The 55916-nt window shown below is 70.9% G+C and carries 54 protein-coding genes and 1 pseudogene (1 of these 55 only partly in view); 32 read left to right on the top strand and 23 right to left on the bottom strand.

What is annotated here, in order from left to right:
• Positions 1 to 201: 201 nt before the first annotated feature.
• The 19 genes from rho to OHT74_RS12600 all read left to right on the top strand — a co-directional run bounded on the left by rho (position 202) and on the right by OHT74_RS12600 (position 19098).
• The gene (gene rho / locus OHT74_RS12690; RefSeq protein ID WP_328620279.1) at positions 202 to 2334 is read left to right on the top strand and encodes a transcription termination factor Rho; all 2133 of its coding nucleotides are present in this window, start codon (positions 202 to 204) and stop codon (positions 2332 to 2334) included.
• A 352-nt stretch (positions 2335 to 2686) separates the two neighbouring features.
• Positions 2687 to 3793, top strand: coding sequence for an LCP family protein (locus OHT74_RS12685; protein WP_266663700.1), 1107 nt, complete (start codon positions 2687 to 2689; stop codon positions 3791 to 3793).
• A gap of 183 nt (positions 3794 to 3976) precedes the next feature.
• Positions 3977 to 4195, top strand: a complete 219-nt coding sequence (gene rpmE, locus OHT74_RS12680) for a 50S ribosomal protein L31 (protein WP_030153765.1) — start codon at positions 3977 to 3979, stop codon at positions 4193 to 4195.
• A 111-nt stretch (positions 4196 to 4306) separates the two neighbouring features.
• Complete coding sequence (gene prfA / locus OHT74_RS12675) at positions 4307 to 5386, top strand: peptide chain release factor 1 (RefSeq protein ID WP_266663699.1); 1080 nt, start codon at positions 4307 to 4309, stop codon at positions 5384 to 5386.
• Between the two features lie 62 nt (positions 5387 to 5448).
• The gene (prmC, locus tag OHT74_RS12670; RefSeq protein ID WP_054224694.1) at positions 5449 to 6294 is read left to right on the top strand and encodes a peptide chain release factor N(5)-glutamine methyltransferase; all 846 of its coding nucleotides are present in this window, start codon (positions 5449 to 5451) and stop codon (positions 6292 to 6294) included.
• Positions 6295 to 6343: 49 nt separating this feature from the next.
• Complete coding sequence (locus OHT74_RS12665; RefSeq protein WP_008738155.1) at positions 6344 to 6991, top strand: L-threonylcarbamoyladenylate synthase; 648 nt, start codon at positions 6344 to 6346, stop codon at positions 6989 to 6991.
• A complete protein-coding gene (locus OHT74_RS12660; RefSeq protein WP_443047368.1) occupies positions 6988 to 7677 on the top strand; it encodes an arsenate reductase/protein-tyrosine-phosphatase family protein in 690 nt (229 codons plus the stop codon). Before OHT74_RS12665 ends, OHT74_RS12660 begins: the two co-directional genes overlap by 4 nt.
• Before the next feature lie 76 nt (positions 7678 to 7753).
• Positions 7754 to 8983 (top strand): serine hydroxymethyltransferase, encoded by a 1230-nt coding sequence (glyA, locus tag OHT74_RS12655; protein WP_266663698.1) that lies wholly within the window; start codon positions 7754 to 7756, stop codon positions 8981 to 8983.
• Positions 8984 to 9099: 116 nt separating this feature from the next.
• Positions 9100 to 10422, top strand: coding sequence for an MraY family glycosyltransferase (locus OHT74_RS12650; RefSeq protein WP_266663697.1), 1323 nt, complete (start codon positions 9100 to 9102; stop codon positions 10420 to 10422).
• Between the two features lie 276 nt (positions 10423 to 10698).
• Positions 10699 to 11145, top strand: coding sequence for a hypothetical protein (locus OHT74_RS12645; RefSeq protein ID WP_266663695.1), 447 nt, complete (start codon positions 10699 to 10701; stop codon positions 11143 to 11145).
• A gap of 225 nt (positions 11146 to 11370) precedes the next feature.
• Positions 11371 to 12192: a F0F1 ATP synthase subunit A gene (gene atpB / locus OHT74_RS12640; protein ID WP_266663693.1), complete on the top strand. Its 822-nt coding sequence runs from the start codon at positions 11371 to 11373 to the stop codon at positions 12190 to 12192.
• 73 nt (positions 12193 to 12265) lie between these two features.
• Entirely contained in the window at positions 12266 to 12517 is a 252-nt protein-coding gene (locus tag OHT74_RS12635; RefSeq protein ID WP_266663691.1) for a F0F1 ATP synthase subunit C, read from the top strand.
• Between the two features lie 39 nt (positions 12518 to 12556).
• Positions 12557 to 13102 carry a F0F1 ATP synthase subunit B gene (locus OHT74_RS12630; RefSeq protein WP_266663689.1) on the top strand — a complete coding sequence of 182 codons (546 nt, stop codon included), beginning with the start codon at positions 12557 to 12559 and terminating at the stop codon, positions 13100 to 13102.
• Complete coding sequence (locus tag OHT74_RS12625; RefSeq protein ID WP_266663687.1) at positions 13099 to 13914, top strand: F0F1 ATP synthase subunit delta; 816 nt, start codon at positions 13099 to 13101, stop codon at positions 13912 to 13914. The genes OHT74_RS12630 and OHT74_RS12625 overlap by 4 nt, the downstream gene beginning before the upstream one ends.
• Before the next feature lie 129 nt (positions 13915 to 14043).
• Positions 14044 to 15639 (top strand): F0F1 ATP synthase subunit alpha, encoded by a 1596-nt coding sequence (gene atpA / locus OHT74_RS12620; protein ID WP_266663685.1) that lies wholly within the window; start codon positions 14044 to 14046, stop codon positions 15637 to 15639.
• Between the two features lie 20 nt (positions 15640 to 15659).
• The gene (locus tag OHT74_RS12615; RefSeq protein WP_328620278.1) at positions 15660 to 16577 is read left to right on the top strand and encodes a F0F1 ATP synthase subunit gamma; all 918 of its coding nucleotides are present in this window, start codon (positions 15660 to 15662) and stop codon (positions 16575 to 16577) included.
• Complete coding sequence (gene atpD, locus OHT74_RS12610; protein WP_328620277.1) at positions 16577 to 18019, top strand: F0F1 ATP synthase subunit beta; 1443 nt, start codon at positions 16577 to 16579, stop codon at positions 18017 to 18019. The genes OHT74_RS12615 and atpD overlap by 1 nt, the downstream gene beginning before the upstream one ends.
• A 128-nt stretch (positions 18020 to 18147) precedes the next feature.
• A complete protein-coding gene (locus OHT74_RS12605) occupies positions 18148 to 18522 on the top strand; it encodes a F0F1 ATP synthase subunit epsilon (RefSeq protein ID WP_266663679.1) in 375 nt (124 codons plus the stop codon).
• Positions 18523 to 18651: 129 nt separating this feature from the next.
• Entirely contained in the window at positions 18652 to 19098 is a 447-nt protein-coding gene (locus tag OHT74_RS12600; protein ID WP_030295266.1) for a DUF2550 domain-containing protein, read from the top strand.
• A 103-nt stretch (positions 19099 to 19201) separates the two neighbouring features.
• On the opposite strand, the gene OHT74_RS12595 is transcribed toward OHT74_RS12600, so the two are convergent.
• The 3 genes from OHT74_RS12595 to OHT74_RS12585 all read right to left on the bottom strand — a co-directional run bounded on the left by OHT74_RS12595 (position 19202) and on the right by OHT74_RS12585 (position 23095).
• Positions 19202 to 21046 carry a glycosyl hydrolase family 18 protein gene (locus tag OHT74_RS12595; RefSeq protein ID WP_399243762.1) on the bottom strand — a complete coding sequence of 615 codons (1845 nt, stop codon included), beginning with the start codon at positions 21044 to 21046 and terminating at the stop codon, positions 19202 to 19204.
• Between the two features lie 169 nt (positions 21047 to 21215).
• Positions 21216 to 21869 (bottom strand): response regulator, encoded by a 654-nt coding sequence (locus tag OHT74_RS12590; RefSeq protein ID WP_266663676.1) that lies wholly within the window; start codon positions 21867 to 21869, stop codon positions 21216 to 21218.
• Positions 21866 to 23095 (bottom strand): sensor histidine kinase, encoded by a 1230-nt coding sequence (locus OHT74_RS12585; RefSeq protein WP_443047367.1) that lies wholly within the window; start codon positions 23093 to 23095, stop codon positions 21866 to 21868. The genes OHT74_RS12590 and OHT74_RS12585 overlap by 4 nt, the downstream gene beginning before the upstream one ends.
• A 179-nt stretch (positions 23096 to 23274) precedes the next feature.
• On the opposite strand from OHT74_RS12585, the gene OHT74_RS12580 reads away from it, so the two are divergent.
• The gene (locus OHT74_RS12580; protein WP_328620276.1) at positions 23275 to 23844 is read left to right on the top strand and encodes a hypothetical protein; all 570 of its coding nucleotides are present in this window, start codon (positions 23275 to 23277) and stop codon (positions 23842 to 23844) included.
• Between the two features lie 12 nt (positions 23845 to 23856).
• Here the strand turns inward: OHT74_RS12580 and OHT74_RS12575 are convergent.
• Positions 23857 to 23919, bottom strand: a pseudogene (locus OHT74_RS12575) (cob(I)yrinic acid a,c-diamide adenosyltransferase); the annotation flags it as partial.
• Between the two features lie 52 nt (positions 23920 to 23971).
• Positions 23972 to 24544, bottom strand: coding sequence for a cob(I)yrinic acid a,c-diamide adenosyltransferase (locus tag OHT74_RS12570; protein WP_266663670.1), 573 nt, complete (start codon positions 24542 to 24544; stop codon positions 23972 to 23974).
• 116 nt (positions 24545 to 24660) lie between these two features.
• Here OHT74_RS12570 and OHT74_RS12565 point away from each other — a divergent pair, with 116 nt between their 5' ends.
• From OHT74_RS12565 to OHT74_RS12550, 4 genes are all read left to right on the top strand, one after another.
• Positions 24661 to 24804, top strand: a complete 144-nt coding sequence (locus OHT74_RS12565; RefSeq protein ID WP_328620275.1) for a hypothetical protein — start codon at positions 24661 to 24663, stop codon at positions 24802 to 24804.
• A gap of 158 nt (positions 24805 to 24962) precedes the next feature.
• Positions 24963 to 25811 carry a 3-hydroxyacyl-CoA dehydrogenase family protein gene (locus OHT74_RS12560; RefSeq protein ID WP_030295254.1) on the top strand — a complete coding sequence of 283 codons (849 nt, stop codon included), beginning with the start codon at positions 24963 to 24965 and terminating at the stop codon, positions 25809 to 25811.
• Between the two features lie 186 nt (positions 25812 to 25997).
• Positions 25998 to 26321 carry an STAS domain-containing protein gene (locus tag OHT74_RS12555; protein ID WP_030153791.1) on the top strand — a complete coding sequence of 108 codons (324 nt, stop codon included), beginning with the start codon at positions 25998 to 26000 and terminating at the stop codon, positions 26319 to 26321.
• 192 nt (positions 26322 to 26513) lie between these two features.
• Positions 26514 to 28937 carry an ATP-binding protein gene (locus OHT74_RS12550; RefSeq protein ID WP_328620274.1) on the top strand — a complete coding sequence of 808 codons (2424 nt, stop codon included), beginning with the start codon at positions 26514 to 26516 and terminating at the stop codon, positions 28935 to 28937.
• Positions 28938 to 28982: 45 nt separating this feature from the next.
• Here OHT74_RS12550 and OHT74_RS12545 read toward each other — a convergent pair whose 3' ends face one another.
• Both OHT74_RS12545 and nucS read right to left on the bottom strand, forming a co-directional pair.
• Positions 28983 to 29603, bottom strand: a complete 621-nt coding sequence (locus OHT74_RS12545) for a DUF4190 domain-containing protein (RefSeq protein WP_328620273.1) — start codon at positions 29601 to 29603, stop codon at positions 28983 to 28985.
• 337 nt (positions 29604 to 29940) lie between these two features.
• Entirely contained in the window at positions 29941 to 30612 is a 672-nt protein-coding gene (gene nucS, locus OHT74_RS12540) for an endonuclease NucS (protein ID WP_266625384.1), read from the bottom strand.
• Positions 30613 to 30832: 220 nt separating this feature from the next.
• Between nucS and OHT74_RS12535 the strand changes: the two genes are divergently transcribed.
• Entirely contained in the window at positions 30833 to 31225 is a 393-nt protein-coding gene (locus OHT74_RS12535; protein WP_030153794.1) for an SCO5389 family protein, read from the top strand.
• A gap of 97 nt (positions 31226 to 31322) precedes the next feature.
• Here OHT74_RS12535 and OHT74_RS12530 read toward each other — a convergent pair whose 3' ends face one another.
• Positions 31323 to 32342, bottom strand: a complete 1020-nt coding sequence (locus tag OHT74_RS12530) for an LLM class flavin-dependent oxidoreductase (protein ID WP_266663660.1) — start codon at positions 32340 to 32342, stop codon at positions 31323 to 31325.
• A gap of 228 nt (positions 32343 to 32570) precedes the next feature.
• Between OHT74_RS12530 and OHT74_RS12525 the strand changes: the two genes are divergently transcribed.
• The gene (locus OHT74_RS12525) at positions 32571 to 32897 is read left to right on the top strand and encodes an ATP/GTP-binding protein (protein ID WP_266663658.1); all 327 of its coding nucleotides are present in this window, start codon (positions 32571 to 32573) and stop codon (positions 32895 to 32897) included.
• 28 nt (positions 32898 to 32925) lie between these two features.
• Here OHT74_RS12525 and OHT74_RS12520 read toward each other — a convergent pair whose 3' ends face one another.
• The 7 genes from OHT74_RS12520 to mce all read right to left on the bottom strand — a co-directional run bounded on the left by OHT74_RS12520 (position 32926) and on the right by mce (position 43312).
• Complete coding sequence (locus OHT74_RS12520; protein ID WP_266663656.1) at positions 32926 to 33774, bottom strand: ABC transporter permease; 849 nt, start codon at positions 33772 to 33774, stop codon at positions 32926 to 32928.
• Positions 33771 to 34898 (bottom strand): ABC transporter ATP-binding protein, encoded by a 1128-nt coding sequence (locus tag OHT74_RS12515; protein ID WP_328620272.1) that lies wholly within the window; start codon positions 34896 to 34898, stop codon positions 33771 to 33773. Before OHT74_RS12515 ends, OHT74_RS12520 begins: the two co-directional genes overlap by 4 nt.
• A 189-nt stretch (positions 34899 to 35087) precedes the next feature.
• Positions 35088 to 35861, bottom strand: a complete 774-nt coding sequence (locus OHT74_RS12510) for an ABC transporter permease subunit (RefSeq protein WP_266999637.1) — start codon at positions 35859 to 35861, stop codon at positions 35088 to 35090.
• Between the two features lie 2 nt (positions 35862 to 35863).
• Positions 35864 to 36886, bottom strand: coding sequence for an ABC transporter ATP-binding protein (locus tag OHT74_RS12505; RefSeq protein WP_266663650.1), 1023 nt, complete (start codon positions 36884 to 36886; stop codon positions 35864 to 35866).
• Positions 36887 to 37023: 137 nt separating this feature from the next.
• Positions 37024 to 37962, bottom strand: a complete 939-nt coding sequence (locus OHT74_RS12500; RefSeq protein ID WP_030153801.1) for a cellulose-binding protein — start codon at positions 37960 to 37962, stop codon at positions 37024 to 37026.
• Between the two features lie 193 nt (positions 37963 to 38155).
• Positions 38156 to 42691 carry a polarized growth protein Scy gene (gene scy, locus OHT74_RS12495; protein ID WP_328620271.1) on the bottom strand — a complete coding sequence of 1512 codons (4536 nt, stop codon included), beginning with the start codon at positions 42689 to 42691 and terminating at the stop codon, positions 38156 to 38158.
• Between the two features lie 192 nt (positions 42692 to 42883).
• Positions 42884 to 43312, bottom strand: a complete 429-nt coding sequence (gene mce / locus OHT74_RS12490; protein ID WP_030153803.1) for a methylmalonyl-CoA epimerase — start codon at positions 43310 to 43312, stop codon at positions 42884 to 42886.
• Between the two features lie 137 nt (positions 43313 to 43449).
• Between mce and OHT74_RS12485 the strand changes: the two genes are divergently transcribed.
• A complete protein-coding gene (locus tag OHT74_RS12485) occupies positions 43450 to 44646 on the top strand; it encodes an acetyl-CoA C-acetyltransferase (RefSeq protein WP_266625368.1) in 1197 nt (398 codons plus the stop codon).
• A 65-nt stretch (positions 44647 to 44711) separates the two neighbouring features.
• Positions 44712 to 45671: a methylmalonyl Co-A mutase-associated GTPase MeaB gene (gene meaB / locus OHT74_RS12480; RefSeq protein WP_266663644.1), complete on the top strand. Its 960-nt coding sequence runs from the start codon at positions 44712 to 44714 to the stop codon at positions 45669 to 45671.
• 114 nt (positions 45672 to 45785) lie between these two features.
• On the opposite strand, the gene OHT74_RS42135 is transcribed toward meaB, so the two are convergent.
• The 6 genes from OHT74_RS42135 to OHT74_RS12455 form a co-directional block, all read right to left on the bottom strand.
• Entirely contained in the window at positions 45786 to 45860 is a 75-nt protein-coding gene (locus tag OHT74_RS42135) for a 50S ribosomal protein bL37 (RefSeq protein WP_099895366.1), read from the bottom strand.
• A gap of 94 nt (positions 45861 to 45954) precedes the next feature.
• Positions 45955 to 46530 carry a PepSY domain-containing protein gene (locus OHT74_RS12475; RefSeq protein ID WP_328620270.1) on the bottom strand — a complete coding sequence of 192 codons (576 nt, stop codon included), beginning with the start codon at positions 46528 to 46530 and terminating at the stop codon, positions 45955 to 45957.
• Between the two features lie 128 nt (positions 46531 to 46658).
• A complete protein-coding gene (locus OHT74_RS12470; RefSeq protein WP_266672684.1) occupies positions 46659 to 47135 on the bottom strand; it encodes a MarR family winged helix-turn-helix transcriptional regulator in 477 nt (158 codons plus the stop codon).
• Between the two features lie 63 nt (positions 47136 to 47198).
• Positions 47199 to 48029 carry an AIM24 family protein gene (locus OHT74_RS12465; protein WP_266663640.1) on the bottom strand — a complete coding sequence of 277 codons (831 nt, stop codon included), beginning with the start codon at positions 48027 to 48029 and terminating at the stop codon, positions 47199 to 47201.
• Complete coding sequence (locus OHT74_RS12460; protein WP_030295230.1) at positions 48026 to 48676, bottom strand: AIM24 family protein; 651 nt, start codon at positions 48674 to 48676, stop codon at positions 48026 to 48028. The genes OHT74_RS12465 and OHT74_RS12460 overlap by 4 nt, the downstream gene beginning before the upstream one ends.
• Positions 48676 to 49314 (bottom strand): AIM24 family protein, encoded by a 639-nt coding sequence (locus OHT74_RS12455; RefSeq protein ID WP_266663638.1) that lies wholly within the window; start codon positions 49312 to 49314, stop codon positions 48676 to 48678. Before OHT74_RS12455 ends, OHT74_RS12460 begins: the two co-directional genes overlap by 1 nt.
• Positions 49315 to 49515: 201 nt before the next feature.
• Between OHT74_RS12455 and OHT74_RS12450 the strand changes: the two genes are divergently transcribed.
• The 4 genes from OHT74_RS12450 (at position 49516) to OHT74_RS12435 (ending at position 54086) form a co-directional block, all read left to right on the top strand.
• On the top strand, positions 49516 to 49866 hold the full coding sequence (locus tag OHT74_RS12450) for a DUF3817 domain-containing protein (RefSeq protein ID WP_030295226.1): 351 nt from the start codon (positions 49516 to 49518) through the stop codon (positions 49864 to 49866).
• Positions 49863 to 50153: an MTH1187 family thiamine-binding protein gene (locus OHT74_RS12445; RefSeq protein WP_266663635.1), complete on the top strand. Its 291-nt coding sequence runs from the start codon at positions 49863 to 49865 to the stop codon at positions 50151 to 50153. The genes OHT74_RS12450 and OHT74_RS12445 overlap by 4 nt, the downstream gene beginning before the upstream one ends.
• Positions 50154 to 50309: 156 nt before the next feature.
• Positions 50310 to 52085: a glycosyltransferase family 2 protein gene (locus tag OHT74_RS12440; protein ID WP_328620269.1), complete on the top strand. Its 1776-nt coding sequence runs from the start codon at positions 50310 to 50312 to the stop codon at positions 52083 to 52085.
• Between the two features lie 3 nt (positions 52086 to 52088).
• The gene (locus tag OHT74_RS12435) at positions 52089 to 54086 is read left to right on the top strand and encodes a galactose oxidase-like domain-containing protein (protein ID WP_328620268.1); all 1998 of its coding nucleotides are present in this window, start codon (positions 52089 to 52091) and stop codon (positions 54084 to 54086) included.
• A gap of 51 nt (positions 54087 to 54137) precedes the next feature.
• Here OHT74_RS12435 and OHT74_RS12430 read toward each other — a convergent pair whose 3' ends face one another.
• Positions 54138 to 55187: a glycoside hydrolase family 6 protein gene (locus OHT74_RS12430; protein WP_328620267.1), complete on the bottom strand. Its 1050-nt coding sequence runs from the start codon at positions 55185 to 55187 to the stop codon at positions 54138 to 54140.
• 123 nt (positions 55188 to 55310) lie between these two features.
• Positions 55311 to 55916, bottom strand: partial view of an ArsR/SmtB family transcription factor gene (locus OHT74_RS12425; RefSeq protein ID WP_328620266.1) — the 3' portion only. It continues 390 nt past the right edge of the window; only the last 606 of its 996 coding nucleotides appear in the window; its start codon lies beyond the right edge, outside the window; it ends in the stop codon at positions 55311 to 55313.

Raw genomic sequence — 55916 nt, 5'->3', positions numbered from 1 at the left:
AATCGGCGTGACATTCCCACGCTTCCAGCTCGGGGGCTTCTCGCCGGAACCACCCATGCACGTTTCTCTCCGCCGTATCTCTATCGGCGGACCACCGCCCCGGCCGCGGTCCATGACCCATCAGGTAATGGTCCGTTGTCGGACAGCACAACCGGTCGCCGAGCCAGACAGGCCGACGTCCGCTCCAGGGAAGGACCCTTCGTGAGCGACACCACCGATCTGATGGGCGCTGCCGACACCAATGTCGACACCAGTGCCCCCGCCGCGGGCGCCGCGGCGACCACTGCCGGACGGCGGCGCCGCTCCGGCACCGGCCTCGAGGGCATGGTCCTGGCCGAGCTGCAGCAGGTCGCGTCGGGCCTCGGTATCAGGGGCACCGCGCGGATGCGCAAGAGCCAGCTGATCGAGGTCATCAAGGAGGCGCAGGCGGGCAGTGGTGCCCCCAAGGCCGCGGCTCCCGCCGCAGACGCCGCCGAGGCCAAGCCGAAGCGCCGCGCCACCAGCAAGGCCCGTACGGGTGAGGCCGCCGCCGAGGCGCCCGCCGAGAAGCCTGCCGCGCAGGCGCAGATCGAGATCCCGGGCCAGCCGGCCAGCGACGACGCCCCGGCCGGCGAGCGTCGCCGCCGTCGGGCCACGGCCCCCTCCGGCAGCCCGGAGACCGCGGCCCCCGCCGCCGTGCAGGTCGAGGCGAAGACCGAGACCGCCACCACCACCGCGACCGCGCCGGCCGAGGTCAAGGCCGAGGCCGCGACCGCCGTCTCCGCGCCCGCCCAGGAGGGCGAGGGCCGCGGCAGGCGTGACCGCCGCGACCGCGGGGACCGTGCCGAGCGCGGCGACCGCCAGCGTGACCGCCGCGACCGCGGTGCCAAGACCGACGAGCCGGGCCAGGGCGCCCCGGGCCAGGGCCAGGCCGGCCAGGGTCAGGGTGGCGGCCAGGGTGGCCAGGGCGGCGGCCGTGCCGACCGGCAGGACCGCCAGCAGCAGGGCGACCGTCAGGACCGCCAGCAGCAGGGCGGCCGTCAGGACCGTCAGCAGCAGGGCCGTCAGGACCGTCAGGGCCCCCAGGACAACGGCCCGCAGGACGACTTCGACGGCGAGGACGGTCGTCGCGGTCGTCGTGGCCGCTACCGCGACCGCCGTGGCCGTCGTGGCCGCGACGAGTTCGCGCCGAGCGAGCCGCAGGTCGCCGACGACGACGTCCTGATCCCCGTCGCGGGCATCCTGGACATCCTCGACAACTACGCGTTCATCCGGACCTCGGGCTACCTGCCCGGCCCCAACGACGTGTACGTCTCCCTCGCCCAGGTCCGCAAGGCGGGTCTGCGCAAGGGCGACCACACCACCGGTGCCGTGCGCCAGCCCAAGGACGGCGAGCGCCGCGAGAAGTTCAACGCCCTCGTGCGTCTGGACTCGGTGAACGGAATGGCGCCCGAATCCGGCCGCGGCCGACCGGAGTTCCAGAAGCTGACCCCGCTGTACCCCCAGGACCGGCTCCGTCTGGAGACCGACCCGGGCGTGCTGACGACCCGCATCATCGACCTCGTGTCGCCGATCGGCAAGGGCCAGCGCGGCCTGATCGTGGCCCCGCCGAAGACCGGCAAGACCATGATCATGCAGGCGATCGCCAACGCGATCACCGTCAACAACCCCGAGTGCCACCTGATGGTCGTCCTGGTCGACGAGCGTCCGGAAGAGGTCACCGACATGCAGCGGTCGGTCAAGGGCGAGGTCATCTCCTCGACCTTCGACCGCCCGGCCGAGGACCACACCACCGTCGCCGAGCTGGCCATCGAGCGCGCCAAGCGCCTCGTCGAGCTGGGTCACGACGTGGTCGTCCTGCTGGACTCCATCACCCGTCTGGGCCGCGCGTACAACCTCTCGGCTCCCGCCTCCGGCCGCATCCTGTCCGGTGGTGTCGACTCGACCGCGCTGTACCCGCCGAAGCGCTTCTTCGGTGCCGCGCGCAACATCGAGGACGGCGGCTCGCTGACCATCCTGGCCACCGCGCTGGTCGACACCGGCTCGCGCATGGACGAGGTGATCTTCGAGGAGTTCAAGGGCACCGGCAACATGGAGCTCAAGCTCGACCGCAAGCTCGCCGACAAGCGCATCTTCCCGGCCGTCGACGTCGACCCGTCGGGCACCCGCAAGGAGGAGATCCTCCTCAACAGCGAGGAGCTCGCCATCGTCTGGAAGCTGCGCCGGGTGCTGCACGCGCTCGATTCGCAGCAGGCCATCGAGCTCCTGCTCGACAAGATGAAGCAGACGAAGTCGAACGCCGAGTTCCTGATGCAGATCGCCAAGACGACCCCGTCGGGCAAGAACGACGACTGACCGTCGCCGCACCGCATCACCGAGGCCGCCCCCACCGCACACGCGGTGGGGGCGGTTCCGTGTTTTCGGCGTGTTTTCGGGCGTTTTTGCGCGTTTTTGCAGGTGCGAGCTTCGCCACACTCGCGGTTTTCGTGAACCTCGCAGCCGCGGCGTGCGTCCCCCCGGGAAACCGCAGGTGGGCGCGGTGCCACGCCGCGCACCTCCCGCCCCGGCCGCCGCGGTGCACGTGGCAGGGGGCCCGCGTCGGCCGTGGAACCCTGGGGGGCGTTCGGCCGTCTGTGTCAGAGGGCAGTGCGGGGAAGGCCACTGGGCCGGGCATCCGGCCGGGAACGCATTCAGGACTGAGGAGAGCATGAGCGAGGACAGCAGTGGCAGCGGCCGGCGTGCCGCGGGCCGGCGCCGACGGAAACCCTCGAAGGGGCGCAAGGCCCTCGTCATCGCCGCGTGGAGCGCCGCCGGCGTGGTCCTCCTGGGCGGGGCGGGTCTCGGCTGGTTCTACTTCCACCTGAACGGGAACCTGAAGACGGTCGACATCGACCAGGCGCTCGGCACGGACCGTCCGCAGAACGTGGACAACGGCTCGATGGACATCCTCGTCCTCGGCTCCGACTCCCGCGGCGGCGCCAATTCCGAGTACGGCCGGGACGACGGCGGCTCGGCCCGCTCCGACACGGCGATGATCGTCCACCTCTACGAGGGCCACAAGCAGGCCACCGTCGTCTCGATCCCGCGCGACACGATGGTCAACCGGCCGCCGTGCACGCTGGGCAACGGCAAGACCGACCGCGGCAGCTCGCGCTCGCAGTTCAACGAGTCGTTCACCATCGGCGGGGCCGCCTGCGCGGTCAAGACCGTCGAGAAGATGTCGGGGATCCGCATGGACCACTACATCGAGGTCGACTTCACGGGCTTCAAGAAGATCATCGACAACCTCGGCGGCGTCCAGCTCACCACCACCAAGCCCATCAAGGACGACGGGAGCCACCTCGACCTCCCGGCCGGCCCCAACAAGCTGAACGGTGAGCAGGCCCTGGGCCTCGTACGGACCCGCAAGAGCGTCGGCGACGGCAGCGACCTGGGCCGAATACAACTCCAGCAGGCGTTCATGAAGGCCCTGATCAAGCAGGTCAGGGGCATCGGCATCTTCGACAACCCGAAGCGGCTGCTCGACCTCGCCGACACCGGCACCAAGGCGCTCACCACCGACAAGTCGCTCGGCGACGTGAAGTCCCTCATGGGCTTCGCCCAGAGCCTCCAGGGCATCGACGCCCAGAACATGAAGATGATCACGCTGCCTGTGACGGTGGACGCGCGCGACACCGACCGCGTCGCCCCGCTCACCAAGGAGTCCCAGATGGTCTGGAGCGCCCTCCTGGCCGACCAGCCGGTCCCCGCCGAGGCCACTGCCAACTCGATGGGCGACAAGGGAACGGCCGGCGGGATCGTCCAGCAGCCGTAAAAGGCCTGCTCAGGGGCGTCCTGCAACAAGCCGGAATAGATGCCGCTCCCGCCCCGTTGAGGGAGGCGTCCTCAGAATTTTGACAGGCAGCCCGGTCCTGGCAGACTGGTCTGTCGGCCCCGGTTCACGCAGTGCGCAATTCGGCTCCTGCGACCCGGCGCCCTCCCGAATCTAGGAGACACCTTGAAGCGCGATGTTCACCCCGAGTACGTCGAGACCCAGGTCAGCTGCACCTGTGGCGCGTCGTTCACCACCCGTAGCACCCTGACCGAGGGCACCATCCGTGCCGAGGTCTGCTCCGAGTGCCACCCGTTCTACACGGGCAAGCAGAAGATCCTCGACACCGGTGGCCGTGTCGCCCGCTTCGAGGCCCGCTTCGGCAAGGCTGCCGGCTCGAAGTAGCGAGCCCCCGGCGCCGGACCCCGGCTGCACCCTGTCCACACGGGGGCAGCCGGACCGGCGCCTTTGTCGTCCCGCAGCCCTTTTTCGTACTTTTCACCCCAGGAGCCCCCGATGTTCGAGGCGGTCGAGGAACTGGTCGGCGAGCACGCCGACCTTGAGAAGAAGCTCGCCGACCCTTCGGTCCACTCGGATCAGGCCAACGCGCGCAAGCTCAACAAGCGCTATGCGGAACTGACCCCGATCGTCGCGACCTTCCGTGCCTGGAAGCAGTCCGCCGAGGACATCGAGACGGCGAAGGAGTTCGCGGCCGACGACCCCGACTTCGTGGCCGAGGTGAAGGAACTGAGCGCGCAGCGCGAGGAGCTCACCGAGAAGCTCCGCCTGCTGCTCGTCCCGCGCGACCCCAGCGACGACAAGGACGTGCTCCTGGAGATCAAGGCGGGCGCGGGCGGCGACGAGTCCGCCCTGTTCGCCGGCGACCTGCTGCGCATGTACCTGCGCTACGCAGAGCGCGTGGGCTGGAAGACCGAGATCATCGACTCCACCGAGTCCGAGCTCGGCGGCTACAAGGACGTCCAGGTCTCCGTCCGCACCAAGGGCGGCAACGGTGCCACCGAGCCCGGCCAGGGCGTCTGGGCCCGTATGAAGTACGAGGGCGGCGTGCACCGCGTCCAGCGTGTTCCGGCCACCGAGTCCCAGGGCCGCATCCACACCTCCGCCGCCGGCGTGCTCGTCACCCCGGAGGCCGAGGAGGTCGAGGTCGAGATCAACATGAACGACCTCCGCATCGACGTGTACCGCTCGTCGGGCCCCGGCGGCCAGTCCGTCAACACCACCGACTCGGCCGTGCGCATCACGCACGTCCCGACCGGTGTGGTCGCCTCCTGCCAGAACGAGAAGAGCCAGCTCCAGAACAAGGAGCAGGCGATGCGCATCCTCCGGTCGCGCCTGCTGGCCGCGGCCCAGGAGGCCGCCGAGCAGGAGGCCTCCGACGTGCGCCGCAGCCAGGTGCGCTCGGTCGACCGCTCCGAGAAGATCCGTACGTACAACTACCCGGAAAACCGGATCTCGGACCACCGGACCGGATTCAAGGCGTACAACTTGGACCAGGTGCTCGACGGCGACCTCGATTCGATGATCCAGGCCTGCGTCGACGCGGACTCGGCCGCCAAGCTGGCGTCCGCGCACTGATCCCCGCCTGACCAGCTCCACCCCCGCACCACCCCCGTACGACAGCAGCCCGGAGGACCAGCGTGAACTTGCTGCTTGCCGAGGTGGCCCAGGCCACCCAGCGGCTGGCCGCCGCCGGCGTGCCCTCACCGCGCTTCGATGCGGAGGAGCTCGCGGCCTTCGTGCACGGCGTCAAGCGGGGGGAACTGCACCACGTCAAGGACGCGGACTTCGACGCCCGCTACTGGGAGGCCGTCGCCCGCCGCGAGGCGCGCGAGCCGCTCCAGCACATCACCGGCCGCGCCTTCTTCCGGTACCTGGAGCTCCAGGTCGGGCCCGGGGTCTTCGTGCCCCGGCCCGAGACCGAGTCGGTGGTGGACTGGGCCATACACGCCGTCCGGGCGATGGACGTCGTCGAACCGCTGATCGTGGACCTGTGCACCGGGTCCGGCGCCATCGCGCTGGCCATGGCGCAGGAGGTGCCGCGCTCGCGCGTGCACGCGGTCGAGCTGTCCGAGGAAGCCCTGCGGTGGACCCGCAAGAACGCCGAGGGCTCCCGGGTCACCGTCCACCAGGGCGACGCGCTGAGCGCGCTGCCCGAGCTGGACGGGCAGGTCGACCTGGTGATCTCGAACCCGCCGTACATCCCGCTCACCGAGTGGGAGTACGTGGCCCCCGAGGCCCGCGACCACGACCCGGAGATGGCCCTCTTCTCCGGTGAGGACGGCCTCGACACCATCCGCGGCATCGAGCGCACCGCGCACCGGCTGCTGCGGCCGGGCGGCATCGTCGTCATCGAGCACGCCGACACGCAGGGCGGGCAGGTCCCGTGGATCTTCGCGGAGGAGCGCGGCTGGGCCGACGCCGCCGACCATCCCGACCTGAACAACCGCCCGCGCTTCGCCACCGCCCGCAAGGCCCTGCCGTGACGGGCGCGACCCACCCCTCCACCCCCCTGCTGCACGAGGAGTCCCGCTGATGGCCCGGCGATACGACTGCAACGACGCGACGGACCGCAAGACGGGCCTGCGTGAAGCCGCATCCGCCGTGCGCCGCGGCGAGCTTGTCGTGCTGCCCACCGACACCCTCTACGGGATCGGCGCGGACGCCTTCAGCGCAGAGGCCGTCGGTGACCTGCTCGCCGCCAAGGGGCGCGGCCGCAACATGCCGACCCCGGTGCTCATCGGCTCCCCGAACACCCTGCACGGCCTCGTCACGGACTTCTCCGAGCAGGCCTGGGAGCTCGTCGACGCCTTCTGGCCGGGCGCGCTGACGCTGGTTGCCAAGCACCAGCCCTCGCTCGCCTGGGACCTGGGGGAGACCCGCGGCACCGTGGCCGTCCGCATGCCGCTGCACCCCGTCGCCATCGAGCTGCTCACCGAGGTCGGCCCGATGGCCGTGTCCTCGGCGAACCTGTCCGGGCACCCGGCGCCGGAGGACTGCGACGCGGCGCGCGAGATGCTGGGCGACTCCGTGTCCGTGTACCTGGACGGCGGTCCGACGCCCGGGATCCAGCCGTCGTCGATCGTCGACGTCACCGGGAAGGTTCCCGTCCTGCTGCGCGAGGGGGCGCTGACCGCCGAGCAGCTGCGGGAGGTCGTACCCGACCTCGAGGTGGCCCCGTGAGCCCTCAGGGGCGTGGCATAGCAAGCGGGCACACCTCCGGCGGCAGCCACGGCTGGGGGGACTCCCACCCGGCGGCGGCCGGAGGGGGCACCTTCCGCATCCTCCACGTCAGCACCGGCAACGTGTGCCGCTCGCCCATCACCGAGCGGCTGACCCGGCATGCGCTGGCGCACCGGCTGGGGGGCATCCCGGCGAGCGACCTGATCGTGGAGAGCGCGGGGACCTGGGGCCACGAGGGAGCCCCGATGGAGGCGAACGCGGCGGCCGTGCTCGCGGACTTCGGTGCGGACGCCTCCGGTTTCACCGGGCGGGAGCTCCTCGACGAGCACGTCATACGCGCCGACCTGGTGCTGACCGCTACGCGCGACCACCGTGCGCAGGTCATCTCGATGGGGCACTCGGCGGGGCTGCGGACGTTCACGCTGAAGGAGTTCACGCGGCTGGTGCGGGCCATAGATCCGGCCACGCTGCCGCCGCTGGACGACGGTGTCGCCGAGCGGGCCCGTGCCCTGGTGCGGGCTGCGGCCGCGCTTCGCGGGTGGCTGCTGGCACCTTCGCCGGACGCGGACGAGGTGTACGACCCGTACGGGGCGCCGATCACCTTCTTCCGCTCGATCGGCGACGAGATCAACCAGGCGCTCGACCCGGTGGTCACGGCCCTGACGGGCGTCACGACCCGGCGCTGACGGGCTTCTCCGCAGGGCGGGATCAGGGCCCCGGGCCTAGAGTGGGCCTATCCGGGACCGGCCACTGGGAGTCGCCATGAGCGTCATCACCCCGCCCACGGACCTGCTGCGGCAGCAGGATCCGCAGATGGCCGACGTGCTCGCAGGGGAGGCGCAGCGCCAGGCCACCACCCTGCAGCTGAGCGCCGCCGAGAACTTCACCTCGCCCGCCGTGCTGGCAGCGCTCGGCTCGGCGCTCGCCAACAAGTACGCCGAGGGTTATCCCGGCCATCGGTACCACGGCGGCTGCGAGTACGCGGACCTCGCCGAAGGGCTGGCCGTCGAGCGGGCCCGCGCGCTGTTCGGGGTCGAGCACGCCAACGTGCAGCCGCATTCCGGTTCCGCCGCCGTGCTGGCCGCGTACGCCGCTCTGCTGCGGCCCGGGGACACGGTGCTGGCGATGGGGCTCCCGTACGGCGGGCACCTCACCCACGGTTCGCCGGCCAACTTCTCCGGACGCTGGTTCGACTTCGTCGGGTACGGGGTCGATGCCGAGAGCGGCCTCATCGACTACCGGCAGGTGCAGGAGCTGGCGCGGGCGCACCGGCCCAAGGCGATCGTCTGCGGGTCGATCTCCTACTCGCGGCACCCGGAGTACTCGGTGTTCCGGGAGATCGCCGACGAGGTCGGGGCCTACCTCATTGCGGACGCCGCCCATCCGATCGGGCTCGTCGCGGGCGGGGCCGCGCCCAGCCCCGTCCCGTACGCCGACATCGTCTGCGCGACGACCCACAAGGTGCTGCGCGGCCCGCGCGGCGGGATGGTCCTGTGCGGCGCCGAGTTCGCCGAGCGGATCGACCGGGCGGTGTTCCCCTTCACACAGGGGGGCGCCCAGATGCACACCATCGCCGCCAAGGCGGTGGCCTTCGGCGAGGCCGCGGCGCCCGCGTTCACCACGTACGCCCATCGGGTGGTGGCCAACGCCCGGGTGCTGGCCGATGCGCTCGCGGCCAACGGCTTCGCGGTGACGACGGGCGGCACCGACACCCATCTGATCACCGCCGACCCGGCCCCGCTCGGCATCGACGGTGCGACCGCCCGCGGCCGGCTCGCCGCCGCAGGCATCGTGCTGGACACCTGCGCCCTCCCGTACGGGGACCAGCGCGGCATCCGGCTCGGTACGGCGGCCGTCACCACCCAGGGCATGCGGGAGCCCGAGATGGCCCGGATCGCCGCCCTGTTCACCGCCGCACTGCGCGGGGAACCGGCGAACCCCCGCGCGGAAGTGGCCGAGCTGACGCGCGGATTTCCCCCGTACGGGGCGTAAGGCGGACAAGCGGGGCGTACCGCAACCGGGATACCGCCCCCTCGCGTCCTCGGTGAGGGGTACATCGCAGCTAATGTGTGGGGCTGAGATGGCCGGCGATACATCTGGGGCAGCCCGTGCGTGAATATCTGCTGACGCTTTGCGTCACGGTCGCGGTGACCTACCTGCTCACCGGGCCCGTGCGGAAGTTCGCGATCGCGGCCGGTGCAATGCCGGAGATCCGCGCCCGCGACGTGCACCGCGAGCCCACTCCGCGGCTCGGCGGCATCGCCATGTTCGGCGGACTGTGCGCGGGGCTGCTGGTCGCCGACCACCTGCGCAGCCTCAACGGCGTCTTCGAGCTGTCGAACGAACCGCGGGCGCTGCTCTCCGGAGCGGCCCTGATCTGGCTGATCGGCGTGCTCGACGACAAGTTCGAGATCGACGCCCTGATCAAGCTCGGCGCGCAGATGATCGCCGCCGGTGTGATGGTCATGCAGGGTCTGACGATGCTGTGGATCCCCGTCCCGGGCATCGGGACGGTCGCGCTGACCCAGTGGCAGGGCAACCTGCTCACCGTGGCCCTCGTGGTGATCACCATCAACGCGGTGAACTTCGTGGACGGCCTCGACGGCCTGGCCGCCGGCATGGTCTGCATCGCAGCCGCGGCGTTCTTCCTGTACTCGTACCGGATCTGGTTCGGCTACGGGATCGAGGCGGCCGCGCCCGCGACGCTGTTCGCCGCGATCCTGATGGGCATGTGCCTGGGCTTCCTGCCGCACAACATGCATCCGGCCCGGATCTTCATGGGCGACTCCGGATCGATGCTGATCGGGCTGGTGCTCGCCGCCTCCGCGATCTCGATCACCGGGCAGGTGGACCCGGACACCATGGCCCTGTTCGCCGGCGGCGAGCGCAACGCCACGCACGCGATGCTCCCGGTCTTCATTCCGCTTCTGCTCCCGCTGACGATCATTGCGATCCCGATGGCGGACCTGATCCTGGCCATCGTGCGGCGTACGTGGAAGGGCCAGTCGCCCTTCGCGGCCGACCGCGGGCACCTGCACCACCGGCTGCTGGAACTCGGGCATTCGCACAGCCGTGCGGTGATGATCATGTACTTCTGGTCGGGGCTGATCGCCTTCGGCGCGGTGGCCTATTCGGTGCACTCCGCCTCGATGTGGATCGTGCTCGCCATCGTCGCGCTGAGCGCGGTGGGCCTGATCCTGCTGCTCCTGCCGCGCTTCACCCCGCGCGCCCCGCGGTGGGCCGAGGGTCTGGTCCCGCCCCGCTACCGGCACGCGGAGCGCGCCGCCGAGGCGGCCGCGCAGGATGCCTCGGGTCGCGAGCCGGAGCCCGCCAGGCCGGTCAGGGTCGGCGTCTCGGGCGTCAACGGAGCGACCGCGGTAGGCCCCCGTTCGCGCTTCCCCGACCGGCGTAAGGCGGAGTCGACGCGCTGACGGCCGCAGCGCATGTCCGACATGGGCGTCCTTTAGCACACACAACGGCGGCTTGTCGCGCACACACGGGCGGGTTAGCTCTCATGTGTGACAGTCAGCACACTTCGCAGGTAAAGCTCTCATCAAATAGTTTGTGATACCGTTCACTAAACCCGGCGACAGAGCCGAAGGACCGTAGTGCGACGGTCCATTGGCCCGAGGCTCGATCTCGGCCCGGGCTTACGCTCGTCCCGTACGAGTCCCGTATACCCCCACCACCACGCGGAGCCATGCGCCATGCTGTCCGATGACGCCCGATCCCTTCTGCACACCGCTGTACCCACTGCCGTCGCCGGCGCCATCGCCGCAATCGTCAGCGGTGTCGTCGCGGGCAGCAAGGGGGCGATCGGGGCTGTCATTGCGACTCTGGTCGTGATTCTTTTCATGGGGATCGGCTTCGTCGTCCTGCAACGCACGGCACGATCGCTGCCGCATCTGTTTCAGATGATGGGTCTCGTCCTGTACACGACCCAGATTCTGCTGCTCTTCGTCTTCGTCGCCGTCTTCCGAGACACGACGTTGTTCAACCCCAAGGCATTCGCGATCACACTCGTCGCAGCGACGCTTGTCTGGATCGCTGCGCAAGCGCGCGCGCACATGAAGGCCAAGATCCTTTACGTCGAGCCCGAAGCCGCCAAGGGTGACAAGGGTGACAAGCCCGAAAACACGGGGTCCTCGTCGTGAACGGTAGGGGCGGAATAAGTGCTCGTTCGAGATCCTGCTATCGTCCGGTGCCAACTGCGGCATCGCGGGCGCGGGCATCTGAGCTGACGCCTGCTCAATCGCGAGGCTCTATGCCTGCAAGCCGCCCCCACATCCGTAAGACCAGTCCCGTGCCGAACCGCGGCTGCGCGCCGCGCCGACACAACGAGGTTGCCGTACCTATGCGCCACGCTGAAGGAGCCCGCGGTGAGTGCTGACCCGACGCAGGTGCTCGCCTTCGAGACCGATTGCCACATCTTCGACGGCTGTGGCTTCCCGGCTCCTGGCCTGCACTCGTTCATGTTCGAGCCGATCTTCGGCGACGCGAACAGCAACGTCTACTTCAACAAGACGATGCTGCTCGCCCTGCTCGGGACCGTCGTCATCGTCGGATTCTTCTGGGCGGCATTCCGCAAGCCGAAGCTGGTTCCCGGAAAGCTCCAGATGGTCGGCGAGGCCGGCTACGACTTCGTGCGCCGCGGCATCGTCTACGAGACGCTGGGCAGGAAGGAAGGCGAGAAGTACGTCCCCTTCATGGTGGCGACCTTCTTCTTCGTCTGGATGATGAACCTCTGGTCGATCATCCCGCTCGCCCAGTTCCCGGTGACCTCGGTCATCGCGTACCCGGCCGCCCTGGCTCTCGTCATCTACTTCATGTGGATGTCGGTCACGTTCAAGCGTCACGGGTTCGTCGGCGGTCTCAAGAACCTCACGGGCTACGACAAGTCGCTCGGCGGGATCCTGCCGCTGGTCATGCTCATCGAGTTCTTCTCGAACGTGATCGTCCGCCCGTTCACGCACGCGGTCCGTCTGTTCGCGAACATGTTCGCCGGTCACACCCTGCTGCTGCTCTTCACGATCGCCAGCTGGTACCTGCTGAACGGCATCGGCATTGCCTACGCGAGTGTGTCGTTCGTGATGGTCATCGTCATGACCGCGTTCGAGCTCTTCATCCAGGCTGTCCAGGCCTACGTCTTCGTGCTGCTGGCCTGCAGCTTCATCCAGGGCGCCGTCGCCGAGCACCACTGACCGCCCACCCCCAAACCATCAGACGTCCGGTGGCCAACCCCCACCGGTCCATGAAAGAGAAGGAAGAACCGGCATGTCCGCTCTCGCGCAGACCCTCGCCGCTGGCGTCGAAATCAAGGGCAACCTCGGCTCGATCGGCTACGGCCTCGCCGCCATCGGCCCCGGCGTCGGCGTCGGCATCATCTTCGGTAACGGCACCTCGGCCCTGGCCCGCCAGCCCGAGGCCGCCGGCCTGATCCGCGCCAACCAGATCCTCGGTTTCGCCTTCTGTGAGGCGCTCGCCCTCATCGGTCTGGTCATGCCGTTCGTCTACCCGACCAGCTGATCCGGTAGCGAACAGACCCTTTAGACGGAAGGCACTGATGTGAACCCTCTGGTTCAGCTCGCGGCGGAAGAGGCGGAAAACCCCCTCATCCCGCCGATCCCCGAGCTGGTCATCGGTCTGATCGCCTTCGTCATCGTCTTCGGTTTCCTCGCGAAGAAGCTCCTCCCGAACATCAACAAGGTTCTGGAAGAGCGTCGCGAGACCATCGAGGGCGGTATCGAAAAGGCGGAAGCCGCTCAGACCGAGGCCCAGAGCGTGCTGGAGCAGTACAAGGCCCAGCTCGCCGAAGCCCGGCACGAGGCCGCGCGCCTGCGCCAGGAAGCGCTGGAGCAGGGCACTGCGCTCAAGGAAGAACTGCGCGCAGAGGGCCAGCGGCAGCGTGAGGAGATCATCGCTGCCGGCCACGCCCAGATCGCGGCCGACCGCAAGGCTGCCTCGCAGGCACTGCGTCAGGACGTGGGCAAGCTCGCCACCGACCTGGCCGGAAAGCTCGTCGGCGAGTCCCTCGAGGACCACGCCCGGCAGAGCCGCACGATCGACCGCTTCCTCGGCGAGCTCGAGGAGAAGGCCGAGGCGGCCCGATGAACGGAGCGAGCCGCGAGGCGCTGGCCTCCGCGCGCGAGCGTCTCGACGCGCTGACGGACAACACGTCCGTCGACGCGGCGAAGCTCGCCGGTGAGCTGGCTGCCGTCACCGCGCTGCTCGACCGTGAGGTCTCGCTGCGTCGGGTCATCACGGACCCGGCGCAGTCCGGCGAGGCCAAGGCCGAGCTGGTGCGTCGACTGCTGGGTACCCAGGTCGACGGGGAAACCCTCGACCTGGTGTCGGGCATGGCCCGGTCCCGCTGGTCGCAGTCCCGCGACCTGGTGGACTCGCTCGAGGAGCTGGCGGCCACCGCCGACCTCACGGCGGCCCAGCAGGCGGGCGCGCTCGACAACGTCGAGGACGAGCTGTTCCGCTTCGGCCGGATCGTCGCCTCGAACACCGAGCTGCGTGCCGCGCTGACCGATCGGGCGGCCACCGTCGCCGCCAAGAGCACGCTGCTGGACAGCCTGCTCGGCGGCAAGGCGAACGCCGTCACCGCGCGTCTCGTCACGCGTCTCGTCACGCACCCGCGTGGACGTAGCCTGGAAGCGGGACTCGAGTCCCTTTCCAAGCTCGCCGCCGAGCGTCGTGACCGCATGGTCGCCACCGTGACCAGCGCGGTTCCGCTCAGCGACGTGCAGAAGGCGCGTCTCGGCGCGGTGCTGGCCAAGCTGTACGGCCGCCAGATGCACCTGAACCTCGACGTGGACCCCGAGGTCCTCGGCGGGATCTCGGTGCGAGTCGGCGACGAGGTCATCGACGGCACCATCGCGGACCGCCTCGCCGAGGCGTCGCGCCGCATGGCCGGCTGACCAGCCACCAATAGAACAACGCATTTCCAGCGGCCCGGTTGGGCCGTGCAGAACTTGCAGAAGATTCCTGGGGGTCGCCCCCAGACCCCTAAGAAGCTTCAGGCCCAACAAGGAGAGCAGGGAACCCAGATGGCGGAGCTCACGATCCGGCCGGAGGAGATCCGGGACGCACTGGAGAACTTTGTCCAGTCGTACCAGCCGGACGCGGCCTCGCGCGAGGAGGTCGGAACGGTCAGCGTTGCCGGCGACGGCATCGCGAAGGTGGAGGGCCTGCCCTCCGCCATGGCGAACGAGCTGCTGAAGTTCGAGGACGGCACCCTCGGTCTCGCCCTCAACCTCGAGGAGCGCGAGATCGGTGCGGTCGTCCTCGGCGAGTTCAGCGGTATCGAGGAGGGCCAGCCGGTGCAGCGCACCGGTGAGGTGCTCTCCGTCGGCGTCGGCGAGGGCTACCTCGGCCGCGTCGTCGACCCGCTCGGCAACCCGATCGACGGTCTCGGCGAGATCGCGACCGAAGGCCGTCGCGCCCTGGAGCTGCAGGCTCCGGGCGTCATGGTCCGTAAGTCGGTGCACGAGCCCATGCAGACCGGCTACAAGGCCATCGACGCCATGGTGCCCGTCGGCCGTGGTCAGCGTCAGCTGATCATCGGCGACCGTCAGACGGGTAAGACCGCTCTGGCCGTCGACACGATCATCAACCAGCGCGACAACTGGCGCTCGGGCGACGTGAACAAGCAGGTTCGCTGCATCTACGTCGCCATCGGCCAGAAGGGCTCGACCATCGCGTCGGTCCGCGGCGCCCTGGAAGACGCCGGCGCGCTCGAGTACACGACGATCGTCGCCGCCCCGGCGTCCGACCCGGCCGGCTTCAAGTACCTGGCGCCGTACACCGGTTCCGCCATCGGCCAGCACTGGATGTACGCCGGCAAGCACGTCCTGATCATCTTCGACGACCTGTCGAAGCAGGCCGACGCCTACCGCGCCGTGTCGCTGCTGCTGCGCCGCCCGCCGGGCCGCGAGGCCTACCCGGGTGACGTCTTCTACCTGCACTCCCGTCTGCTGGAGCGCTGCGCGAAGCTGTCCGACGACATGGGTGCCGGTTCGATGACCGGTCTGCCGATCGTCGAGACCAAGGCGAACGACGTGTCGGCGTTCATCCCGACCAACGTCATCTCCATCACCGACGGCCAGTGCTTCCTGGAGTCCGACCTGTTCAACGCGGGCCAGCGCCCGGCGCTGAACGTCGGTATCTCGGTCTCCCGCGTCGGTGGCTCCGCCCAGCACAAGGCCATGAAGCAGGTTTCCGGCCGTCTGCGTCTGGACCTCGCCCAGTACCGTGAGCTGGAGGCGTTCGCCGCCTTCGGTTCCGACCTGGACGCCGCCTCGAAGTCCTCGCTGGAGCGCGGCAAGCGCCTGGTCGAGCTGCTGAAGCAGGGCCAGTACCAGCCGATGCCCGTCGAGGAGCAGGTCGTCTCCGTCTGGGCCGGCACCACCGGCAAGATGGATGACGTCCCGGTCAACGACATCCGCCGCTTCGAGTCGGAGCTGCTGGAGCACCTGCGCCGCGAGCGCAAGGACCTCCTGACCTCCATCGCGGACGGCGGCAAGATGTCGGACGACACCCTGTCCTCCATCGCGGACGCCATCGCCGGCTTCAAGCGCCAGTTCGAGACCTCGGACGGCAAGCTCCTGGGCGAGGACGCACCGGCCGTCAACGTCTCCAAGTGACGACGGAAGGGACCTGACTCATGGGAGCGCAGCTCCGGGTCTACAAGCGTCGCATCCGTGCCATCACGGCGACCAAGAAGATCACCAAGGCGATGGAGATGATCGCCGCCTCGCGCATCGTCAAGGCGCAGCGCAAGGTGGCGGCGTCGATGCCGTACGCGACCGAGCTCACCCGTGCGGTGACCGCGGTGGCGACCGGTTCGAACACCAAGCACGCCCTGACGACCGAGGTCGAGCAGCCGAGCCGTGCCGCGATCGTGCTCATCACGAGCGACCGCGGTCTGGCCGGCGGCTACTCCTCCAACGCCATCAAGCAGGCGGAGCGGCTCACCGAGCGGCTGCGCGGCGAGGGCAAGGAGGTCGACACCTACATCGTCGGCCGTAAGGGTCTGGCCTACTACGGCTTCCGCGAGCGCAAGGTCGCGGATTCGTGGACCGGCTTCACCGACAGCCCGGCCTACGCCGACGCCAAGCGCGTCGCCGGGCCGCTGATCGAAGCCATCCAGACGGAGACGGCCGAGGGTGGCGTCGACGAGCTGCACATCGTCTACACGGAATTCGTGTCGATGATGACGCAGAACCCGGTCGACGGCCGGATGCTGCCGCTCAGCCTCGACAAGGCTGCGGAGGAGAGCGGTACGAAGGGCGAGATCCTTCCGCTGTTCGACTTCGAGCCGTCGGCGGAGGACGTCCTCGACGCCCTGCTGCCGCGATACGTCGAAAGCCGCATCTACAACGCACTGCTGCAGTCGGCCGCTTCCGAGCACGCCGCCCGCCGCCGCGCGATGAAGTCGGCCACCGACAACGCCGGGGATCTCATCAAGAGCCTCTCCCGGCTTGCCAACGCGGCCCGCCAGGCCGAAATCACCCAGGAAATCAGCGAGATCGTCGGTGGCGCGAGCGCCATGGCTGACGCGACCGCGGGGAGTGACAAGTAATGACGACCACTGTTGAGACGGCCGCCGCCACGGGCCGCGTCGCCCGGGTCATCGGCCCGGTCGTCGACGTGGAGTTCCCCGTCGACGCCATGCCCGAGATCTACAACGCCCTCAAGGTCCAGGTCGCAGACCCGGCCGAGGACGGCAAGCTCAAGACCCTGACCCTCGAGGTCGCGCAGCACCTGGGTGACGGCCTCGTCCGTACCATCTCGATGCAGCCGACCGACGGTCTGGTCCGCCAGGCCCCGGTGACCGACACGGGCGAGGGCATCACCGTCCCCGTCGGTGACTTCACCAAGGGCAAGGTGTTCAACACCCTCGGTGAGGTGCTGAACTACCCCGAGGCGAACGCCGAGGTCACCGAGCGCTGGCCGATCCACCGCAAGGCCCCTCGCTTCGACGAGCTCGAGTCGAAGACCGAGATGTTCGAGACCGGCGTCAAGGTCATCGACCTTCTCACCCCGTACGTCAAGGGTGGAAAGATCGGTCTGTTCGGTGGTGCCGGTGTCGGCAAGACCGTTCTGATCCAGGAAATGATCTACCGCGTCGCCAACAACCACGACGGTGTGTCGGTCTTCGCGGGCGTCGGTGAGCGTACCCGTGAGGGCAACGACCTCATCGAGGAGATGGCCGACTCCGGCGTCATCGACAAGACGGCGCTCGTCTTCGGCCAGATGGACGAGCCGCCGGGCACGCGTCTTCGCGTCGCGCTTGCCGGTCTGACCATGGCGGAGTACTTCCGCGATGTGCAGAAGCAGGACGTGCTGTTCTTCATCGACAACATCTTCCGGTACACCCAGGCGGGTTCCGAGGTGTCGACCCTGCTCGGCCGTATGCCCTCCGCGGTGGGTTACCAGCCGAACCTGGCCGACGAGATGGGTCTCCTCCAGGAGCGCATCACCTCGACCCGTGGTCACTCGATCACCTCGATGCAGGCGATCTACGTCCCCGCGGACGACCTGACCGACCCGGCGCCGGCGACCACCTTCGCCCACCTCGACGCGACGACGGTTCTTTCCCGTCCGATCTCCGAGAAGGGCATCTACCCGGCCGTGGACCCGCTGGACTCGACGTCCCGCATCCTCGACCCGCGGTACATCGCGGCGGACCACTACGCCACGGCGATGCGCGTCAAGGGGATCCTCCAGAAGTACAAGGACCTCCAGGACATCATCGCGATCCTCGGTATCGACGAGCTGGGCGAGGAGGACAAGCTCGTTGTCCACCGTGCCCGTCGCGTCGAGCGCTTCCTGTCGCAGAACACCCACGTCGCCAAGCAGTTCACCGGCGTCGACGGTTCGGACGTTCCGCTCGAGGAGTCGATCGTGGCGTTCAACGCGATCTGCGACGGCGACTACGACCACTTCCCCGAGCAGGCGTTCTTCCTGTGCGGTGGCATCGAGGACCTGAAGGCCAACGCCAAGGAGCTGGGCGTCTCCTGAAGCCGCGCTCCTCGCGAGCACAGCTGACTGACGGAGAGGGGCGGGTGTGTCCCGTCCCTCTCCCCACGCCCATTAGAATTTGACCCAACACCCGGCTGACCCGCCGGGTGGTGACCCGAGGAGCCACCTTGGCTGCTGAGCTGCACGTCGAGCTGGTCGCGGCGGACCGCAATGTCTGGTCCGGCGAGGCCACCCTTGTTGTCGCCCGCACCACGTCCGGCGACATCGGCGTCATGCCCGGTCACCAGCCGCTTCTCGGTGTGCTGGAATCGGGCCCGGTGACCATCCGCACCAGCGACGGCAACACTGTCGTCGCCGCGGTGCACGGCGGTTTCATCTCGTTCGCGGACGACAAGCTGTCCCTGCTGGCCGAGATCGCCGAGCTTGCTGACGAGATTGACGTCCAGCGGGCGGAGCGGGCACTGGAGCGCGCGAAGTCGGAGGCCGATGCGGCCGCCGAGCGTCGCGCCGATGTCCGGCTGCGCGCGGTAACGGGGCACTGAGCCCCGTACCGAAGAGTGTGCGACCTCAGCCGCGGTCCGTGCTGGAATTTTCCAGACCGGGTCGCGGCTGAGGCGATGTACGTCCGTTTTTCGTTGGTGCGTATTCGATGAGCGAGGAGGTCGGTGAAGATGCTCCTCGCTCTGCTTGTGAGCGGCCTGGTCGTAGCCCTGGTGGTGATCGGGCTGTTTGTCTTCGGACTGCGCCGCAGACTCATCCAGCGTTCCGGCGGCACCTTCGACTGCAGCCTGCGCTGGGGCGTGTCCGAGGAACCCGACATCTCCGGCAAGGGCTGGGTGTACGGGGTCGCCCGCTACAGCGGTGACCGCATCGAGTGGTTCCGCGTCTTCTCGTACTCCCCGCGGCCGCGCCGGCTGCTGGAGCGCTCCTCCATCGAGGTGGTCGCCCGCCGCGCCCCCGAGGGCGAGGAGGAGCTGGCGCTGCTGTCCGACGCCGTCGTGCTCGGCTGTGTCCACCGCGGGACCCGCCTGGAACTGGCGATGAGCGAGGACGCACTGACCGGTTTCCTGGCCTGGCTGGAGGCGGCGCCTCCAGGCCAGCGGGTGAACGTGGCCTGACGCAGGCCGTATGACGTGAAGAAGCCGGGGAGACGGGGGGCGGACCCTGTCTCCCCGGCTTCGTCGTTCACCGGTCCGGTGCGTGGCCGAACTGGTTATGACCTCACTGGAGACCGGTGTGAACCGCGTTGGCGAGCTCGCCGTTCGCCGTGTCGCCGCTGAACTCCCAGTAGAAGGCGCCCCTGAGGCCCTGCTGCTTGGTCCAGCTCATCTTCCCGGCGATGGTGGCGGGGGTGTCGTAGCTCCACCAGTTGCTGCCGCACTTGGCGTAGGCCGTGCCGGCGACGGTCCCGGTGGCCGGGCAGCTGCCCTTCAGCACCTTGTAGTCCTCGATGCCCTGCTCGTAGGTGCCCTGTGCGGGCCCGGTGGCGGCGCCGCCGGGGGCGGCCTGCGTGACGCCGGTCCAGCCGCGGCCGTAGAAGCCGATGCCGAGGTTGAGCTTGGAGCCGGCGATGCCCTTGCCCTTGAGCTTGGTGATGGCGGCCTCGGAGTTGAAGCCGGCGATCGGGATGCCGGCGTACGAGGTGAGCGGGGAGTGCGGGGCGGTCGGGCCCTGGGCGTCCCACGCGCCGAAGAAGTCGTAGGTCATGACGTTGTAGAAGTCGACGTACTGGGAGGCGCCCGCGTAATCGGCGAGGTCGAGCTTGCCGCCGTTGGAGCCGTCGGCGGAGATCGCGGCGGTCACCAGGTTGCTGCTGCCGAACTTGGTGCGCAGCGCGGACAGTACGTTCTTCAGGGAGGCGGCGCCGCTGGTGTCGCAGGACAGGCCGCAGGCGTTCGGGTACTCCCAGTCGATGTCGATGCCGTCGAAGACGTCCGCCCAGCGCGGGTCCTCGACCAGGCTGTAGCAGGAGTCGGCGAAGGCGGCCGGGTTCGCCGCGGCCTGGCCGAAGCCGCCGGACCAGGTCCAGCCGCCGAAGGACCACAGCACCTTGATGTTCGGGTACTTCGCCTTGAGCTTGCGCAGCTGGTTGAAGTTGCCGCGCAGCGGCTGGTCCCAGTTGTCGGCGACGCCGTCGACGCTCTGGTCGGCGGTGTAGGCCTTGTCGTAGTCGGCGTAGGCGTCACCGATGGTGCACTTGCCGCCCTGGACGTTGCCGAACGCGTAGTTGATGTGGGTGATCTTCGCGGCGGAGCCGGAGGTGTCCAGGTTCTTCACGTGGTAGTTGCGCCCGTAGACGCCCCACTCGGTGAAGTAACCGAGCTTGACCTTGCCGCCCGGGTCCGGGGGATTGGTGCCGCCGGTCGTGGTGACCGAGACGGAGCCGGAGGCAGGGCCCGTCTGGTCGGCGGTGTCGCGGGCGACGACGCTGTAGGTGTACGTCGTGCCCTTGGTCAGGCCGGAGTCGGTGTAGCTCGTGCCCGTGACCGTCGCGACCTTGGCGCCGCCGCGGTAGACGTCGTAGTTCTTGACGCCTTTGTCGTCGGTGGCCACGGCCCAGCCGATGGTCAGCGAGGTGTTGGTGACCCCGCTGGCGGTGGGGGTGCCGGGGGCCGAGGGCGGGCTGTCGGTGGGGGTCGAGCCGCCGTCGCAGGAGCCGCCGTTGACCTTGCAGCCGCTGGGGGCGCCGGAGCCGGCGCCGTTGAAGCCGAAGCTGATCGTGGCACCGGGGGCGAGGGTGCCGTTCCAGCCGACGTTCTTGCCGGTCCAGTGGGTGCCGGAGCTGGTGACGGTGGCGTCCCAAGCGGAGGTGACCGTCGTGCCGGAGGGGTAGTCCCACTCCACGGTCCAGCTGGTGAGGGTGGTGGTGCCGGTGTTCTTCACCGTCCACTTGCCCTCGAAGCCGGTGCCCCAGTCGGAGACCTTCTGGTACGTGGCCGTCGCGGAGGCGGCGGCCTGGGCGGGGCCGGCCAGGGCCACGAGTCCGGCGATCGGCAGGGCGAAGGCGGCCACGGTCGCGGCGAGCCTTCTGAACAGACGGATGCGGGGTGGGGGTGCTGTGCTCAAGGGTGCTCCTCCGTAGGTCCGTCGTGGCCGTGGGGCCGATCACGACATGGGGGTGGGACCTGCGCCGCCCGTGAGCACGCTTGTCATGGCACGCTCACCACAGTTGCCGCGAGCGTAGAAAGGTCTGGACCAACCGTCAAGAGGTCCAGACCTTCACTCCAGGAGTCCGCTAGAGGCCCAACTCCTGGGCCAGTACGGCCGCCTGGACCCGGCTGCGCAGCTCGAGCTTCCCCAGCAGCCTGCTGACGTGTGTCTTCACCGTCGCCTCCGCCATCTGCAGCCGTACCGCGATCTCCGCGTTCGACAGCCCCTCGCCCAGGCAGCCGAGCACCTCCCGCTCCCGCCGCGTCAGCGAGGCCACCGCCGCGGCCGTCTCCGGCGCCACGGAGGCCTTCACGGGCCGCGGAGTCGCGAACTCGGCGATCAGCCGCCGGGTCACGGCCGGGGCGATCAGACCCTCCCCGCGCGCGACGGTCCGTACGGCCTCGATCAGCTCCGCCGCTTCCGCGTTCTTCAGCAGGAAGCCCGCGGCCCCCGCCCGCAGGGCGCCGAACACGTACTCGTCCAGATCGAAGGTGGTCAGCACCAGGACGTCGGCCAGCCCCTCCGCGACCACCTGGCGGGTCGCCGACACCCCGTCGAGCCGCGGCATCTGCACGTCCATGAGGACGAGATCCGGCCGCAGCTCCCGCGCCAGGCGCACCGCCTCCTCCCCGTCCGCCGCCTCGCCCGCGACCTCGATGTCGCCCGCGCTGCGCAGGATCAGCACCAGGCCCGCCCGTACCGCGCTCTGGTCCTCGGCCACCACGACCCGGATGCTCATTCCGCCACCGCCTTCTCGTCCGCGGGCAGATCCGCCCGCACCAGCCACACCGATCCGTCCCGTCCCGCCGTGAACTCCCCGCCCAGCAGTTCCGTCCGCTCGCGCATGCCGATCAGCCCGGCTCCCGAGCCCGGGGCGCGGGGGCCCGGGCGGTTCCCGTACGGGGAGTCCACCCGTACGGTCAGCAGCCCCCCGGCCGCGCCGTCGCGGCTCACGCGGACCCGGACCGTGCCCGGGGCGGCGTGCTTGAGGGCGTTCGTCAGCGACTCCTGGACGATCCGGTACGCCGCCAGCTCCACGGGGGCCGGCAGCGGATCCCCGGGCGGCCGGTCGTCGAGGAGTACGAAGTCCAGCCCGCTCGCGGCGCCGTTGACACGGGCCTGCCCCAGCAGGGCGTCGAGCCCGCCGAGGGAGGGTGTGGCGGCCGCCTCCTGCTCCGCACCCGCGTCCCGCAGCAGCCCGATCAGCCGGCGCATTTCGGCCAGCCCCTGCACGCTGTTCTCCCGGATCACCCCGAGGGCCTCCCGGCTCGTCGCGGGGGAGTCGATGGAGAGCGCGGCGGTGGAGTGGATGGCGATGGCGGACAGGTGGTTGGCCACCATGTCGTGCAGCTCGCGGGCCATCCGGGCGCGCTCGGCGACGACGGCCTGGCTGCGGTCCATCTCGGCCAGCAGCGCGGTCTGCTCGGCGCGCAGCCGGGCGGCCTCGGCGGCCTCGCGGTGGTTGCGCAGGGTGGCGCCGGTCAGGGCCGGGCCGAAGCACACGATGCCGGTGACCACGCCGATCATCAGGGCCTGCGGGGTGCGCAGCCAGGCCACGGAGGCGACGGTGACGGCGATGGTGATCAGGCCGGTTTGTACCGGGAGCCGCCGGGCCATGACGGGCTTGCCGTAGACGACGGCCGCGTACATCAGGTCCGTGAAGATCAGGACGGTGGCGAGGTTGCCCACGGTGAACTGGTCGGCGACCACCCCGAGGGTGCCGACGGCCAGGGTGACACGTGGCGCGGTGCGACGCAGCAGCTCCATCGGGCCGAGCACGAGGAGCGGGACCAGGGCCGCCCAGGCGGGGAAGAAGTGCCGGTTGCTCGTGCTGTAGACGCCGAGCGACCAGAGCAGCAGGCCCGCGAGCACGCTGAGCACCGCGAGGAGGACGTCGTCGCGGTGGGGGCGGAAGGTCCTGGCGGGCGCCGTGGCGGTGATGGTCGGGGTCACGGTCCCATCCAACAGGGTGGGGGGAGCACCGGGCGTCGCCGCGGGGGCGGAGGCGGGGCGGCGTGGCACTACACCGAAGGATGCAGTCACGGTTCGTCACCGGCGACGACGAAGGGGCTCGGATCGGACGGGAGCCTGGATGCAGTGGTCGTCGCCTCGGACGTGCCGACCGGAACGGAAGGGAGATTCCCGTGCTCGTCGCCCTGATCATCGCCTGCGAGGTGGCCTTCTGGGTGCTGCTGGCCGGCGGACTGGCGCTGCGCTACCTCGCGAAGATGCCCCGGCTCGGGGCGGCTGTGCTGCTGTGCGAGCCGCTGCTGGAGCTGGTCCTGCTGGTGGTCACCACCCTGGACCTCAAGAACGGCGGCGAGCCGAGCTGGACGCACGGCCTGGCCGCGCTGTACATCGGCTACACCGTCGGCTACGGCCACTACACGGTGAAGTGGCTCGACCGGCACGCGGCGTACCGCTTCGGCGGGGGCCCGAAGCCGCCCGGCCCGAAGTACGGCAAGGCCAGGGCGGTCCACGAGTGGAAGCTGTGGACCCGCACCCTGGCCGGCGCGGCCGTCGCGCTCGGGCTGCTGCAGGCGGCGATCTGGTACGTGGGCGACGCGGCCGACACCGGCAGCCTGCAGACCTGGCAGTTCGCCGCCCTGCGGGTGCTCGGCATCCAGGCCGTGATCGCCACCACTTACACGCTGTGGCCGCGCAAGGCCCCGGTGGCGGAACCGCAGGAGGGCCCGGCCGGGGTCAAGCGCTAGCGCCTGGCGCTGGCGCTCGCCGCCGGGAACCCAGAGGACGTCGCCGACCTCCTTGTTGGCCGTACGGGCCAGGATGCTGTGCCGGCCCGGGGGGCGACCCCCGGACCCCCGGTGGGGGCGGTGGCGGTCAGCGCTCGCCGCCCGGCACCCAGAGGACGTCGCCGAGCTCCTTGTTGGCCGTACGGGCCAGAATGAACAGGAGGTCGGAGAGGCGGTTCAGGTAGGTCGCGGTCAGCGGGTTCATCACCTCGCCGTGCACCTCCAGCGCCGACCAGGTGGAGCGCTCGGCGCGCCGGACCACCGTGCAGGCCTGGTGCAGGAGGGCCGCGCCGGGGGTGCCGCCGGGGAGGATGAAGCTGCGGAGCTTCTCCAGCTGCTCGTTGAAGAGGTCGCAGTCCGCCTCGAGCTTGTCGATGTAGAACTGCTCGACGCGCAGCGGCGGGTACTCGGGGTTCTCGACGACCGGGGTGCACAGGTCGGCGCCGACGTCGAACAGGTCGTTCTGCACCCGTACCAGGACCTTCACGACATCCGCCGGCAGGCCGCCGAGGGCGATCGCCGTGCCGATGGCCGCGTTGGCCTCGTTGGCGTCGGCGTAGGCGGAGATCCGCAGGTCGGTCTTGGCCGTACGGCTCATGTCGCCGAGGGCGGTCGTGCCCTTGTCGCCGGTACGGGTGTAGATACGCGTGAGGTTCACCATGCGGCCAGCGTAGACGGGCCCGCCGGGGAAATTCCGGGCGAGGCCGCCGCTGCCCGGCGTACTGTCCTGCGGAGACGCGGCGCAGGGGAGCAGTGGAGGTCTGCGCGCTGCCGGGCGTGGACGCGTCTGCCCGGGCGGATGCCCACTACCTCGCGGGCCGTGGCGCCATGGCGGTTGAGCTGGGCCATCTGCCCGCCGCGCGACAGGAACTGGAACGGCTGCGCGGGCTGGCCCGCCGCTTCGCCGCCGCCGGGGCGTGAACTGTGGGGCCGTGCACGGGTTCTCGGCCGGACGGTGTGATGTCCGTCAGTTGAGACGTGACGCGTGTTACTTCGCGGTCACACGACCCCGCGCGAGCGCTAGTCTCCGCCGGAGAGGCTACGAAGCTGGGCCGAATTTGAAGAACGTGGGGTGTGCAGTGGCTGGGAAGCTCGCCGTCATCGGTGCCGGACTGATGGGTTCCGGAATTGCTCAGGTCTCCGCTCAGGCGGGGTGGGACGTCGTACTGCGTGATGTCACCGATGCCGCGCTGACCCGCGGTACCGACGGGATCAAGGCCTCGTACGACAAGTTCGTCTCCAAGGGCAAGATGACGGCCGAGGACGCCGAGGCCGCGCTCGCCCGCATCACGACGACCACCGACCTCGACGCCGTCGCCGACGTCGACATCGTCGTCGAGGCCGTCTTCGAGAAGCTCGAGGTCAAGCACGAGATCTTCCGCACGCTCGACAAGCTCGTACGGGACGACGCGATCCTCGCGTCCAACACCTCCGCCATCCCGATCACCAAGATCGCGGCCGTGACGGAGCGTCCGGAGCGGGTCGTCGGCGCGCACTTCTTCTCGCCCGTCCCGATGATGCAGCTCTGCGAGCTCGTCCGCGGCTACAAGACGAGCGACGAGACCCTCGCGGCCACGCGGGCGTTCGCCGAGTCCGTCGGCAAGACCTGCATCGTCGTAAACCGCGACGTCGCCGGTTTCGTGACGACCCGTCTGATCTCCGCCCTGGTCGTGGAAGCCGCGAAGCTGTACGAATCGGGCGTGGCCTCCGCCGAGGACATCGACATCGCCTGCAAGCTGGGCTTCGGCCACGCCATGGGGCCGCTCGCCACCGCCGACCTCACCGGCGTCGACATCCTGCTGCACGCCACCAGCAACATCTACACCGAGTCCCAGGACGAGAAGTTCGCACCGCCGGAGCTCATGCGCCGGATGGTGGACGCCGGTGACATCGGCCGCAAGAGCGGGCAGGGCTTCTACAAGCACTGAGCCGCCGAGCCGTCCGGGCGCCGAGCGTTTGGGCGCCAGTTCGAATATCTGCACCCGCACGGGTGAATTAGGTATCGGTTCGCTCACGGTCGGCAACTTCCCTGCCCGCACGGCAGTCAGTTGCAGTGAGAGTTGCCGACCACGGACCAGTCGGATCCTACGTACCCAGGACTGCCGGGAGCGCATATGCACATCAGGGGCGACCACGCCGAACTCGCTGTCGGGGGCCGCCTCGACGTGCGCAGCGCGGCGGACGCCCGTACGGCCCTGCACACCGCCCTCGACGACGGCCACGGCGATCTCGTGCTCGACCTCACCGGGCTCGACTCCTGGGACGCGACCGGGCTCGGCGTGATCATGGGAGCCCACCGGCGGGCCGGCCGGACCGGACGCCGCCTCGTCCTGCGCGGAGTGCCGCCGCAGATGCAGCGGCTCCTCGTCGCCACCCGGCTGCACCGCATCCTCGCGATCGAGGGCGGCCTGGAAGCGGAATCCCTCCCGCGGGTCTGATGCGGTCCGCCGCCCACGTTTCCTGCGGAAACGTAACGGTCCGGTGGTGAAGGCACCCCTGCGGTTCCCCGTACGACCGGGCACCGTCTAGGGTTCGGGCGGAAACCGGACCCGTAGCGACAGCGGAATGTGCGAAGGCCGGACGGTACGACACGACGGCGACGGCGCAGGGCGCGATCGGGGGACCAGGTCATGGACCGCACACAGGGGCAGGCCGAACCGGTGGAGCAGCCCGCGACGGCGCCCGCGTCCGCCGCGACGGCTTCCGCGGCAGCCGGACCGGCCGCCGCCTCCACTCCCGCCCCCGTCGCGCGGATCGTCACGCTCACCGCCGGGGACTTCACGCTGACCGTGAACCCCGTCGACGGCAGCGAGATCGAGCCGCGCCGCCCCGGCACCGGCGGCACTGCCCCCACCAAGCGCGACGCCGCCGACCGCAGCGCCCGGGACGCCGCCGCACGGCCGCCCGCCCTGCCCGGACCCGCCGCCCCGGCCCCGCCGTTCCTCGCGCGCGAGGAGGAACGGGAGCGGCTCGTACGGCTGCTGGGCCGCGGCCGTTCCGTACGGCTGACCGGACCCGCCGGATCCGGCCGCAGCGCCCTGCTCGACGCGGTCGCCGCCGACTGCACGGGCCTGGCGCCCGACGGCGTCATACGGCTCAGCGGGTACGGACACCAGCAGGCCGGTGAACTGCTGCACGCGCTGTACGCCGCCGTGTACGAGGCCTCGGCCGAGCGGCCCGAGCGGACCCAGCTCCTGGCCCGCGTACGGGACATCGGCGCCATCGTGCTTCTCGACGACCTGGAGATGGGCGGCAGCGCCCTCGACGAGCTGCTGCGTGCCACGCCCGAGTGCGCGTACCTGCTGGCCGCCACCCCGGACACCCGCGCCCCCTCCGACGACTCGCACCTCGAGGAGGTCTTCCTCGGCGGCCTCGGCCGGGCCGACTGCGTGGAGCTGCTCGAGGCGGGCACAGGACGGCCGCTGACCGAGGAGGAGACCGCCTGGGCGGGAGACCTGCGGTTCGCGTCCGAGGGGCTGCCGCTGCGCTTCGTACAGGCCGCGGCACTGCTGCGCCAGCGCGACGAGCGCAACCAGTCCTCCGCCGAGGACGACGACGATGAGCCCGGCGTCTTCGAGGAGCGGCCGCGCGACGCCGCGTTCGTGGCGCTGCCGACGCTGTCCGAGGGCGCGGCCCCCGCCGAGCTGCTGGCCTCCCGGGTCAGCGAGTCGGCGCGGGCGGCGCTGCGGATCGCCTGCGCGCTGGGCGGGGAGATGCCGCACCACGCCCACCTGCCGGCGCTCGTGGGGGACACCCACGCCGACGCGGCGGTCGCGGAACTCCTGGGCTGTGGACTGCTCACCCCGGTCGGCACGCGCTACCGGCTGGCCGCCGGGGTCGCACGGCAGCTGGAGGAGGCCGGGTTCGCGGACACCGCGGCGGAGGAGGCCCGTACGGCCGCCCGCCACTACGCCTGGTGGACCGGACACGCCTCGGTGACCCCGGAGCGGGTCGCCTTGGAGGCCGACGCGGTGCTGGCCGCGCTGGCCGGCGCCGATGTGGTGGCCGCCGTACTGCTGGCCCGGACCGCGGCCCCGGCGTTCGCGGCCTCGCGGCACTGGGAGGCGTGGGAGCGGGTGCTGCGCTCCGGGGCCGAGGCCGCGCGCAAGGCGGGAGAGGTCGCGGAGCAGGCGTACTTCCACCACGAGCTCGGCGTGCTCGCGCTGTGCGAGGGGCGGTTGGACCGGGCGCGGGCCGAGCTGGAGGCGTCGATAGGCCTGAAGGGTGCTCTCGCCGACAAGCGGGGCACGGTGGCCGGGCGGCGGGCGCTCGCGCTGGTCACGGACCGCGAGAAGGCGGGCGTGGAGGTGTCGCCGCCGCTGCGGCTGGAGCCGCCGGTGGCTGCGGCGTCGGGGACGGCGTCCGAAGCGGTGACGACGGCGGTGCCGGCGGTGTCGAAGACGGCGCCGACGACTCCGGTGGCGAGGGTGACTCCGGTGGCTGCGGTGGCACCCGTCGTGCCGGTGATCGGGCGGGCGGAGGCGCCGACGACGCTGTCGGAGGTGTTCGAGGAGGCCTTCCCCCTCGACCCGAAGCCGGCGGTGGCCGCGCCGGTCGTGCCCGCGCCGGTGCGGGCTGCGCAGCCGCGCCGCAAGCCGGTGCTGCTGGCGGCGGCGGGAGCGCTGACGGTGGTGGTGCTGGGCACGGTGGTGAGCCTGGCGATGACGGGCTCGGACCCCGAGACCCCGGCGGGCGGGGTCGGCCCGGCCGTGTCCTCGACGCCGACGGCGGGGACTTCGGGCGGTGCGGGCAGCGTGCCGGGGACGGGCGGGAACGATCCTGCACCGGATCCCGGGACGACGGCTCCGGACGCTTCGGAGCCGGCCGCCCCGGAGCCCGGCCTCAGCCCGGACCCGAACCAGTCGCCGCGCACCCCGTCGCGCAAGCCGTCGTCGACGCAGCCCTCGCGCACGCCGTCTTCGACGGGGCCGACGGGCACGTCCTCGAACCCGGTGCCGACGCCGACCGTGACGCAGCCGACGACACCTCCGGTGCCGACCCCGACACCGACCCCGACGAGCACGACCCCGGCCAACCCGTCCGCGACGGCCTGACCCGGAGCAACGCCTCCCCGCGCCGCCCCTTTCACCGTTTCCGCCTCAATCGCCGGCGCGGACCGAGCCGGTGCTCGAACCGCTGGGGTCGGCCACGAAGCAGGTGACCTTGTGGTGGCCGAGGTCCCAGCTGCCGGCCCGGGGGGCGGAGTAGTAGGGCTCCAGCGATTCCGGGAGCGCCGCGCCCGCGCCCATGTAATCGGCGAGCGCCGTGCTGTCGCACTTCTCCTCGGCGGTCGAGTGGACCTCGTCCTTGCCCGGGAACGGCCCGTCCTCCAACTCGAAGACGGCGTACGCCTCCCCCTTGTGAGGCTGGTCGCAGGGCACGATCGTCACCGAGAGGGAGGCCTCGGCGTCCTTCTGGCCCTCCGGCATCTTGTCGTCCGTGTTGAAGCAGTCCCCCATGCGGATGTCCTGAAGCTCGCCGGAGCCCGGGGCCGTCACCTGGCCGGTGGTGTCGCGCTCCGGCCCGTCGTCCAGCACTCCGGTGAACCCGAACGCCAGCACGGCCGCATAGAACACGAGGGTCAGGCTGTGGATGACGATGGCGGCGATGGCGAAGCCCCTGCCCTTCTCGCCGCGGTCCCGGATCTGGGTGAGGGCGACGATGCCGAGGATCAGCGGGACCAGCGGTATCGCGCAGAGGAGCGACATGACGAATGCCACGACGGCCAACGTGTTGGTCTTCTGGGACGTCGGCGGCGCGTACCAGCCCTGCTGTCCGCCGTGGGGTCCGGGCTGCCGGGTTGGCCGGGCTGCCCCTCCTGTCCCCACTGCGGGTAGGGCTCGGGCGATGACGGGGGTTGCGGTGGTGTGGACATGCGTGTGCCCTCCTTGTGCAGAAGGTGAGACGCAGCCGACAGCAGCAACCTCGGCGGAGCGGACCGCATGCGCCGTACCACGCCGACGCATGCCCGCCGATGGAGGGTTGTGCCCCTCCCACGCTACTGCCGCGCCCTCCGCCCGGCGAGCCGAGGAATCGGAAGAGGGCCCGGAAGAGGGATCAGAAGAGGCGGAGCTTGTCGTCCTCGATGCCGCGGAGGGCGTTGTAGTCCAGGATCACGCAGTCCATGCCGCGGTCCGTGGCCAGGACGCGGGCCTGCGGCTTGATCTCCTGGGCCGCGAAGACGCCCCGCACCGGCGCCAGGTGCGGATCCCGGTTCAGGAGTTCCAGGTACCGGGTCAGCTGCTCGACGCCGTCGATCTCGCCGCGGCGCTTGATCTCCACCGCCACCGTCCCGCCGGAGGCGTCCCGGCACAGGATGTCCACCGGGCCGATCGCCGTCATGTACTCGCGCCGGATCAGCGTGTAGCCGTCGCCCAGCGTTTCGATCCGGTCCGCCAGGAGCTCCTGGAGGTGTGCTTCCACGCCGTCCTTGATCAGGCCCGGGTCGACGCCCAGCTCGTGGGAGGAGTCGTGGAGGACTTCCTCCATGGTGATGATGAGCTTCTCACCCGCCTTGTTGACGACGGTCCAGACGCCGGCTTCGTCCCCGCTCCCCTCCTTGAGGGTGCAGGGGGGCGACATCCAGTTGAGCGGTTTGTACGCCCGGTCGTCCGCGTGGATCGAGACACTGCCGTCGGCCTTCACGAGGATCAGACGGGGTGCCGAGGGCAGATGGGCGGTGAGCCGGCCCGCGTAGTCGACGGAGCAGCGGGCAATGACGAGACGCATGGTCGGCAACGCTACTCGACCGACGGGCCTCCACGCGATTCGCCCCTGAAAGCCCCGTTCGCCGATGGCGCGTTGTATGCGCATTCTCCTGGTGCGCCACCCATGGGGCGCCTACCGTGGTGAGCAGGAGGTTGCGGAGCGTGCACGCTGCGTCGCCGCCTCCGTCCCTGCCCGTAAGACTCCGGCAACCCAAACCGCCGGGGTCGCGAGAGGAGAACCCATGTCGCTCGACGTCTCACCGGCCCTACTCGAACAGGCCGAGCGAGGCGAGGTCGACGAAGCCGCTTTCGTCGACTGCGTCCGGACCTCCCTGCCCTTCGCGTGGGAGATGATCAGCTCGCTGGTGGCACAGCTGAAGGTGGACGGCGGAGAGTTCGCCGACAACCAGACGCCGCCGCCCGACGAGCAGGCGCGTGGCCAGCTGCTGCGCGCTCTCGCGAGTGACGCGATACGTGGTGCGCTGCAGCGGCACTTCGGGGTGCGCCTGGCATTCCAGAACTGCCACCGTGTGGCCGTGTTCCCGCTGGATCCTTCCTCGGACGACCGGCTGGCCAAGTTCACTTCGATCCGCGGCCAGCTGCTCAACCAGTCGCCCGAGCTCCGGGACTGCTGACCAACCGTACGAACCGCATGACATGCAGGACCCGCACGACCGTACTTCGCTGCCGCTCCGTATCGCGGGAGGTGCCATTGATACCGGAGCGGCAGCCTCAGCCGAGACGGGGCAGGACCTCGGCGCCGAGGCGCCGTACGTTCTCCTCCGTCGCGGCGAGATCCCCGGACCCTTCCGTCAGCAGGGCGAACCGCGTGATCCCCGTCCGCTCGGCCGTGGCCGCGAGCCGGTTCGCCGCCCGCCGCGGGGTGCCCACGGGGTGCAGATCGCAGAGCAGCTCGGTGTAGGCGACGGGGTCCCGCATCGCGCGCTCCCGGCCGTCGACCGTCACGTGCGCGTCCAGCCCCTGCTTCAGCCAGCCCGGCATCGCCTTCAGCAGGGCCTCGCGGGCGTCGGCCGTCCGGTCCGCCAGCTGGCACACGCCCGCCGACACGTGCGGGGCGTCCGGGCAGTGGCCCGCCGCCGCGGCCGTACGCCGGTACAGCGCGACCATGGCCGCCTTGTCCTCGTCCCCGCAGTGCATGCCCAGCAGCATCGGCAGCCCCCGCTCCGCGGCCAGCCGTACCGACGCGGGGGAGGTGCAGGCGACGATCACTTCCGGCCCTGATCCGTCCCCGTCCAGCGCCTCCGACGGGCGTGGTACGACGGCCACTTCGCGGAACCCGTACCGCTCGCCGGCAGCCGCCACCCGCGGCTCGGTGAGCCAGCGCCGCAGCAGGTCCAGGCCCTCCGGGAACTCCTTCTCGTAGGCCTCCAGGCCGCCGCCGAACACCTCCAGGTCCACCCAGGGCCCGCCCCGGCCCACCCCCAGGGTGAAACGGCCGCCCGAGGTCAGGTGCAGCAGCGCCGCCTGCTCCCCGAGGGCCACCGGGTGCGTGCTGGGCAGCACGCTCACCGCCGTGCCCACCCGCAGCCGCCGCGTCCGCCCCAGCAGCAGCGCCGCCAGGGTCACCGCCGACGGGCAGACCCCGTACGGGACGAAATGGTGCTCGGCGAGCCAGACCGAGTCGAGCCCGGCCTCCTCGGCCACCTCGGCGGTCCGCACCGCCCGGTGCAGCGCCTCCCCCTGCCCCTGGCCCGGGAACTGGGCCGCCAGTACAAACGCTCCTACGCGCATCGCCTTTACCTCCTCGTGGCTGACGCGGCCTCCCCCAGGTGGACCGGTTCATCCGATGGCAACAACGTCTGACACGTGCCAAAGGCACGGCCTGAAAGGAAAGTTATTGGGATAGTCAGGCCAGTCGACGTCATCGCGTTGACTCTGTGAGCCACCCTGCGGGTACCCGGCCTCGCTGCGCGTAGTCTGGGAGAAAGTCACTGCCGTCCGCCCATCCGTGAGGTATACGTGTCACCGCGCCACAACCGCCCCAGGGGCGGCGAGACTCCGGACGAACGCCCTGGCACCGGCCTCGACCGGTACGGGCTGGAGCGCACCGAGGAGTACCAGGGCGAGGAGTGGAAGGTCCGGCACGTCGCGGGCGCGAGCGCGGCGGGCAAGCGCTACCGCTGCCCGGGCTGCGACCAGGAGATCCCCTCCGGGACCCCGCACCTGGTGGCCTGGCCGGAGTACGGCGGCGTGGACGACCGCAGGCACTGGCACAAGGCCTGCTGGAACGCGAAGGACCGCCGCACCTCGCGGGTGCAGCGGTCCAGGAACGCTCCCAAGTACTAGAAGCCGCAGTACCAGCGGCCGCGGCGGCTCAGACGTCGCGGCGGCCGACCACCACGTACGAGCCCGCCACCGCGGCCCCCGTCACCAGCAGGATCATCAGCAGCTGCGCCGCGTTGCCCGGCAGGTTGGCGGTGTCGTTGTTCGGCAGGCCGTACAGCTGCATGAGGGCGACCGGGGCGTTGTACTGGAGCACGGCCCGGCCGAGCGGGGCCATGGTCTCCCACATGCTGAGCATCCCCCCTATCACCGGCGGCAGCGTGACCAGCCCCAGCATCACGGCGATCGCTCCGGCGGAGTGCCGCAGCATCGCCCCGATCGCCAGGCCCAGCACGCCGAGCAGGGTGACGTACAGGCAGCCGACCAGGGCGGCGACCCATTCGTGGCCGCCGTGCGACCCGGCGGCCGTGCCGCCCCGCAGGATCGCGGAGGCCAGCCCGACCACCGCCACCGATCCGGTGACGGTCAGGAAGGCGACGGTGGAGAAGACGAGGTACTTCGCGGTCAGCACCCGGGCCCGGTCGGGGGCGGCGGTGAAGGTCGTACGGATCAGCCCCGTGCCGTACTCGGAGGTGATCGTCAGGATGCCGAGCACCATCACGGAGACCTGGCCCACCAGCAGTCCGAACAGCGCGGGCGCCGTGAGCGGCACGTCCTGGTAGTCGGCGGAACGGGTCTCGGAGACGGCGAACAGTCCGACGCCGACGACGAGCAGCACCAGCGAGCCGAGTGTCCACACCGTCGAGCGCACCGAGATCATCTTCGTCCACTCCGAGGCCACGGCGTGGCCGAGGTGCGGCCGGGGCGTCGGGAGCGGCGAGGTGTAGCTCTTCGGCCCGTCCGCGGTGCTTGTGGAGCCGGTGCTCGTGGGGCCGGTCATCGGGTGTCCTTGCGGGTGTCCGTCGGGGTGTTCTGCGGGGTGCCGGCGAGCTCGCCGGGGCTGCTGGGCATCAGGAAGGGCTGCCCGCCCGCCCCGGGCGGCGGGGGAGCGAAGAAGCCGGTCTGCGGCACCTCCGGGGCCGGGAGCTCGTCCTCCCAGGCGGGGACGCTCAGAGGCTCCGGTTCCCACAGCTCGGCGCGCGGGTCGTCGGTGGAGGTGTACTCCACGGCGGGCTGTGTCATCCGCATGTAGGCCTCCTCGAGCGAGGCCCGGTGCGGGGACAGCTCCCACAGCCGTACGCCGGCCTCGTGCGCGAGGTCGGAGATGCGGGGCAGCTCCAGGCCGGTCACGCGCAGTGCCCCGTCGGGCTCCTGGAGGACCCGGCCGCCCGCCTTGGTCAGGGCCGAACCCAGTGCATCCCGGCCATCGTGATCATTGTCGGCCGCGCGCACCCGCGCGAATCCGGCCGAGTTGTGCGCGATGAACTCCTGGGTGCCCATGTCGGCCAGCAGCCGCCCCCGGCCGATCACGATGAGGTGGTCGGCGGTGAGCGCCATCTCGCTCATCAGGTGTGAGGAAACGAACACCGTGCGGCCCTCGGCGGCGAGCCGGCGCATGAGGGTGCGGACCCAGAGGATGCCCTCGGGGTCGAGCCCGTTGACCGGCTCGTCGAACAGCAGCACCTGGGGGTCGCCGAGGAGGGCGGCGGCGATGCCGAGCCGCTGGCCCATGCCGAGCGAGAAGCCCTTCGTACGCTGGCCGGCGACGTCCTGGAGGCCGACCACGGCGAGCACCTCGTCCACCCGCTTCTCCGGGATGCCGGAGAGCTGGGCGACGGAGAGCAGGTGCCTACGGGCCCGGCGGCCGCCGTGCATGGCCTTGGCGTCGAGCAGGGCCCCGACGTGCCGCTGGGCGTTCGGCAGCTGCCGGAAGGGCACGCCGTTGATCGTCACGCGGCCTGCCGTGGGCCGGTCCAGGCCGAGGATCATGCGCATGGTGGTGGACTTCCCGGAGCCGTTCGGCCCCAGGAATCCCGTCACGTGACCCGGCCTGACCTGGAAGGACAGCTGGTCGACGGCGGTCTTGGCGCCATAGCGCTTGGTCAGGCCGACAGCCTCGATCATTGCTCTGCCTCTGCTCTGCCCCTTGCCAGGACCGGACGGCTTTCGTCCGCGTAAGGGTTAAGAGGATATCGAGTCGCCTACGGTTCCACCCCGGACCGGATCCCTGAGCTGACCCTGACTCCGACCCGGGGATGACCCGTAGTACGACGGACGTCCGTCACAGGACGGACGTCCGTTCGCTCCGATCCGTCAGGCGTCGCGCTTCTTCAGCACCAGGTAGCCACCGAGTACGGCGGCCAGCACCCACAGCGCCATGATCCCGAGACCGCCCCACGGCCCGTAGGGCGCGTCAGAGCTGCCCGCGGGCACGGTCTGCATGATCGCGGCGCCGGACTGGCTGGGCAGGTAGTAGGCGATCTTGCGGGTGGCGTCGACCACGCTCAGGACGATGGGAAGGATCAGGACGAAGGTGATCAGGATCGCGATCGAGGCAGCCGTGTTCCGCAGCATCATCGACGCGCCGATGGCGAACAGGGCGAGCAGCGCCATGTAGAGGCCGACGCCGATCACCGCGCGCAGGACGTTCTCCCCGCCCAGCCCGATGCTGTGGTCGCCGAGGATCGCCTGCCCGAGGAAGAAGGACACGAAGCCGGTGGCCAGGCCCACGACCAATGCCAGGGCGGCCGCGGCGGTGACCTTTCCGAGCATCAGGCTGCTGCGCCGGGGTACGGCGGCGAGGGAGGTGCGGATCATGCCCGTGCTGTACTCGCTGCCGACCACCATCGCCCCGAAGACGAGGATCGCCAGCTGACCCAGGAGCATCCCGGAGAAGCTCATCTGGGTGGCGTCGAAGGTGACCTGCTGGTCCTTGGGCAAGTCCTCGAAGGTCGCGTTGACCGCGGCGCACAGCCCGGCACCGATGGCGACGGTGATCAGGAACGCGGTGGCCAGGGTCCAGCTGGTGGAGGCGACCGTACGGATCTTGGTCCATTCGGACCGGAGAACGGCGGGGAAGGAGGACATGGTCACTCGCCGCCCTTGCGCGTCGCCTCGTAACCGGCGCCCCACGCGGGGACGTCGGCCGGCCGGGCCGGGTTGTCGGCCGCCGAGCCGGGCCCGGGCAGCATGCCCGGGGTGCCCGGCGCGTGGGCGTGGTACTCGACGGAGTCCGCCGTCATGCGCATGAACGCTTCCTCCAGTGAAGCCCGTTGCGGGCTGAGTTCGTGCAGCACGATCTGGTGCTGGGCGGCCAGCTCGCCGAGCTGTTCCGCGGCCACCCCGTCGATCTCCAGCGTGCCGGTGGCCGGGACGCTGATCGCGTCGATCCCGGCCTCGTGCAGGAGGTCCTTGAGCCGCTCCTGCTGCGGCGAGCGCAGCCGGACGTAGCTGCGCGAGTTCTTGTGAATGAAATCAGCCATAGACATATCGGCCAGCAGCTTTCCCTGGCCGATGACGATCAAATGGTCTGCGGTCAGCGCCATTTCGCTCATCAGGTGGGAGGAGACGAAGATCGTCCTTCCCTCTGCCGCCAACCCCTTCATCAGATTCCTGATCCAGAGAATTCCCTCCGGGTCCAGACCATTGACGGGCTCGTCGAACATGAGGATCTCCGGGTCGCCCAGCAGAGCAGAGGCGATTCCCAGCCGCTGGCCCATGCCAAGCGAAAATCCTTTCGACTTCTTCTTGGCGACGGGCGTCAGCCCGACAAGATCCAGTACCTCGGCCACCCGGCTCTCCGGGATCCGGTTCGACTGGGCAAGGCAGAGAAGGTTGTTGTATGCACTGCGGCCGCCGTTCATGGCTTTCGCGTCCAGCAGCGCCCCGATGTGCTTCAGCGGTTCCGGCAGGTCCCGGTAGTGCTTCCCGTCGATCCGGACCGTACCGCTGGTCGGGTTGTCGAGGTCGAGCATCATGCGCATGGTCGTGGACTTCCCGGCCCCGTTGGGGCCGAGGAAGCCGGTCACCACCCCCGGTCTGACCTGGAAGCTGAGGTGGTCCACGGCGGTCTTCGCGCCGAATCGTTTGGTAAGGCCCTCAAGCTCGATCATGCGGCTCACGCTAGAACGCCCGAGGGCCCCACGCCACCTCAAACAGGTGACACAGGGCCCTCGGGCAGGGCATTTCGCTACCGGCGAGTAGCGGGTGAGTGGCCGACAGGTCGACCGCCGGCGAACTGCCCGGCGTACTAGCGGCTCTGCTGCGCCGGAACGCCGCGGGTGACGGGCTCGTCGTCGACGATCGGGTTGGCCGCCGCGACGGCCGCACCGGTCAGCGTCGCCAGCATCTCGCGGACGTTGGTCAGCTGGGCGTTGATGGAGTCGCGGCGGTTGGTGAGCGCCGCCAGCTCGCGCTCGGACTCGCTGCGGATGCGGTCGGCCTTCGCGTTGGCGTCGGCGACGATGTCCTCGGCCTGGCGCTGCGCGGTCTCCACGGTCTGGCGGGCGCGGCGCTCGGCGTCCGTACGCAGCTTCTCGGCCTCCAGGCGCAGCTGCTCGGCGCGGTGCTCGATCTCCGCGAGGCGCTTCTCGGCCTTGGCCTGACGCGAGGCCAGGTCGCGCTCGGACTGCTCGCGGCGCTTGGCCAGGTTGGTCTCGAAGTCCGCGGCGGCCTGCGCGGCCTTGGCGCGGGTCTCCTCGAACAGGGCGTCGGCCTCCTCGCGCTTGGAGGCGGCGTCCTTCTGGGCCTCGGCGCGCAGGGTGGAAGCGTCGCCCTTGGCCTTCTCGACGATGCGGACGCCCTCGTCCTCCGCCTTCGACTTGCGGTCGGCGGCGAACGACTCGGCGTCGTTGCGGACCTGCTGGGCAGCCGACTCGGCGAGCTCGCGGTGCTGCTCCGCCGCGCGACGGGCCTCCTCGCGCAGGTCCTTCGCCTCCTCCTCGGCCAGGCGCAGGATCTTCTCGACCCGGGCGCCTAGACCGGCGTACGACGGCTCGGCGTCGCTCACCTGCGCCTGGGCGTTCTGCGTCTCGAGGTGCAGCTCCTCGATCCGCTTTTCCAGAGAGTTGATACGTCCAAGGGCGCTGTCGCGGTCGGAGACCAGCTTGGTAATGCGGTCGTCCACCTGACCGCGGTCGTAACCACGCCGCACGAGCTCGAAGCCGAAGGGGGAGGAAGTGTCGCTCATGGGGTTCCTGTCGAATGAGACCGATGAGGTGCTACGTGAGGTGTTAGGGGAATCCTAGGCGCCGAAGCGGCGTGTCTTCGAGTCAATCCACGATTGATCTGGACAATGAGACCCCTTTTGAGTGGCAAGGCGGCAGAATGCTTGTCACTCGTTCGCCTGAACCTTCATCAGGAACACACATCTCGCTCGCTGACTAGCCCTCCGACGACTTGCCACCCGTACGAGTGGAACCCGCAGCAGCCCCCGCCTTCACGCCCCCCGCGCCCTGGCCGCCGACCGCGGGCTTTCCGCCACCCGAAGGCGCCTCGAATGATTCCAACGCCTCAAGAACGTCCTGGACACGGGAGATCTCCGCCTGAATGTCCTCGCGCCTGCGCACCAGGACCTCCAGCTCACGGCGCCCCTCGTCGACCAGCCGCTCCGCCTCCGCCTTCGCCTGCGTGAGGGCCTTCTCGGCCTCCCGGGTCACCTCGGCCTTCTTCTGCTCGGCCTCCTTGAGCAGCGCCTCGGCCTTGCGCACCGCCGCGATCCGGACCTTGCTCGCCTCGCTGCTCGCGTCCGACACCAGCGCCTTGGCCTTCGCCTCGGCCTCGACGCTCTGCTCGGTCGCCGCCCGGACCAGCTTGTCCACGCGCTCGCCGGCCGACTTCATCTGCTCGGCCGACTCCCGGCGGGCCCGCTCGTGCAGCTCCTCGACCTCGCCCTCGACGCGGGAGCGCAGCTCCTCCGCCCGCTCCCTTATGGCAGCGGCGTCCGTACGCGCCCCGACGAGCAGCTCGTCCGCGTCCGTACGGGCCTTCTCCACCAGGGAGTTGCCCTCGACCGTCGCCTCCGAGGAGATCCGCGCGGCCTCCTTGCGGGACGCGTCGACCATCGCGTCGGCCTGCTCCTCGGCCGCCGTAGTGGCGGCCAGGGCCTGCGCCCGGGCATCGGAGGCGAGCTTGTCCGCCTCGGACGCGGCCTCGGTGATGAGCCGGTCCACCTGCTCCGCAGCCTCGCTGCGCCGCTTGTTGGCCTCCTCGCGGGCCTCGTCGAGCAGCCGCTCGGACTCCGCGCGGGCTTCCGTACGGGTGCGCTCCGCCGCGGTCGCCGCCTCGGCCTTGACGCGCTCGGCCTCCGACCGGGTACGGGTCGCGTGCTCCTGCGCCGAGGCCAGGGCCTCCGACGCCTCCGCACGCAGCCGTTCGGCCTCGGCCTGGGCCTCGCCGACCGTGCGCTCGTTGTCCTTGCGGGTCTGCTCGGTGAGCTTGTCCGCCTCGGACGCCGCCTCGGTGATGAGCCGGTCCGCCTGCTCGGCGGCCTCGCTGCGCTGCCGGCCCGCCTCCGCGCGCGCCTCGTCGAGGGTCCGCTCGGACTCCCGCTCGGCGCTCGCCAGGGTCTCGTTCGCCGCGACCGTGACCCGGTCCGCCTCCGCGGTGGCCTCGCCGATGATCCGGCCGCCCTCCGCGCGGGCGTCGTCCAGGGTCTGCGCCGCCTCCGTGCGCAGCCGCTCGGCCTCCGACGCTGCCTCGCCGACGGTGGCCTCGTTGGCCGCACGCGTCTCGTCGACCAGCCGGTCGCCCTCGTTGCGGGCGTCGACCAGGATCCGCGTCGCATCCCGCTCGGCCGCGGCCAGCATGTCGGTGGCCTGCCGGGTGAGCCGCTCGGCCTTCGCCGTCGCCTCGCCGACCGTCGCCTCGTTCGCGGAACGCGTCTCGTCCGTGAGCCGCTCCGCCTCGGACGCGGCCTCGGTGATGAGCCGGTCCGCCTGCTCCGCGGCCTCGGTACGCAGCCGGTTGGCCTCCGAGCGCGCCTCGTCCAGGGTGCCCGCCGCCTCGGTGCGGGTGGCGTCGGCCGCCTCGGCCGCCTCGGCGGTGATCCGCTCCGCCTCCGCGGTGGCCTCGCCGACGGTGGCCGCGTTGGCCGCCAGGGTCTCCTCGGTGAGCCGCTCGGCCTCCGCCGTCGCCTCGGCGACGATCCGGCCGCCCTCGGTGCGCGAGGACTCCAGGGACTCCGCCGCCTCGCCGCGGATCCGGTTCGCGTCGTCACGTGCATCGGCCCGGGTACGGGTCGCGTCGCGCTCGGCCGCGGCCAGCGCGTCCGTCGCCTCCGTACGCACCCGCTGTGCGTACTCGGCGGTGTCGCTGCGCAGCTGCTCCGCCTCGGCGATCGCGTCGCCGACCGTGCGCTCGGCCAGCGCCTTCGCCGCGTCCGTCTCGGAACGCGCCTCGCTGCGGATCCGGTTGGCGTCCTGGGTGGCCCGCTCGCGCTCGTCGTAGGCGTCCGCGCGGACGCGCGCAGCCTCCTCCTCGGCCTCCGTCTTCGTACGCTCCGCCGCGTGCTCGGCGGCGCTGCGCAGCCCGGTGATCTCCTCCTCGGCCTGCTCGTGCAGACCGGCCACGGAGTCGCGTACCTGCTGGGCGGTGGTCTCCGCCGCCGACACCAGCTCCGCGGCGCGCCGCTCCGCCTCCTCGGTCAGGCGGGCCGCCTCGGCCTGCGCCTCCTCGGAGCGCTTGCGGGCCGCGGCCAGCAGCTCCTCGCTCTGCTCGCGGGCCTGGGCCCGCTCGCTGTCCGCGTCGGTCCGGGCCGACGCGAGGGTCTCCTCGGCCTCCCGGCGGCGCCGGGCGGCCTCTTCCTGTGCGGCGGCCAGCGCCTCGGCGGCCTCCGCGGCGACCCGCTCGGCGGCGGCCTTGGCCTCCGCACGCAGCCGGTCCGCGGTCTCCTGCGCCTCGATGCGCACCCGCTCCGCCTCGGACTCCGCCTCGCTGCGCAGCCGTACGGCGACCTGCTCGGCCTCCGCCCGTGCCCGCCCGGCGTCGTCCGCCGCGTCCGTGCGCAGCTGGTCGGCCTCCGCCTCCGCCTGCGCCTGGAGGTTGCGGATCCGCTCCGCCGACCCGGCGCGCAGGCGGTCGATCTCCTCGGTGGTCTCCCGGCGGATGTTCTCCGCCGCCCCGCGGGCGTCGCGCAGCGTCTGCTCGGCCGTGCCCAGCCGGCTCTCGGCCTCCGAGTGCAGGCGTACGAGCTCCTCGTCGGCCTCCGCCCGCTTCGCGGCGACGGCCTGCTCGGCCTCCTCGCGCCGTGCACGCGCCGCCGCGTCGGCCTCGGCCCGCACGGCCTCCGCCTGCTCCTCGGCCTCGCCGCGCAGCCGCTCCGCCTCGGTGCGGGTCCGCTCGAGGGTCTCCTCGGCCTGCTTGCGCAGCGTGGTGGCCCGCTCGACCGCTTCGGCCCGGACCCGCTCGCTCTCGGCGCTCGCCCCGCCGCGCAGCTCGTCCGCGTCCGACTTGGCCTTGCCCAGCAGCTCCTCGGCGGTCCGGGCCGCCTCCTCGATCTGCTGGACCGCCTCGCGGCGGGCCTCGCCGCGGATCCGCTCGCCCTCGGCGACGGCCTCGGCGCGCAGCTGCTCGGCCTCGCCGCGCAGCCGCCGGGCCTCCTCCTGGAGTTCGACGGTCCGGGCCCGGTACTCCTCGGTGTCGTCCTTCGCGGCGCCCTTGAGCTCGTCGGCCGTGGTGGCCGCCTGCAGGCGCAGCCGGTCGGCCTCGGACTCGGCCTCGCGGCGGATCCGCTCCGCCTCCTCGGACGCGGCGCGGGTGGTGGCCCGCGCGTCCTCCGAGGCCTTGTTCAGTACGTCCTCGGCCGTGCGGGCCGCCTTCGCCAGCTGGGCGGCCGTGTCCTCGGCCGCCGCCGCGCGGGCCTGCTCCGCGGCCTCGGCGCGCAGCCGCTCGACGCCGGCGCGGGCGTCGGCGAGGGTCTGCTCCGCCTCGGCCTTGAGGGCCTCGGCCTCCTTGGTGGCCTCGCCGACCAGCCGGGCGACCTGCTCCTTGGCGGTGCGGGTGCGCTGCTCGTTGACGGACTCCGCCGACGCGAGCTGCCGGGCGGAGCTCTCCTTGGCGTCCGCGAGGAGCTTCTCGGCCTCGGCGCGCGCGGAGCGCAGGGCGCCGTCGGCCTCCTGGGCCCGCTGCTCGGCGACCCGACCGAGGTCGAGGGTCTGCTGCCGGGTCTGCTCGGCCTCGGCGGAGGTGCTCGTACGCAGCCGCTCCGCGTGCTCGGTGGCCTCCTGGGCCTGCGAGGAGGCGGCGGTCAGCAGCCGCTCGGCCTCCTTGCGGGCGCGCAGCAGGGTGGCTTCGGTCTCCGCACGGGCGGCCTCGGCGTCGGCGGCCAGCCGGCGCCGGGTCTCCTCGGCGACGCGTGCGGCCTCGGCGCGGGCGGCGTTCAGGGACTGCTCGGCCTCGGCGCGGGACTCGTCCATGAGCCGGCGGGCCTGGGACTCCGTACGGGCGCGCAGCTGCTCGGCCCAGGCGACGTTCTCGTTGACGTGCGCCTCGACGGTCTGGCGGCGCTCGTTGAGCTCCTGGTCCAGGCGCTGGCGGCGGTTGACGGCCTCGGCGTGCAGCTCGGCCTGCAGGCGCGACTGGTGCTCGGCGTGCTCCTGCAGGATGCGCTGGGTCTGCGCCCGGGCATCGCGCAGCTCGCGCTCGGCGTCCGAGCGCATCTGGTCGGCCTGGATCTGGGCATTACGGAGCAGCTGCTCCGCCTGGTAGCCCATGTCCGCGCCGTCGTAGGCGGGGCGGGACGCCAGATTGCGGCGTACCTCGTGGAGCTTGGCGCGCAGCACCTCGACCTGGTACCCGAGGTCTTCGGCGTGCTGGACGGCCTTCCCGCGCTCCTTCTTCAGCCGCTCCATCTCGGCTTCGAAGCGCGAGAGATGGTCGGCTTCAGCCTGATGGCTCTCCTGGCTTTCGTAGCCCCGCACAGCGCGGTCCCATCCGTCCCCTGGTCGCAAGCTCACTCCCAATTGAGCATCGCTCGCCCGCTGAACGACGCCCCCGGGGAATGGTGTCAGATACCGGGGCAGGGATCACAGGCCCCGACCCCGTCTCCGCACCGAACCCCGGCCGAGCCATGGCCACTCTACCGGCCGGGGAATCGGGCCATCAGTGGTCCATCAATGGTCGGGGTTGGAGGTGACCAGTTCGGTGAGGACTCCGTGGCAGTCCTTGGGGTGGAGGAAGGTGATCGAGGAGCCCATCGAGCCCGTGCGGGGCTGGTCGTAGAGGACCCGGACACCCTTGCCGCGGATGGCCTCCGAGTCGCCCAGGACGTCCTCGGTGCCGAAGGCGATGTGGTGCACACCCTCGCCGTTCTTGGCCAGCCACTTGCCCACCGCGGAGTCCTCGCGGGTCGGCTCGAGGAGCTGGAGGTAGGAGGCGCCGCCGTCGGAGGTCCCGTTGATCTTGAGCATGGCCTCGCGCACGCCCTGCTCCTCGTTGACCTCGGAGTGGAACACCTCGAAGCCGTACGTGGCACGGTAGAACTCGACGGTCTTGTCCAGGTCGAAGCAGGCGATCCCGATGTGGTCGATTCTTGTCAGCATGGGACCAGTGCACCGCCGAGGAGGGTGGTCACGCAACGTGCCAGCGATCACACCGACTGCCCGGTGACGGCGCGGGTACTGCTCAGTACATTCAGGTAAACCCTCGTTCACTCCTCATCTTCAAGGGGCTGTGCTCCATGTCCGGAACGAACAACACCACGTCAGTGATCGTCGCCGGGGCCCGCACGCCCATGGGGCGGCTGCTCGGCTCGCTGAAGTCCTTCTCGGGCGCCGACCTCGGCGGGTTCGCCATCAAGTCCGCGCTGGACCGGGCCGGCATCGCCGGTGACCAGGTGCAATACGTGATCATGGGCCAGGTGCTGCAGGCCGGCGCGGGCCAGATCCCCGCCCGCCAGGCCGCCGTCAAGGCCGGCATCCCCATGAACGTGCCGGCGCTCACCATCAACAAGGTGTGCCTCTCCGGCCTCGACGCGATCGCGCTGGCCGACCAGCTGATCCGCGCCGGCGAGTTCGACATCGTGGTCGCGGGCGGCCAGGAGTCCATGACCAACGCCCCGCACCTGCTGCCGAAGTCTCGAGAAGGCTTCAAGTACGGTGCGATCGAGATGCTGGACGCGATGGCCTACGACGGCCTCACCGACGCCTTCGAGAACATCGCGATGGGCGAGTCCACCGAGAAGCACAACACCCGCCTGGGCATCGAGCGCGCCCCGCAGGACGAGTTCGCCGCCGCCTCGCACCAGCGGGCCGCCGCCGCGCAGAAGAACGGCGTCTTCGAGGCCGAGATCACCCCGGTCGAGATCCCGCAGCGCAAGGGCGACCCGGTCGTCTTCTCCCAGGACGAGGGCATCCGCCCGGAGACCACGGTGGAGTCCCTCGGCAAGCTGCGCCCGGCCTTCGCGAAGGACGGCACGATCACCGCCGGCACCTCCTCCCAGATCAGCGACGGCGCGGCCGCCGTGGTCGTGATGAGCAAGGCGAAGGCCGAGGAGCTGGGCCTGGAGTGGATCGCCGAGATCGGCGCCCACGGCAACGTGGCGGGTCCGGACAACTCGCTGCAGTCGCAGCCGTCGAACGCGATCCTGCACGCCCTGAAGAAGGAGGGCCTCGAGGTCTCCGACCTGGACCTCATCGAGATCAACGAGGCCTTCGCGGCGGTCGCCGTGCAGTCAATGAAGGACCTCGGCGTGACCCCGGAAAGGGTGAACGTCAACGGTGGCGCCATTGCCCTGGGCCACCCGATCGGCATGTCCGGCGCCCGCGTGGTGCTGCACCTCGCGCTGGAGCTGAAGCGCCGGGGCGGCGGGGTCGGCGCGGCCGCACTGTGCGGCGGCGGCGGCCAGGGCGATGCCCTGATCATCCGGGTTCCTTAACCGGCACAGCCCGCAGAAGCAGCCGTAGCGGTAAACCGCAGCGAGAACCGAGGAGCGCAGCACGTATGACGGTGGACGTCCCCCAGCTGGTGGCCCAGGCGCGTGAGGGCAGGCCGAGGGCGGTGGCCCGGCTGATCTCGCTGGTCGAGGGGGCGTCCCCGCAGCTGCGCGAGGTGATGGCAGCGCTGGCCCCGCTGACGGGCGGGGCGTACGTGGTGGGCCTGACCGGATCCCCGGGCGTCGGCAAGTCCACGTCGACCTCGGCGCTGGTCTCCGCGTACCGCAAGGCCGGCAAGCGGGTCGGCGTCCTCGCCGTCGACCCGTCCTCGCCGTTCTCCGGCGGTGCGCTGCTCGGCGACCGGGTCCGGATGTCGGACCACGCCTCCGACCCGGGGGTCTACATCCGCTCCATGGCCACCCGCGGCCACCTGGGCGGCCTCGCCTGGGCCGCCCCGCAGGCGATCCGGGTGCTGGACGCGGCCGGCTGCGAGGTGATCCTGGTCGAGACGGTCGGGGTCGGGCAGTCGGAGGTGGAGATCGCCTCGCAGGCCGACACCTCGGTGGTGCTGCTGGCCCCCGGGATGGGCGACGGGATCCAGGCCGCGAAGGCGGGCATCCTGGAGATCGGCGACGTGTACGTGGTGAACAAGGCGGACCGGGACGGCGCGGACGCGACCGCCCGGGAGCTGAACCACATGCTGGGGCTGGGCGAGGCACGGGGCCGGGAGGACTGGCGGCCGCCGATCGTGAAGACGGTCGCGGCCCGCGGCCAGGGCATCGACGAGCTGGTCGAGGCCCTGGAGAAGCACCGGGCGTGGATGGACGAGCGCGGGGTGCTGGCCGACCGCCGTACGGCCCGGGCCGCGCGCGAGGTGGAGACCATCGCGGTGACGTCCCTGCGGGCCCGGATGGCGGACGTACACGGGGACGCCCACCTCGACGCCCTGGCGGCCCGGGTCGCGGCCGGCGAGCTGGACCCGTACGCGGCCGCGGACACGCTCCTGGCGACGCTCACGGAGGCCTGAGCGGGCCGCAGGCCCGCGTAGGGCCCGCGGCCGCCTCCGTAACGGCGTACGCACGCGAGAGCCGCGCCCCGGTTCTTCCGGGGCGCGGCTCTCGTACGTCTGCGGGGCGACCGGTCAGGCGTTGGGACGCTTGCCGTGGTTCGCCTTCTTCTTCTTGCGTGCTCGCTTCTTGTTGCCGCGCTTGGCCATGACGCCACTCCCTCGAAGATCGGGGTAATCCGGGCGTTCGCCAGTCTAGGGGCGCCCGATCCGGTCCGCATCGGAACCCGCGGACCGGCGCGCGTCAGTCGTCGTCGTTGTCGTCGCCGTCCGAGTCCGAGCCGGACACCGTCGCCTTGCCCGTCGTGGCGTCGACGTGGACGTTCGTGGTCTTGCCGCCGGACTTGACCTCGACGTTCCAGTAGCGGGAGCCGTTGTCGTCATCGTCGTCCCATTCCACCGACCAGACCTGGCCGGGGTGGGCGGCGACGGCCGCCTTCATCGCCTGCTGGGCGGTGACTTTCGCGGCGAGCAGCTCCTTGTTCCCGCCGCTGTCGCCGTCGCTGTCGTCGTCCGCGTTGTCGGTGAACACCTTGCCGCTGCGGGAGTCGACCGTCACTTCCGCGTGCTTGCCGTCCTTGCCGATGATGTCGACGTGCCAGACGGCGTCGTCCTTGTCGAGGGACTCCACGACACCGGGGTACTTCTTCAGCGCGGCGGCCGCGGCCCCCTCTGCGTCCACGTCGGCGCGCGCCGAAGCGGCCGCCGAGGCGGTTCTCGCCGCGTCGGCCGTGTGTGCGGCGGCGGCCGCCACCGGGCCCCCGAACGCCAGGACCACGGCCGCGGCCGACGCGACGTACGTCTTGTGCTTGCTGTGCATGGCTGACCTCCTCGGGCCGGCCATGCGCTTACGGTTGCCCGGCGGGCGGCCGGCGAGCGAGCGTTACCACCCATTCTCCGGGCTGCCGCCGGGGACGGCACCCGGGATGGGCGCCGTCCGGGGTGGTGTCAGGCCTTGCCGCGCTGGTCGCGCAGGTGGCTCGCGACCGGCTCCAGCGAGGCGCGCAGCGCCGCCAGGGCCTCCGGCGGCAGCAGGTCGATGAAGTGCCGGCGGACGGACGCCACGTGGTGCGGGGCGACCTTCCGCATGAGCTCCATGCCCTCGTCCGTCAGCACGGCGTACAGCCCCCGGCGGTCGGACTCGCAGTTCACGCGGACGACCAGGCCGGCCGTCTCCATGCGGGTGATCTGGTGGGACAGCCGGCTCTTGGACTGCAGCGTCGACGTGGCGAGATCGCTCATCCGCATCCGGTGGTCCTCGGACTCCGAGAGGTTCACGAGGATCTCGTAGTCGTTGTTGGTGAGTCCGAAGGGCTGGAGATCCTTTTCCAGCTGGTGCATCAGCAGTCTGCTGACGTCCAGATGGGTGCGCCAGGTGCACTGCTCGGATTCGGTCAGCCAGCGCGTGGCCGTCTCGGTCTCCATGGTCTCCATGAATGAACTCTACCTAAGAAGTTGAATTACGTACAAAAAATGGAAAGCTGAAGATCACAGTCCGAGGCGCCGCTGGATGTCACCCAGCTGCCCCGGCATCCGCGGTACGCCCAGCTGCCCCAGCGGGCCCTGCTGGCCGTGGCCGCCGCCGTACCCGGCCCCGGGCACGCCCGCCGATTCCGCGCCGGCGCCGACCGCTCCGACGGCCTTCTCCGCCATCAGCATCTCCGACGACTGCAGCAGCACCGTCCCGGCCCCGACGAACTCGAACTGGTGCTCCTCGCCGGAGCTGCCGCCGATGCCGGTCAGCGAGCGCAGCCCGCCGATGACACCCGACATGTAGCCGTGGTCGTAGTGGTGGCAGGGGGACGGGCAGTCCGCCCAGCCCACCAGCGCCTGCGGGTCCACGCGCATCGGCGGCTCCATGAACACCACCGGCCCGTTGGACGCCGCCACGAACTTCCCCGTTCCGATCAAGGTCAGGAACCCCGGCACGATCGACTGCTTGAGGGCGAGCGTGGGCTGGTAGGCCAGCAGGTTGCCCGACCGGATCGTCAGGTTCCCATTGTCCAGGTCGTACGAGTTCACGTCGAAGGCACGGTCGGCCAGCAGCATCTTGCCCTGGCCCTCGGCCACCACCCAGTCGGCCGCGTGCATCGGCGAGTGGAAGCTGGTGCGCAGCAGCCGGTCGAAGCGGCCGTTGCCGACGCCGTTGAACTCCATGCGCCCGTAGTAGGCGATCATCTTGCCCTTCTGCAGGAACCACTGGCTCCCCTTGAGCTCCACGCAGAAGGTGTACGCGTTCACGTTGTCGTCGGAGGGCAGGGTGTGCGGGTCGAAGACCGTCGGGCCTCCGGGCCCGCCGATGACAGGGCCAAAGTTCACAGCTTCTCCTCCGAGGCCTGCACGTACACCGCTCCCTGGCCCGACAGCTCCAGCTGGAACGCCTCGCCCGAGCCGCGCCCCACCATGTCGCGCCAGCCGAGCGCGGTGGAGAGTTTGTTCCTGACGTCCCCGTGGTGTGCCACGTACGCCTGCGGGTCGACGTGGACCGGCCGGTTCGGGGTGATGGGGAGCTCGATGACCCCGCCGTGGGCCATCACGGCCACCGAGCCGTGCCCCTTGAGGGTGGTGGTGAACAGGCCCTGGCCGGTCACCTGACCGCGGACCATGCCCATGACGCCGCCCTGCGAGCCCATGAACATCGTGCCCTGCTGCAGGGTGCCGTCGAAGGCGAGCAGCCGGTCGGCCTCGACGTACAGGGTCTCCCCGGTCAGGCCGATCACCTGGATGTGGTGGCCGCCGTGGCCGAACATCACGGTGCCGCTGCCCTCGACCGTCATCAGCGGAGTCTGCTCGTTCGCCACGCGGCGCCCGATCATGCCCATCACCCCGCCCTGACCGCCGGTCAGGCTCGGGGTGAAGGAGACCTCGCCGCGGTACGCGAGCATCGCGCCGCGCTGGCTGTACATCCGCTGCCCCGGGATCACCTGGGCCTCGACCATCTTCGAGTTGATCTCGCGGAACGGCATCAGATGTCGCCCCCGATGGTGTTGCGCTCGCTGGGCTGCACGTAGACCAGGCCCTCGCCCTCGAAGCGGATCTGGAACGACTCGCCGGAGCCCTCGCCGATCAGCGTCCGGAAGTTCACCCCGGACTGGAAGGACTGCTGGAGGTTGCCGGTGTGCGCGATGTACGCCCCCGGGTCGACGGCGAGCGGGTACTGGCCGCTGACGCGCAGCACGACGGCCGGGCCGTCGGACATGATCGCCGCCTGGCCGGAGCCCTCGACGGTCGTCGTGAACAGGCCGTTGCCCGTCGTCGCGCCGCGCAGCCCGGTGAAGGTCGTGCCGGTGCGCAGCCCCGCGTCGGTGCACAGCAGGTTGCTGGACTCGACGTAGAGCTTCTCACCGCGCAGGTTCACCAGGTTGATCTCGCTCGCGCGGTCGGCGAAGAAGCAGGTGCCGTGCCCCTGCACTTCCATCACGGTCATCTGCTCACCCGTCAGTCGACGGGTCACCATGCCCCGGAGGCCTTCGCCGCCGCCGGTCATCTTCTTGAAGGCCATCTGGCCGTCGTACGCAACCATGGAGCCGTTTTTCGCTTTCACGGCATCCCCGGTCAGGTCGACGGCGAGCACCTTGCTGCCTTGGAGTCGGAACTGAGCCACGGGATGACGTTATCGGCAGCGGGCGAAGGCGAACAGGGCCCCGTGGCCTATATCCGGCGACTGCGGCATCTCGCACACCCGCGGCGCTCCTGGGGCACACCCGCGGCGGGCCCGTCGGACCCCCGCGGACCCCCGGTCAAGATCCCGCAATGCGGCTGAGACACTGGGACGGACCCCCGGCCACCACCCCGAAGGCTCACCGTGGACATCAAGACCGCTTCCGCCCTGCACCGGCTGCGCCTCGTCTCCGTACCGGAGGCGCTGTCGTTCCCGGCCCTGCTGATCTTCGGCTCGCTGCTGAGCCGGATCTCCGACATCGACTACCTGATGATGCCTCTCGGTGGCCTGCACGGGATCCTGTTCCTCATCTACCTGGTCTTCCTGGCCGATGTCTGGAACAAGGCGAAGTGGCCGGCCAAGAAGGCCGCCCTGTTCTTCGTGCTCGCGCTGGTGCCCTTCGGCGGCCTGTACGGCGACAAGCTGCTCAAGCGCGAGGAGGCCGACAGCGTGCTGGCGGCCCGGGCCCGGCGCGAGGCGGCGAACGCCGCATGATCGTCGCGTTCTCGGTGACTCCGCTGGGGGTCGGCGAAGAGGTCGGCGAGTACGTGGCCGATGCGGTGCGCGTCGTACGGGAGTCGGGTCTGCCGAACCGCACCGACGCGATGTTCACCTCGGTCGAAGGTGAGTGGGACGAGGTGATGGACGTGGTCAAGCGTGCGGTGGCGGCCGTGGAGGAGCGGGCGCCGCGGGTGTCGCTCGTCCTGAAGGCCGACATCCGTCACGGGGTGGTGGACGGGCTGACGTCGAAGGTGGAGACGGTGGAACGCCACCTGGCCTGACCCGGCCCACCCCACCCCTCACCCGGACCACTCGTACGGCCCTGTCCGGGGGCGGCTGCGCGGAACCCCCCTTTCGGCCGAGTCCAGTTCGACATGCTCATGGTTTGTCACCTTTTGTGGTGAGAGAGACCCTGGGCTTCGAGCACTGGAGGGGCCGTGCGGCCGGAAGGCTTCGACTACGAGACCCACAGCCGTCTCGCCGGCCCGTTCGCGGACCCGGACCGCACCGCCTACCGGGTGGGCTACCGCTCCCTGCTCTCGCGCGAGGAGCTCCGCACCCGAATACGCGCCGTCCTCCTCATGGCGCTGGCCCCCCTCGCCGCGGCCGGACTGCTGCTCTACCTCGTCTGGCCCACGCACTGGACCGTCCGGGAGGGCGGCGACCGCTGGCTCGTCCGGTGTGACGCCGCGATGCTCGTGTGCATCGCCTTGATCATGCTGTTCATGCTGGTCAACGTCGTGTCCGTGGCCCACGCCACGCTGGTCGCCCGCGACCCGGTCCCCGTACCGCCCGAACCCGGCACCAAGGTCGCGTTCCTGACGACGTTCGTCCCCGGCAAAGAGCCGCTCACCATGGTGCAGGGCACCCTCCTGGGGGCGGTCGCCCTCCGGCACGACGGTCCGCTCGACGTGTGGCTGCTGGACGAGGGGGACGACCCCGAGGCCCGGGCCCTGTGCGCGGAGCTCGGCGTACGGCACTTCACCCGCAAGGGCATAGCCGGCTGGAACACCCGCAAGGGCGCCCACCGGGAACGGACCAAGCACGGCAACTACAACGCCTGGCTCGTCGCACACGGCGACGACTACGAGTTCTTCGCCTCCGTCGACACCGACCACGTTCCGCTGCCGAACTTCCTGGAGCGGATGCTCGGCTACTTCCGCGACCCGGACACCGCCTTCGTCGTCGGCCCGCAGGTGTACGGCAACTACACCTCCGCCGTCACCAAGGCCGCCGAGTCCCAGCAGTACCTCTTCCACGCCCTGATCCAGCGCGCGGGCAACCGCTACGGCGCCCCCATGTTCGTCGGCACCAACAACGCCGTGCGGATCAGCGCCCTCCGGCAGGTCGGCGGGCTCTACGACTCCCTCACGGAGGACATGGCCACCGGCTTCGAGCTGCACCGGCGGCGCAATCCCGACACCGGGCGGTTCTGGAGGTCCGTCTACACCCCCGACGTACTCGCCGTCGGCGAGGGGCCGGCCTCGTGGACCGACTTCTTCACGCAGCAGCTGCGCTGGTCGCGGGGCACGTACGAGACCCTCTTCCGGCAGTACTGGAAAGGGTTCTTCCGGATGCCCCCGGGGCGCCGCCTCAACTACACCCTGATGCTCGTCTACTACCCGATGACGGCCGTCAACTGGCTGCTCGGGATCCTCAGCTGCGTCCTGTTCCTGTGGCTGGGCGCCTCCGGCACCCAGGTCTCGTCCGAGGTGTGGCTCATGCTCTACACCGACGCGGCCGCGCTCCAGGTGGGCCTGTACCTGTGGAACCGCCGGCACAACATCTCCCCCCACGAGCCCGCGGGCTCCGGCGGCCTGGCCGGCATGGCGATGTCCGCGATCTGCGCACCCGTCTACCTCATGTCCCTCGGCGCGGCCCTGCTGCGCACCCGGGGCCGGTTCGTCGTCACCCCCAAGGGCGGTGACGCCAGCGCCGACCGGCTCATGACCTTCCGGATCCACCTCTTCTGGGCCGCCGTCCTGGCCCTCTCCCTCGCGGCCTCGGTCCGCCTCGGCCACACGCACGCGGCGATGCGCACCTGGGCGGTGCTCGCCCTGCTGATCACCCTCGCCCCGGTCGCCGTGTGGGGCTGGACCCTGCTGCGCGAGCGCCGGGCCCCGGCCCGGGCGGCAGCCCTCGACATCGGGCTCGGCCACGGGCCGGGTGAGGAGCCGGAGCCGGCGTTCGCCACACCGACGGGAGGGGGCTGAGCCATGGCGTACCGGCCCTCGAAGCAGTTCAAGAACACCGTTCTGGGCACCGGGGCCGTGGTGGTGCTGGCCGCGCTCAACGCGCCCGCCGCGCTCTCCTTCGCGCAGGAGCGCTACCACGCGTACAAGATCGGCCAGTCCGGCTACAAGATCCAGTACGGCTCGTGGGGGCAGGTCCGGCTCCCCGAGGAGTACCGGATCAACGCCATGCACGCGGCCCTGCTGCACACGGGCAAGGTGCTGCTGATCGCCGGCTCCGGCAACAGCCAGAAGAAGTTCGACAAGGGCACCTTCGACACCGTCCTGTGGGACCCGGGGGACGACAGCTTCAAGAAGATCCCCACGCCGGAGGACTTCTTCTGCTCGGGCCACAGCCAATTGCCCGACGGACGGCTGCTGGTGGCGGGCGGCACCGCCCGGTACGAGGTCCTCGACGGCAAGGTCACCCGCGCGGGCGGCGGCATGCGGGTCAAGAACGAGAGCCCCGACAAGGCGGCCAGTCTGAAGAAGGGCACCCGGTTCCGGTCCCCGTCCGGGGTCGAGTACGTGTCGAAGTTCGACGTCACCGTTCCGAAGGCCAAGCGCGAGTTCGAGATCACGTACGGGCGCGCCGGGCACGTGAAGCCCTGGCAGACCAAGGTGGTCGCCGCGGAGGCGCGGGTCTTCGTCGAGGCGGTGAAGGCGGGCGCCGAGGGGCTGACGACCGAGGCCGCGCAGTACCGGGTCGTCGGGCTCAAGGGGAAGGACGCCGACAACGTCTACGGGCTCGCCGAGCGGCTGAGCGTCGACAAGCAGGACTTCCAGGGGATCAGATCGGCGTACGAGTTCGACCCGAAGGCGGAGAAGTACGTCCCGGTCGACCCGATGAAGGACGCCCGCTGGTACCCGACGCTCGTGGCGCTGCAGGACGGGCGGGTGCTCGCGGTCTCCGGACTCAACGACGTGGGCGACATCGTCCCCGGCGACAACGAGTACTACGACCCGAGGACGAAGCAGTGGACCCGGGGCCCCTTCCGCTACTTCCCGACCTACCCCGCGCTCTTCCTCATACAGGGCGGCAAGCTGCTCTACACCGGGTCCAACGCGGGCTACGGCCCGAAGGACAAGGGGCGCGAGCCCGGTGTGTGGGACCTCAAGACCAACAAGTTCACCGAGGTGGCGGGGCTGGCGGACCCGGACCGGCTGGAGACCTCGTCCTCGGTGCTGCTGGCGCCCGCCCAGGACCAGAAGGTGATGGTGCTGGGCGGCGGCGGGGTCGGCGAGTCGAAGCTGTCCTCGAGCCGGACGGCGATCGTGGACCTCAAGGAGGACAGCCCGGTCTTCCGCTCCTCCGCGCGGCTGCCGCAGGGCACCCGGTACCTGAGCAGCGTGCTGCTGCCGGACGACTCCGTGTTCACCACCGGCGGTTCCCGCGACTACCGGGGCCGGGGCGCCAGCGACATCCACAAGGCGCAGTTCTACTACCGGCGCACCGACTCCTTCGTGGCCGCCGCCGATCCGTCGGTGGGCCGCAACTACCACTCCGAGGCGCTGCTGCTGCCCGACGGGCGGGTCGCGACCTTCGGCTCCGATCCGCTCTTCGCGGACAAGGACAACACCCGGCTCGGCAAGTTCGAGCACCGGCTGGAGGTCTACTCGCCGCCGTACCTGTACCGGGACCCGGCGCGGCGGCCCGTCCTGGGGGCCGGGCCGTCCGAGGTCGGCCGGGACGGGCGGGCCACGTTCGCGGCGGCCCACCCGGAGCGGATCCGGCGGGCCCGGCTGATGCGGCCGAGCGCGGTCACGCACACCACGGACGTCGAGCAGCGGTCGATCGAGCTCGGGCTGACCAAGGCGGCCGGCTCGGTGACGGTCGAGGTGCCGAAGGACCCGACGCTGGTGCCGCCGGGCTGGTACATGCTGTTCGTGACGGACGCGGACGGGACGCCTTCGGTGGCGAAGTGGCTCCAGGTGCGGGCTCCGAAGCCGGTGCCGGAGCCGGTGCCGGTGCCGGGGGAGTAGCCCCTGGCGGGGGTGGCCGCTCCTTGCTCCGCACTCCTTGCCTCTTGCTCCTTACTCCTTGCTGCGGGCGGCCAGGCCGAGTGCGTAGTCCGCCCACCACTTGCCCGCCCCCGGGCCGCCGCGGCAGGGACCGTCGGATTCGCCGGGCCGCTTGATCCAGAGGTACGCGTCGACGAGCGGGTCGCCCGTCCTGTCGGTCGGCGGGACGCCGAGGGCGCGGCCCGGCGGATTGCACCAGGCCTCCTGACCGTCGCCGGGGAGCGGGCCCGCGCCGTTGCGGCTGGTGTCGATGACGAAGTGCTTGCCGTGGGCCGCGCGGGAGATGCGGGCGCCGTACTCCCGGCCGGCCGCGTCCGGCTGGAAGTTGGAGACGTTGAGGGAGAAGCCGTCGGCCTGGTCGAGCCCGGCCTTGTAGAGGGGTGCGACCAGTTTCATCGGGTCCGGGATCCAGGCCGGATTGCCGGCGTCCAGGTAGACCTTGGTGTTCCGGTTCTTCTTCAGCCGGGTGACGGCCTCGGCGAGGAGCCGCAGGCGCTCGTCGTGGTGGTCGGCCTGGGTGCAGCCGTCCACGATGTGCGGGACGGCGTCCGGTTCCAGGACGACCACGGCCTTGGCGTCGCCGATGCCGTCGGCGAAGGCGCCGATCCAGTTGCGGTACGCGGTGGCGTTCTTCGCCCCGCCGGCCGAGTGCCGGCCGCAGTCGCGGTACGGGATGTTGTACGCGGTGAGCACCAGGACCCGGCCCGCCGGCCTGGCGCCCTTCGCGGCCCGGCGGATCTCGGGACCGGGGTCGTCGCCGGGCCCCCACAGGGCCATGGGCCGTTCCGAGATCCGGCGCAGGACCTGGGCATCGCTGTTGCGGCCCTGGGCCTCCCAGGCGGCGACCTGCCGGGCGGCGTCGCTCTGGGGGTCCACCCAGAACGGGGATGCGGCGGGCGCGGCCTGGCCCGGTGCCTCCGGCGGAGCCTCCGCGGGGGCGTGCGAGGGGGCGGACTCCCGGGCGGCTTCCGGACTGCCGCAGGCGGAGGCCGCGGCGAGCAGCAGCGCGAGGCCGAGTGCGGCGGTGAGGGGTCTGGGGCGTGGGCTGGGTCGGCCTGGCATCCGGGTTCCTCGGGACGAAGGGTCGGTACGCGGAATCAAGGACCGGCATATCGTGACATGACGGTCAGTGAGCCCTGCTCCGCGACACCGCAGGTGCCGCCGCCTGGAGGCACCGGAACCCGGCTACACCGACCGGGAGCCCGTGGTCAGGGCGATGGCGAGCGGGGTGCGCTCGTAGAGGATCCGGTGGCCGTGACGGGCCGAGATCAGCAGGCCCGCCCCGTGCAGGGCTTTCAGGTGCGCCGAGACCGTGGCCGGTGCCAGGCCGAGCCGGCGGGCCAGCGCCGTCGTGGAGGCGGGCTCGTCCAGCGCGCACAGCACGTCCGCCCGGCCCCGGCCCAGCAGCCGTGCCAGCGCCTGCGGGGTCGGGCCCGGCGAAGCCGTCCACAGGGCACCGATACCGCGCGCCGGGTAGACCAGCGTCGGCTGCCAGGGCGGGTCGTACCCCCCGACCACCTCCGGCCACACGAACGCGCTCGGCATCAGGAGCAGGCCCTGCCCGTCCAGGGAGCGGTCGTGGTGGGTCGGGCGGTCGATGGTGAGCGTGTCGTCCGACCACCTGAGGTCCGGGTGGAGGCCGTCGAAGAGCGCCTCCAGCCCGCCCGCCGCCAGCCGCCGCGAGTGGAACAGGATGTCCGCCTCCAGCAGCTCCCGCAGCCGCGGCCAGTGCGGGACGATCAGCGCGGCCCACGCCTGCTCGTACAGATCGGCCAACTCCTGTACGGCCCG

It is taken from the genome of Streptomyces sp. NBC_00354, from assembly GCF_036106915.1.
Taxonomy (GTDB): Bacteria; Actinomycetota; Actinomycetes; order Streptomycetales; family Streptomycetaceae; genus Streptomyces.
Note: the sequence above shows the minus strand (reverse complement) of the source record. Positions and strands in the feature narration are given on the sequence as shown.

What these genes read in the sequence shown, in the direction of transcription:
- glyA (WP_266663698.1), top strand. Translation starts at nt 7,754, where the DNA reads ATGAGCGTCATCACCCCGCCCACGGACCTGCTGCGGCAGCAGGATCCG.
- OHT74_RS12485 (WP_266625368.1), top strand. Translation starts at nt 43,450, where the DNA reads ATGTCCGGAACGAACAACACCACGTCAGTGATCGTCGCCGGGGCCCGC.
- OHT74_RS12430 (WP_328620267.1), bottom strand. Translation starts at nt 55,187, where the DNA reads ATGCCAGGCCGACCCAGCCCACGCCCCAGACCCCTCACCGCCGCACTC.
- OHT74_RS12500 (WP_030153801.1), bottom strand. Translation starts at nt 37,962, where the DNA reads ATGAGCGACACTTCCTCCCCCTTCGGCTTCGAGCTCGTGCGGCGTGGT.
- OHT74_RS12550 (WP_328620274.1), top strand. Translation starts at nt 26,514, where the DNA reads ATGGACCGCACACAGGGGCAGGCCGAACCGGTGGAGCAGCCCGCGACG.
- OHT74_RS12520 (WP_266663656.1), bottom strand. Translation starts at nt 33,774, where the DNA reads ATGACCGGCCCCACGAGCACCGGCTCCACAAGCACCGCGGACGGGCCG.
- OHT74_RS12460 (WP_030295230.1), bottom strand. Translation starts at nt 48,676, where the DNA reads ATGCCGTTCCGCGAGATCAACTCGAAGATGGTCGAGGCCCAGGTGATC.
- OHT74_RS12645 (WP_266663695.1), top strand. Translation starts at nt 10,699, where the DNA reads ATGCTGTCCGATGACGCCCGATCCCTTCTGCACACCGCTGTACCCACT.
- OHT74_RS12435 (WP_328620268.1), top strand. Translation starts at nt 52,089, where the DNA reads ATGGCGTACCGGCCCTCGAAGCAGTTCAAGAACACCGTTCTGGGCACC.
- atpD (WP_328620277.1), top strand. Translation starts at nt 16,577, where the DNA reads ATGACGACCACTGTTGAGACGGCCGCCGCCACGGGCCGCGTCGCCCGG.
- OHT74_RS12625 (WP_266663687.1), top strand. Translation starts at nt 13,099, where the DNA reads ATGAACGGAGCGAGCCGCGAGGCGCTGGCCTCCGCGCGCGAGCGTCTC.
- OHT74_RS12530 (WP_266663660.1), bottom strand. Translation starts at nt 32,342, where the DNA reads ATGCGCGTAGGAGCGTTTGTACTGGCGGCCCAGTTCCCGGGCCAGGGG.
- OHT74_RS12475 (WP_328620270.1), bottom strand. Translation starts at nt 46,530, where the DNA reads ATGCACAGCAAGCACAAGACGTACGTCGCGTCGGCCGCGGCCGTGGTC.
- prfA (WP_266663699.1), top strand. Translation starts at nt 4,307, where the DNA reads ATGTTCGAGGCGGTCGAGGAACTGGTCGGCGAGCACGCCGACCTTGAG.
- mce (WP_030153803.1), bottom strand. Translation starts at nt 43,312, where the DNA reads ATGCTGACAAGAATCGACCACATCGGGATCGCCTGCTTCGACCTGGAC.
- OHT74_RS12515 (WP_328620272.1), bottom strand. Translation starts at nt 34,898, where the DNA reads ATGATCGAGGCTGTCGGCCTGACCAAGCGCTATGGCGCCAAGACCGCC.
- OHT74_RS12535 (WP_030153794.1), top strand. Translation starts at nt 30,833, where the DNA reads ATGTCGCTCGACGTCTCACCGGCCCTACTCGAACAGGCCGAGCGAGGC.
- OHT74_RS12555 (WP_030153791.1), top strand. Translation starts at nt 25,998, where the DNA reads ATGCACATCAGGGGCGACCACGCCGAACTCGCTGTCGGGGGCCGCCTC.
- OHT74_RS12615 (WP_328620278.1), top strand. Translation starts at nt 15,660, where the DNA reads ATGGGAGCGCAGCTCCGGGTCTACAAGCGTCGCATCCGTGCCATCACG.
- OHT74_RS12685 (WP_266663700.1), top strand. Translation starts at nt 2,687, where the DNA reads ATGAGCGAGGACAGCAGTGGCAGCGGCCGGCGTGCCGCGGGCCGGCGC.
- OHT74_RS12600 (WP_030295266.1), top strand. Translation starts at nt 18,652, where the DNA reads ATGCTCCTCGCTCTGCTTGTGAGCGGCCTGGTCGTAGCCCTGGTGGTG.
- OHT74_RS12635 (WP_266663691.1), top strand. Translation starts at nt 12,266, where the DNA reads ATGTCCGCTCTCGCGCAGACCCTCGCCGCTGGCGTCGAAATCAAGGGC.
- OHT74_RS12470 (WP_266672684.1), bottom strand. Translation starts at nt 47,135, where the DNA reads ATGGAGACCGAGACGGCCACGCGCTGGCTGACCGAATCCGAGCAGTGC.
- meaB (WP_266663644.1), top strand. Translation starts at nt 44,712, where the DNA reads ATGACGGTGGACGTCCCCCAGCTGGTGGCCCAGGCGCGTGAGGGCAGG.
- OHT74_RS12510 (WP_266999637.1), bottom strand. Translation starts at nt 35,861, where the DNA reads ATGTCCTCCTTCCCCGCCGTTCTCCGGTCCGAATGGACCAAGATCCGT.
- nucS (WP_266625384.1), bottom strand. Translation starts at nt 30,612, where the DNA reads ATGCGTCTCGTCATTGCCCGCTGCTCCGTCGACTACGCGGGCCGGCTC.
- OHT74_RS12665 (WP_008738155.1), top strand. Translation starts at nt 6,344, where the DNA reads ATGGCCCGGCGATACGACTGCAACGACGCGACGGACCGCAAGACGGGC.
- OHT74_RS12505 (WP_266663650.1), bottom strand. Translation starts at nt 36,886, where the DNA reads ATGATCGAGCTTGAGGGCCTTACCAAACGATTCGGCGCGAAGACCGCC.
- OHT74_RS12445 (WP_266663635.1), top strand. Translation starts at nt 49,863, where the DNA reads ATGATCGTCGCGTTCTCGGTGACTCCGCTGGGGGTCGGCGAAGAGGTC.
- OHT74_RS12590 (WP_266663676.1), bottom strand. Translation starts at nt 21,869, where the DNA reads ATGAGCATCCGGGTCGTGGTGGCCGAGGACCAGAGCGCGGTACGGGCG.
- atpA (WP_266663685.1), top strand. Translation starts at nt 14,044, where the DNA reads ATGGCGGAGCTCACGATCCGGCCGGAGGAGATCCGGGACGCACTGGAG.
- OHT74_RS12570 (WP_266663670.1), bottom strand. Translation starts at nt 24,544, where the DNA reads ATGGTGAACCTCACGCGTATCTACACCCGTACCGGCGACAAGGGCACG.